A 42154-nucleotide genomic window follows, 5' to 3' on the forward strand; every position below is an offset into this window, starting at 1 on the left:
GACTACCTGTACCTCTAATTTTAGGAGATTTTTTCTATTGTGCACGACTTATATTTTACATATTTAGCACAATTTAGACGGGTAATACCCGACACATTTCGATGTGAGATTTAATGCAACGCTACTGTTGTAAAGTCTAATTATAATTGAACTATGCTGCCCGTTAGCTTAATGGAATATCGGGAATCGGTACATATTCTTGACATCCGATAACCTGATTCGCAGCACGTAAAGCGGCGACGCGAGATTCCCATTTCTTTTGTACATCTTCTCTGGCCATGAAAAATTCTCCCATGAATTGTTGATTCTGAGGAGGATTATCTAAAAACTGAGCCTCGCGTTAGGCGGCCGAAGTATTAGACATTGCTGCTAAAGCAAACGTATCCATAATCGGGATAACGATTTTTTTATATTCGTTTTCGTTATACTCTCCATCTGAATTCTTTGAGTAATGTTTCATGATAACGTATCCGTGCTTCAATTTGGACAAGCCCCCACTTGAATTATATATGTTTCCTCGTGAACCTCGCCTTCGTTGTTATTGAAGATTTCTTCACGTTTTAAGTTCTCCTAGATGATGTTCTTTTACATACGCTCGCTTACAAGCGGTACAATGTGTCTTGCCGGAGGTGGAGATCAAACCAGTACATATGCCCCCTAAAAGGAATCCAACAAAGTCAATAATCATACCAAATAAGTTATACCCTGTTGACGTGTCAATCTTACTGATCTCCCTGCCGCGATACCCAATACTAGAATTGCTGTTTTCGAGTTTATACACGACATAATGAGTAAATGAAAAGACATTATCATCTTGATCCACGTAGTTACTAATATGCTCACCATTAAGGTGATGATTGATTTCGTTATTATTATCTACATAAGTTATCTTGTATTCCCCATAATGTATGAAGACGAATGTTATAATTGTCATCGCAAGTGCAGCGAGAAATTGGCGACCAGTTGGCTTAAATCCCTTTTTAACTATCCGCCAAAAATATAAAGATACTGATAACATACCAAATATAAAACCACCTGCAGGGAGTACAAACCATCGTTTCCGTGAGGATTCAACAATATTCGTTGACCGGATCTGTTTTTCCTTTATTTACCTCGCACAAATCACGGGAATATTGCACTTTTTAATACTTCAATATACTTCCGCTCCGTCGCCGCCAAAACTATCTTTTTCTCAAAGAGATCCCTTGCTGAGTTGCGTTGTCGTTGAAGTCGGCAATCGGATAATGTTCTTGTCACCACTCGGCAATCGGACAATGTTCTTGACATCGCCAAATGACAAGAACTTGATCCGATAAATAAAAAAGCCCGCGATTTACGCGGACTTCATTCGGACTATGTTCTTGTCACCCGACATCAATCAACTACTATCGTCTTGCGTAAATTCATGAGCTTCTCTTTTCTTGGGTCTTTTTACTTTTTAACGAGCTTGCAATCACGTTGTTTCTGATTTTCCCAGGACTGAATCACTTCCTGTGTAAACATCTTCATCCCCGTTAAATGCAGCAGGTTGTTGAACTGTTCATCCGCCTCCAGTGCTTGGTAAGCTTGACCACTATTAATGGCACTTGCAAATTCAAGATTAATCGCTCATACCAAGTTATTTTTCAAAATTTACGCTTCCGAATCCATGAGTCCGATGAATTCCCGGATCAGATGTCGTCTATATAAACGAAGGCATAAATGAAGACAAACTAATTTGACGAAGAGGTGTTTGGAAAATGGCATTAACGTCCGCATTCACGAGCTTCAACCTGCCTGTAAAAAACGTAGAACAATCGAAAGCGTTCTTCACCGGACTCGGATTCGAGCTCAACCCGCAATTCCCCGAGAACGAGAATTCGGTAGCCATCGTGATCGGTGACAACCTGCAGGTTATGCTTATCAATCAAGCATTCTTTAATACGCTCACGGAGAAGGAAACCGTCGATACGAGCAAGTATGCGCAGATGACTATCGCAATGGCCTTCGAGAGCCGGGAAAAGGTCGATGAAATCGTGAATACCGCGGTATCTTTGGGCGGGAAATTGCACGCTGAACCTGAAGATCATGGGTTCATGTATCATTGGGGCTTCGTGGACTTGGACGGCCATCTGTGGGCCATTAACTACATGAACATGGATGCGGCACAAGCTTAAGGCTAATGGACAGCCGCTCGTACTAGGATTCAAAAAGAACGTCGTACTAGGGAGCAAAAAGAAAGACGCCGGCATCTTCCCCGGCGTCTTCTTCGCGATATTCGTCATTTGGTTATTCTCAATAATATAGACGTAAGCCAATGACGAAATTCATTGGTCAATGGACCAGGCGCAGCTTCGCTCGGATGAGCTCAGCAGCATGGACGTTCAACCGGAGCTGCAGTTGCTGTCCCGGTATGTGGAGGCCTTCGAGAAACCTTCATGCTGAGCCTTCAGCCCGCGTATGGCCGTGCGAGGTCGCCCCCGATTAGAGAGGCGTTCGGACCGACGGACTTTAACGTCCTCGACACCACCCACTTCGGTTTGCTTTGCCACGCCGCTGCGTATTCCTGCTCCGGCGCATCCCATTCAGAATGGTCTCGTCCCAATACCGCATGATCTCGTACATGCGGCGCCCGTACAGACTTCCCGCAAGGCCGCGCACGTCGTCGATGAAATGACGGAATAGCACGGGGTCGGGCTGGAATGCCGTGTGGTCGATGAACCCGTCCAATGACTGGTTCAATGAGAAAACGATCTTTGCCATGAGACTGATTCTCCTCCCTGGTTTTAATACATCATTATTTCTCATGAAACAATAAATCAAGTATTTTTTCATCGGCTTTTCGGTTTATACCCCGATATGGATAACAATGAATATGGATAGCTGGATTAAAGTTGATTTCAATAATGCAGTAATTCTTAGCGGATGCTTCTTCAGAAATATGATCAATCATCATATCGACGCCACAGAAAGTCGCTCCAGCTGCTTTAGCTGACTGAATGGCAATTTGTTTATAGCTTTCCGAAATTTCATCTGTAAAGTCTATGCTATCTCCGCCCGTGCTGATATTAGAGTTCTCGCGCAAATAAACAATCTCGCCAGCTTTTGGAACATCATGGATTGTTTTAGACTGATTCTTCAAAAACATCCTTTCCACATCACCTAGCTCAATACGTTCAAGCGGCGTTTTATAACCCTTACGTCTCAGCGGATCTTTGTTTTTATCAAAAACAAGCTGCTCGATCGTCCGATTCCCATCTCCCACGACATTCGCCGGAACACGATGCAGAATACCGACAACCTCGTCCCCCATGACGAGAAACCGATATTCTTTTCCTGTGACGAATTCTTCAAGCAGGACAGATTGGTCATGCTCGAAGGCCATTTCAAATGCCTTTTGATAATCCTCTAGGGAAAAGTCTCCGGCAAATATCGTTATGCCTAGTCCAAAATTCGTTGACTTTGGTTTGATAACGATCGGCTTACCCCGATGAATCGGATAATCAGCAAGCGCGATTTTCACATCGTGATAGACCCTTCCCGCTGGAGTACGAATACCGTTTTGATGTAGAACTTTTTTCGTAACAATCTTATTCTCCATAATTAAAACCGTACTATATGAATCTAGAGATGTCTTAGTTGCTTGCTTGACGTACTCCTTATGTTCACCCTTTTGAAGTAAAATGAAATTATCTTGTCGGTCTAAAATTTCGAATGTAACCCCCCTCTTGACCGCCGCCTTTAGCAATAGCTGTGTAGATAGCTCCAAATCTTCATATCCTTTAAACTGATAACCGTTTGCTTTACTTTCCTCTCTATATTGCCTGGCCTTCTCTAGATGGTAAGACAAATAGGTTGACTGTTGAACTTCAGATTTAACAATAGCCGCATAATTGAGTTGCGCATTTTGAACGACATTCCTTTTCTTCTCCAGCAACAGGATAAATGAATCCTCATTTGGCATTAGGAAATTCAACATAACTTTCATTTCATCAATAAAATCTAGTGCCCTTTTTTGCAAACTCTCAGAATGTGAATATTCTCCGTATAGCCTCCCTCCTATACCATTCATGATCAGACTGTCGTGATTAAGCGCAGCTATTTTATGCTCTTCTTCCCCAAACGGCTGATCTTCGATAAGCAGCATAAAGATGAGAAACAAATGAACGAAATGCAAGGTTTCTTTACTGATCCCAATTTTATAAAGAGGATTTAAATCAATCATTCGCAGTTCCAGATAGGCGATACCGCGATGTAACAATTCTTCTACTAAGTTGTTCCCGCTTGCGGGTTTTATTCTGACCGGACTGTAATACTCCCTCACACTAAGTAACTCATTAGATGAAACAAGTTTTTGTAAGTCTCTAATGTAATCTTCAACAGATTTCAAAGAAACATGTAAAAGCTTCTCGTTACGATAACCGCATACACTATTGCGAAGAGAAATCATGTTCGGAAAGAAGTGGCTCTCTTCATCTTCATCGAAGTGAACGCTAAGTCGAACGCAACTTTCGATATAAGATTTATCAAAAACCGGACTTGCACCGGTCAGGTAAATCAACAGCCAACGGTACTTCATCACATTACGGGCCACTTTTAGATAGACGCCGTCCTTAAATTCCCTGTAGTTCTTATCCACTCGAAGTTTGTTATACAACTTATGAAGAAAATCCTCATTAAAAGAGAAATTATAGTGGATTCCGCTGATGAGTTGTCTCTTTCGACCATATTTTTCGGCTAACTTCCTTCGATATTGGTTTTCAGATGAATCTTCTATGGATGCGATCGGGATCTCATCTTCATCCGGCAAGACAGGCGGATTGCTACTTGGCCACAAATATTCATCATTCAGCTCAAGTGACACGATATCGTGGAGCGCCTCCATAAAATGGTAAGCCTCCTCGATCGTTTCAAAAACGGGTGTAATGAGTTCAACTTGGCTCTCCGAGAAATCTGTCTTGATATACGGGTTTTCCATTTTACTTCCGAATGCTTTGGGATGAGGAGTCAGAGCAAGCTTACCATTAAGGTCAACTCGGTTATTTTCTTTTTCTAGACCGAAATTTCCGCCAAAGATATCGTGATGCAAATGATTATCGATCACATCTTGTAATAGCTTCCGATTTAATAGCCTCATCAACATGTCCCCGCTTTCCTTTGAGTCATTTTGTTGAGTGTCCGAATAAACCAAATGACAAGTATGATTCCTTTAAGTACACTGCTTAATGCAATAGATATCCAAACACCGTTTAACCCATAATAATGTGAAAGCACAATCGCCATAGGTATTCGTAGCGTAGTCAGGATAATACTAAAAATGGGCGGAATATAAGTCTTCCCAATCCCATTGAACGCCCCAACAGTCATCAATTCTACACACATAAACAATTGTGAAGCACCGATGATTCTCAAATAGTCGACACCTAGATATAAGCTTGATTCATCTGCCAGGAACAAAGCAAATATGGGCCGGGGAAACAACATGAAAAGGATAGTAACTAAAATGCCAAATAACGAAGTGATAAACAAGCCTTTCATATACCCTTTTTTTATCCTGTCTGGATTGTGGGCACCGAAATTTTGTCCGATAAAAGCTGCAACTGCACCTTGAAGCCCGCCAATGGTCATGAAAGCTATGGACTCAATTTGTATACCGACTCGTTGAACTGCAATCGCGCTAGGTCCCCATTGGATTAATATTTTTGCAATGAAGATGGAAATGAGGGTAAAGGACACACGTTGTATCGTTATTGGCAGTGCCGACTGCTGCAACTGGGTCACTTCCCAATTTCCCGATCCAAATCATATCTACGAGACCGTAAGTTGTCGAGATAAAATTCGTGGCGATTACTGGCAAAGTCAATCTCATGAGGGTTGATGTAATAGGGCCTTTCCTCAAGTCATGCGTTCCCTTCAATGTGTCACGTCCCTAAGTCAGTTGTCAAAACGCTTTTGTAACGCCTCCATTAATCAATTATTTTTGATAAAGCAAGCAAACGTATAGCATTATTAAGGAACATCTCATTTTCGGAAGATGCAACAGATCTCTGGGGATAAGATTCGGTTCACTTCAGAATGATTGAGCTCATAGTAACTCCAAGTCCCTCTTGTCTCGCGAAGGATTAGGCCAGCATCCAATAATATCTTAAGATGGTATGATAATTTCGACTGAGGCGTATCCAAGATTTCGACAAGGTCACATACGCATGTGTTTCCCCTTTGCGTAAGTTCGTACATGATTTGCAAACGTTTCTGGTCAGCTAACGCTTTGAACTTACTCTCAAATGGAGTGAAGTCAATCGAGACGTTTTTCTTTTCAACAACAGTAAGTTGCTTAATCATTGCTCTTGGCTCCTTAGCAACGTAAACCAAAATTATTTGATGAATGGAGCTTAGCATATTTGGTTTTTATGCGCAATAATAAATCAAATAATTTTGATTTATTATTAAGGAGACTACCGCAAAATTAGTCAAGATTCTAAAGATGGACTGGCTGTAAAGCATCGTACTGAGGATATTAAAGTTTCAAATAAGAAAATAGCCGCTTGACAATAAACTTGGCGTCTGGCCCTACTCCCCTTAAGGTTGCCGAGGCAAATGAGCGTTGCCCTTCCAACCCGACATAATAAAGGCCTGGAACGTTGCTAATACCAGCCCGATGCAAAGGTCTGCCTTCTGCATCAAGTGCATTAATGCCTTGTAGGTAGGGAAGATTTGGACGATAGCCTGTAGCAAAGATGATTGTATCTACCGCCTCCTTTGTTCCATCGGGCCAAATGACACCATCTTCATAAAGTGAAGTAAACATCGGCTGCTGATTCGGTTTTCCTTCCGCTATTCGCGTTTTGTATGGACCCGGATCGTTCACTGCGCTTGAACTTGGTGCATTTTTCCCAAGTCGCCAGAATGGAAAGGTATCAAAGCCAATTAATTTAATCCAAAAGTGCAAATCCTGACCCCAAAGCTTTTGATTCACGAATTGAATGGGTTGGAGCACTGCTAAGGTTGTTTTGCTAACCTCCGACAACTCAACCCCGATTTGTACGGCTGAATTGCCGCGGCCCACTATTATCACGCGCTGATTGCGAAAAGGCTCTGGATTCCGATATTGAGAAGAATGCACGAGACGTCCTCGAAAAGTATCTTGACCCGGAATAACTGGCTTATAGGGATTGTGAAATGAACCAGTTGCATTGATGATTGTTTTTGCTCGAAACGTATCTCCTGCCAACGTGTATATGATAAATCCTTCAGATCCTTTTTCGACCGTTGCCACCCGCTGATTGGTCCTAAGCGGTAGTTGAAACCGAGTCCGATACTCGTTTAAATATCGAATAACCTCATCTCTCTTCGGATAATCATTTGCCTCGCCAGGGAACTTCATTCCAGGCATCGAAGAAAATCGCGCTGGAGAGAACAGTTTGAGACTATCGTAATAATGCGGCCATGAACCACCTACTTTATCGCTCGTCTCTAAAATCAGAAATCGAAGTCCCTTCTTCTTTAAGTGATATCCGGATGCAAGCCCGGCCTGCCCTCCTCCAATGACGATCGTATCAAGTATCTCATTCATATCGACGCCTCCAAATTATTTGCAACTTACAAGTATAATGAAAAAGAGATCACCCAAAAGGGTGGGAAGCATAATAAATGCGCGCTTAACAACAAGACGAGTTTACCTTTGACATGCTTTCATTTAGTAATTTCAGCGATCGGATGACGGTTTCTTTTTCAAAATCATTCATCTGGGAAAAAACCTGATCCAAATAAACGTTCATCTGCTCATTTATCGCCGTCGCAACAAATTTGCCTTCAGCCGTCAGCGAAAGAATTTGAATTCTTCGATCATCTGCATAAGGCGTGCGAATCAGCAGGTTCCTGTCTACCAGTGTTTGGACTTGCCGGCTAAACGTCGTAATCTCCGTGCCCAATATTTCGGCGATCTGTTGCATTGAAGGTTGATGTTGCCGATCAACTTCATAAAGAATGTGACTTTGGATTAACGTAACCTCAACCGTACCAACAGAACAGCAGGTTTTATTGAGGAAGCCAAATCGTTTCGTCATTTGCTGGAGAATAGCTCTTAAGTCTTCCATATGTTTCACCTCTAAGTACTTTATATCAATAATATTTGCATGTTGCAAGTAAAAAAAATAAACTATAATGTGAACATCATTTAACACTAATATAACAAATCGATTATATAATCAAAGAGTAAAATAACTTTAAGGGGGTTATATGGTGACCAAAGATCGAACATTGCGCCTTTACTTTTTATGTGGTCAAAACCGCTGCCGCAGTCAAATGGCTGAAGCTTTGGCGAAACATTATGGATATCCGGGTATCATCGTAGACAGCGCCGGACTAGATCCTAGCCCTCTTCATCCGTTGACCGTAGAAGTGATGAAAGAAATCGGAGTCGATATTTCTGAGCAGACATCCAAACGAATTGATATGAAAGTATTTTTAGCAGCTACTGTAATCATAAAACTTTGCGAAGATATTCAAGAAAAATGTCCGATTGTACCTTTTGGGATTCGCAATGAACAATGGAACATACGCGACCCACTAGCCCAGGTGTCTCCGTCCATTCAGGATGTACGTAGAGCAAGAGATGAAATCAAAGAAAAAGTAATTCACTTACTTCAGCAGTATCAAGCCTATGTTTCAAATCCCTATTCATAAGTCGAAGCTAATATTAATATTTACTTATACTGTTGGATGTGTATAATACGGAATAGTTGAACTTGCATGGAAGGAAGTGAAAATCTAATGACTAATGTTGAGGATATGCTGGAGTATCTAAAGCTTCTTTCGGATAAAACCAGACTCACGATACTTGCCCGTCTCAAAGAAGGAGAAATGTGCGTTTGCGACATCGTCGATCTTCTAGAAACCACACAACCGAACGTGAGTCAACATTTGAAGAAGTTAAAAACCGGTGGTCTCATTAACGAAACCAAGCGTCGTCAGTGGGTATACTATTCCCTAAATGTAGAGGATAAGCCCTATATCAAAAAAATCCTGGATCAATTGCCAACGATGAATGATCGAACGGATTCAATAAAAGCACAAAGCTGCAACTAACCGTGGAGGAATTATGTTAACGATCGCTTCTATTATCTTTCTTGTCACGCTTGTTTTCGTGATCTGGCAACCTAAAGGGCTTAACATTGGCTGGTCAGCTTGCGGCGGCGCTATTATTGCATTGATCTTCGGTGTCGTTAATTTTAATGATGTATGGGATGTTACGCAAATCGTTTGGAATGCAACGCTTGCTTTTGTTGCGGTTATTCTCATTTCATTGATCTTGGACGAAATCGGGTTCTTTGAATGGGCCGCGCTGCATATGGCCCGGTTTGCTCAAGGAAACGGAAATCTGATGTTCGTTTACGTCATTATGCTCGGAGCTGCGGTAGCAGCGTTCTTCGCCAATGATGGGGCAGCGCTAATCCTTACTCCGATCGTCTTGGCTATGGTCCGGGCTTTGAAATTCGATGAACGAATGATTTTACCTTTTATCATGGCAAGCGGATTTATTTCGGATACAGCCTCTCTTCCGCTTGTCGTAAGTAATCTGGTGAATATCGTATCTTCGGACTTCTTTGGTATTGGGTTTGTCGAATATGCCAGTCGCATGATCGTTCCAACGATATTCGCGATAGCATCTAGTTTATTGGTTCTATACCTGATGTTTAGAAAAAGCATCCCTAAGCAATATGATCTCGCACAGCTGAAACAACCAAGAGAAGCCATAAAAGACATGCGGTTATTCCGGATTTCTTGGGTTATTTTAGCCGTCTTATTGATTGCATACCTGACAAGCGAATTGATGAACGTTCCGGTTTCAATTATTGCCGGCGTAGCTGCGATCATCTTCCTCTTGCTTGCCCGTCAAAGTAAAGGGATTCATACATGGAATCTTGTGAAAGGCGCGCCATGGGCGGTTGTTGTCTTTTCCATCGGGATGTATGTTGTGGTTTATGGGTTGCGGAATGTCGGTCTTACAGACGAGCTCGGCAAGCTTTTCGATTGGGTTGGAGATCAAGGGCTATTCGTAGCCACGGTTGGTTCCGGATTTATTGCGGCCATCCTTTCCTCTATCATGAACAACATGCCGACAGTAATGATTGATGCCCTAGCCATACAGGGTACCGATTCAACGGGGCTAGTTCGAGAGGCATTCATTTATGCGAATGTTATCGGCTCCGATTTGGGCCCTAAGATTACGCCTATCGGTTCCTTGGCTACCTTGTTATGGCTTCATGTACTTTCGTCTAAAGGCGTCAAAATCGGTTGGGGGTATTATTTCAAGGTCGGGATCGTGCTTACTGTACCTGTGTTATTCATTACTTTAACCAGTCTTTACGTTTGGTTAAAAATCATCGGCTAATTAAAAGGAGATCAGACAAAATGGACAAAAAACTCGTATATTTTCTCTGCACAGGAAATTCCTGTCGGAGTCAAATGGCAGATGGATTCTTGAATGCTATCGGTGGACATCTCTACGAGGTGAAAAGCGCAGGACTTGAAGCGCATGGATTGAACCCACGCGCAGTAAAAGTCATGGCGGAAGCCGGTGTCGACATTTCATCGAACACCTCAAACGTAATTGATCCGGAGATTTTGAATCGGGCTACTTATGTAATAACGCTGTGCGGGCATGCCGATGAGCATTGTCCCGTTATCTCCAATCCGAACGTCATCAAATGGCACTGGGGATTTGACGATCCTGCGAAAGCGACAGGAACCGAAGAAGAAATTATGGATCAGTTCCGCGCCGTTCGCGATTCTATTAAGGCTCGCATGGAGCAGTTCGTTCAAGAGGGTAAATAAATATGGCTAAAATTACGAGAATGCATGTTGCCGTTAATTGCACGGATCTCAATAAGTCACTCTCCTTCTATCGCAGTTTCTTCGGGTCGGAACCGACAAAGGTGAAAGAGAATTACGCAAAGTTTGAATTAGATAATCCAGCTCTGCATTTCTCCTTAAATGTTCGCCCCTTTGAGAAAAAGGCGTGCTCAATCATTTAGGATTTCAAGTGGATAACACGGAAGATGTCTTGGCAATGGGCGAGCGTTTGCGTCAAGCGAATCTGCTACTCATCGATGAAATGAACACAACTTGCTGTTACGCGGTCCAGGATAAGGTATGGGTCTATGATCCGGATGATAATGCATGGGAGATATTCTTTACCAAAGAGGATTCTGAATTTGAATCTGCTGGCGATGCCAAGGATTTGTCACTTTGCTGTGCACCGCCTTCTGCACCGGTTTCCGTATCGTTCACAAGCTTTCAAAAAAACAAATCCTAGAACTGGAGATTAAACCATATGTCTAAAAGCTATCACTCGCTTCATGAGAATCGCATTTTCATGGGCGGGGCCGCAGATATTGAAGCTATTGAAAACAACGAAGGCATTGACGTCGTTGTCGACTTGCGTGCAGAAGCAACGGAATGTGCATATCCGGAATCCACAGCCACGTGGGTGCAAGTTCCATTAAGAGACAATGCTTCTGAAAGCGAATATGATTTGTACAAACAAGCTATCGACGAAGTTATGAATGCTTATCGTGCCGGCAAGAAAGTGGCCTTTCATTGCGGTGGGGGCAAAGGAAGAACTGGGACGGTTGCTGTAGGAACTCTGATTTCCCTCGGACTCGCGAATAACGTAGATGAGGCTATAGAATCCGCTAAACGCATTCGTCCAAAAATTGATCTCAAGCCCATTCAACGTGAAGCTTTGCTCAAACTATTTCCGTAAATGAAGAAGGGAATGCCTCGGGGCATTCCCTTTTATATATCAATCGATTCCGACCCCTTCACTTCTTCTTTCCAACAATAATACGTCTCTCCACTCTTCTTTTAGTTTACCTATCGCCGAACTGTTCGCCGTACACGGTCTCCACCGTGAAATCTAGATCGAGAATCAGGTCGGATCGCCGTCGCGCGAGATATCTTGAAGTCCCGTTGAATCAAGTTCGGAGAACTACAATATGACGGCTTTCGGTGTTACATTCGATGACTAAGCTGGAACGTAGGTCAACCTAATCATCGATGAAATGACGGAATAGCACGGGGGCGGGCTGAAATGCCATGTGGTCGACGAACCCGTCCAGAGACTGGTTCAATGCGAATACGATCTTTGCCATGCAACGGACTCTCCTCCCTGGATTTCTTCGGCGACGGTCCCCAGATAGTACACTTGGCCTTGTCCCAACTTATGGACCGTTGCGGCCGGTTCGCCGGCGAAGAAATCATCATCATACCATGCGATCGGCTCCGCTCCCGCCGGTGTCAGAATATCGCACCATTGGCCGCACGAGTAAGATTTCCCGGTCCATGTCCGAATGATGTGCTTATCTTTCCCAATTGGATCATATTCCGACACGGTCACGCTTGCCGCTTCAGCCAATGGTCCGGGTAGCGGCTGAATCCAGCAAACGTTGTTATCGTTCTTGACCCCTGTACGATTCGTGAGAATCAACGTTGCCCCATTGCTTTCCAGTATTTTAGTCGAGCGTTCCAAGCATATATCCGGCTTGATGCAAATTGTGATATCGATCCCCTTCGGGTTTCATTCCTTGTGGCGACATCACGAGCACGTCATGCCTATCTAGTGAGAATAGAGCGGGACATTCCCACATATATCCTCCATTGTCGTGTGAGGTATGGTGAGAAAGCCAAAGCGGTTTTGGAGCAAATAGAAGAAGGATTTGTTACCGCGGTGGCTTCTTCCGTCTCTTTGACTGAAATCTTGGTTAAACCAATACGTGAAGGAAACCTGACTCTGGAAAAGCAATACAAATTACTTTTCTCTCACTTCCCCAACCTTACCATCTTACCGGTCGATGACATGGTCGCCGAACGAGTTGCCTACCTCCGAGGAAAGTACAATATTAAAACACCAGATGCATTGATCGTGGCCACGGCGCTTGTAGCCAATGCGGATTTGTTTATCACGAACGATCAACGACTCGAAATTGTCAAAGAAATAAGATGCGTATCATTGGACCAACAACATTAGCTTAAGTCTTTCATCGCCGAACAGCTTCCAGTTGCTCATCTCCGGAACTCCTAGTATCCCCGGGTTAAAGCTCGCCTTATTTTCACTTTACCTGTTACTTCAGAAATCGATTGCAGTTTAGTAGATATGGCGAACGAATTTAGTCGTGATTTTGATCAGTTGCTTTTCCAAGCACGGGATATAGAATCCATGCGACCCCAGTCGCAAACCGTTCCGATTCTCGATCAATTTTTGGATCAGAACAGGGTTTCTGTGAAGTCTCTGCGCGATTTTAAACGCACTGCACGGGATCTGATTGCCGCATGCAGAATCAAAAGTATCATTCATCCCCTCCTTGCAGATCATGTCTTTCGAGAAGCGGAAAGATTCCTATTCATTATCGACATGTTTGAGCAGCACTTAACCGGCACCCCAGTGGCTATGCGTGATTTAGAGGAGCATTGAATGAAGCCGAAATAGCCGAACGGGACGAAGTGGAGAAATTTCCTGCTACGTCCCGTTGGACAGTCCCTTCGTTTTACAGCTTCACTCGCTTGACAATCGCTCTGCGGTTTCGGCCCTTCCAGATAACGTTGTCGCCGTAACCTTTCCCCCAGTCGTACATCATTAGCAGAATCGGAAACAGGCTTTCGCCTTATTCGGCCAAGGAGTACTCCACTTTTGGGGGGCACGACGGCGTATACCTTTCTTACGATCAACAGGTCTTCTGCGTAATGTTGGGAATCAGCTTCTTCAACTCGCTGAATCTCTTGGTTCCTTCAAGCCCAAGGTGCCACAAAATGATCAGCTTCCATTCGCCGCCGATCACGGCAAGGTGAGCTCCTTCTCGCAGTTGATCTCCTTCAGGTTAATACGATCTTTGATATCAACCGACATTGGCATGATTGAGAAATGTGAAAATGGCAAGTAAATGGATAACGTATATCCGTCCGTTGTTTTTTCAATTTCATAAGTCCGGATATGATGCTTAATCTCTGTTCAGTCTTCGACTTTGTAGTCGTAAGCTATTGAAAGTGACAAGGAGTGTTGCTCCCATGTCCGCTAAAATCGCAAGCCAGAGAGTCAGCCATCCTGGCACGATTAGGATTAGAGCAAGAAGCTTGATCCCTAATGAAAAAGCAACGTTTTGCTTAATGACCGCTAGAGTCTTCTTGCTTAGTTTGATCGTGTAAGGCAGCTTACGCAAATCATCTGCCATTAAAGCGATATCGGCTGTTTCTAACGCCGTGTCGATACCTGCTCCTCCCATAGCGATTCCCACGCTGGAAGCCGCCAGTGCGGGTGCGTCATTGACTCCGTCCCCAACCATGGCGACACTTGAATAGCTCTGTCTAAGTTGTTTAATGTACTCGAGCTTATGTTGCGGGAGTAAGTCGGCTTTTACTTCGACTACACCTAATTGCTTTCCGATGGTATTTGCTGCGGCTTGATTATCGCCTGTAAGCATTATCGTCTTTTGAACTCCGATGGAATGAAGCTCTTCGATGACGGCCTTAGACGAATGGCGCACAGCATCAGCCACCGCGATTAAGGCAAGGACTTCGTATTCTGTTCCGAATACGATAACCGTTTTTCCTTGAGTTTGAAGTCTTAAGATCTGTTCGCTTATCGTTTCAGTGATGTCTGCTTGCAGTTCCTTGAACAGATTCGGACTCCCAATGAAATAGGGTTGACCTTTAACCGAAGCCTTCACTCCTTTGCCGATTAAAGATTGGAAATCATCTACTGCCAGGGAGAGATCTGCGCCTATTTGTTCCGCTTTTCGCATCACGGCAGATGCTAAGGGATGCTGCGACCCTTTTTCGATCGCGGCCGCAATCGAAAGCAGCTCGCTTTCTCCCCGGCTGCCAAATACGGCGAAATCCGTCACTTCGGGGAATCCATTGGTTAACGTACCCGTTTTATCGAAGGCTACTGCAGTGATCCGACCGGCCTCTTCCAGATGAATTCCGCCTTTGATAAGCACGCCGTTCTTGGCGGCATTTCCAATTGCGGTAACGATGGAAATGGGGGTCGATATGACCAAGGCGCAAGGACAACCGACGACAAGCAGCGACAGTCCGCGATAGATCCACTCTCCCCAGTCTGCGCCAAACAACGGCGGGATGATGGCCGTGCTTATCGCGATCGCCATAATCGCTGGAGTATAATACTTGGCGAATCGATCGACAAATGCCTGTGAGGGCGCCCGTTCAGCCTGTGCTTCTTCGACAAGATGAATGATCTTGGATAACGTCGTATCGTCAACCCGTTTTGTCACTCTGACTTCCAGTAAGCCTTCCTCGTTGAGTGTTCCGGCAAACACTTCGTCATCAACGGTTTTCGTAACGGGTATGGACTCGCCTGTAATCGCAGCTTGATTAAGCGTTGACGTCCCTTTAATGACTACGCCGTCCATCGCTAGCTTCTGTCCCGGCTTGACGACCATCACGTCGCCTACTTGGATTTGGTCCACATCGACCGTCCATTCGACAGATCCGCGCTTGATCAGGGCTACTTTAGGAGCGATATCCATAAGGGATCGGATTGATTGGCGAGCCTTTTGCATGGAGTAGCGTTCGAGCGCTTCGCTGATTGCAAAAAGAACGACCACGACGGCCCCCTCGCCCCACTCGCCAATTGCGGCGGCGCCTATGATGGCCACGGTCATTAAAGTGCTCATGTCAAACTGGAATCGAAGCAGATTGTTAATCCCCTTAACAAATAGTCTGTAACCGCCGACTAAAATGGAAGCGGCAAAAGCTAAGGCAGAGAACAAGCTCTCATCCCCGTTAGTCGAAGCAAGTAAATAACCTCCTGCCATCCCTAACACGGAAACGAATACGTTCCAATTCTTTTTCCAAAAGGGTTCTTTATTTTCCGCAATCCTCTGTTTGTCCGGTGTTAATTTTAAGTTTTCAAACGCCCCTGCCTTTTCTAACTCTCCGGCAGTCGTGTTCCCAAATACGGTGATTTTGGAAGCTCCGAAGTTGACTTGCGCATCCGTTACGCCCGGCAGGTTCTTGACGTTTTTTTCGAATATCGCTGCGCAGTTCGTACAAGTAAATCCTTGCACGCGGTACACGTGTTTCTGAGCCTCAAGTTGCTGCATTTGTCACCAATCCCTTGCTGTGGACGGAGGCCAGTTGAATGAACGGTCGAACTTGATCGTCTTCTAATGAATAAAATGCCAGCTTTCCTTCCTTGCGGTGTTTAGCCAGCCCGAGCTGCTTTAATGTGCGCAAATGATGTGAAGCAGTGGCCATCGAGGAGCCAATAATATTGGCCACGTCGCAAACGCACAATTCATCCTCCTCGCATAATGCAAAGGCAATCTTCATGCGGGTCTCATCGCCCAGTACTTTAAACAGCCTTACCATACCCGAAATATTCTGCTGCTGCAGAGCCGTCTTCACTTTTTGTACTTTTCGTTCGTCATAGCAATAAATTTCGCAGCTATCCTTCATTTCATGCCTCCTACAATCAAATGTACGTTTGAATATAATCAACTTACCATGCTGCCGCTATTCAGTCAAATGCTCATTTGATTATAATTGCATAAAAAATGGCTGCCATTCAGAAGGAGTTCTAAATGACAGCGCCGACTTTCTCATTGCTATTTCTCACGCACGATTCATCCTTCGATTCGCCTGGTGCGCCGTTTTTAAGCTGCTTTCCGTTTGTACGCGCGCATCGCAAAGATATAAGCTGCGAGCATGATTCCGACGCACCACGCAAGCGCGACCCAGATATCATGGCCTACAGGCTGATCGGACAGCAGCGCACGGATGGTTTCTACGATCGAGGTCACCGGCTGGTTTTCGGCAAAGACCCGAACGACCAGCGGCATCGACTCGGTCGGCACGAACGCCGAGCTGATAAACGGCAGGAAGATCAGCGGATAGGAAAACGCGCTTGCACCTTCCACGGATGCTGCAGACAGTCCGGCAATCGCCGCGACCCAGGTTAATGCCAGCGTAAACAGCACGAGTATACCGGCGACGGCAAGCCATGGCAGGATCCCCGCCGACGATCGAAAGCCCATCACGAGCGCTACGAGAATGATAACGACAACCGATAGGGCGTTGGATACGACCGAGGTCAGCACGTGCCCCCACAGCACGGCGGAACGCGCAATCGGCATGGAATGGAACCGCTCAATGATGCCCCGCTGCTTATCCAAAAACAGGCGGTAAGCCGTATAGGATATCCCGCTGGCAATGGCCATAAGGAGGATGCCGGGCAGCAAGTAGTTCACATAGTTATCCGTACCGGTCTGGATGGCGCCGCCGAACACATAGACGAACAGCAGCATCATCGCAATCGGAGTGATGCAGACGGTGATAATCGTGTCCATGCTGCGGAAAATATGACGCATGGAACGACCCAGCATAACGCCCATATCGCTGAAAAAGTGGTTTTTTGCCGTCTCCATTTACATGGCCTCCTTTTTGCCGACGATGGCGAGGAAGATCTCCTCCAATGTCGGCTGTTTTTCCACATACTGTACCTCTGCGGGCGGGAACCGCTTTTTCAGTTCCTCAAGAGTGCCGTTCGCGATAACTTTTCCTCCGTGCAGAATGGCGATTCGATCCGCAAGCTGCTCGGCTTCCTCCAAATACTGCGTGGTCAGGAGAATCGTCGTGCCTCCGCCCGCTAGCTCCTTGACAATCTTCCAGACCTCGATTCGCGCCTCGGGGTCAAGCCCGGTCGTCGGCTCGTCGAGGAAAATGATCTGCGGATTTCCCACGAGGCTTAAGGCGATGTCGAGCCTGCGGCGCATGCCGCCCGAATACGTTGACGGCTTGCGGTCGGCGGCGTCTGTCAGGCCGAAGCGTGTCAGCATGTGATCCGCCGCCTGACGCGGATTTTTAAGGTGCCGCAGCTTGGCGATCATGACAAGATTTTCCCGTCCGGTCAGTATCTCGTCCACAGCGGCAAATTGCCCGGTCAGACTGATCGCTTGCCGCACGTTCTCGGGTTTTGACGCGACGTCAAATCCGTTTACGGTGGCGGTGCCTCCGTCCTGTTTGAGCAGCGTGGTGAGGATTCTGACAATCGTCGTCTTGCCCGCGCCGTTGGAGCCGAGCAGGGCGAAGATCTCCCCTCGCTTCACTTCAAAATTGACGCCCTTTAGGACTTCTGTGTCCTTGAAAGACTTTCGCAGACCTTTCACTTCAATTGCTTTTACCATCCGGATCTCCCCCTTTCTTTGTTTTGTCCGTAATCTTTTTCATGGCCTTGTTCACTTCTTGGTCGACGGATTCTTGATAGAGGTCAGCGTAAGTTTTTGAATCTTTGATGAGATCGTCGCAGAAAGCCGCTACGTCTCTGCCCGTCACTTCGAGCACGCCTTTCCCCAACGCCGCGCCCTCTTCGAAAAGATCGACAATCCCCGAGAGCAAATCCGTTCCGTCGGTCAGCTCAACGGGGCCGACCTTAAAGAGATATTTTTGAATCTCTTTATAAACGATCTGATAATCTTTCGGGAGCGCTTTGACACGCGCCACGTGCGCTCGCCACGCTTTTTTGCCTTCGATGAGGTCTCGTAAGCTCATTTTTTTATCCTCCTATTTGCCTAATTTTTTCGCGATATTATGGTTGAGCTGCTCGCGCCACTTGTCGCGATAAGACTTTGCCCCTTCTTCGCCGGCCAGCGCCGAACAGAAGCCTTTGATATCGTCGCCCAAAACCTCTTGGACACTCTGACCGTCCGCCGCCGTTTCTTCAAGCAAGCCAAGCACGCCGTCAAGAATGGGCATGAGGTTGCGACCGGTGAAATCCGAGTGGGGCCAAAGATTGGCATTAATTTGTTCCCATGCCGCTTGATAATCAGTCGGCAGCTTTTGGACTCGCGATTCAAAAGCTTTCATTTCCTTAGTCATGTCGCTGCCGGTGATTTTCTCCCAAAAATTCATGGTTTTCTCTCCTTTAACTCGTTCATTTTTGAGGATACAAACTCCCATTTTTCCCAGAACCTCCGCAGCTCCTCGCGCCCCGCGTCGTTGAGCGTGAAAAACTTGCGCGGCGGTCCCATGTCGGAAGGCTTTTTAGTGACCTCTACCAGCTTGCTTTTTTCAAGCCGGATCAGGATGGTGTACACCGTTCCCTCTACAACGTCCGTGAAGCCGAGGGCGTTCAGCCGCCGTGTAATTTCGTAGCCGTAGGTTTCTTCGCGGCTTATCATTTCAAGGACACAGCCCTCAAGCACGCCTTTGAGCATTTCCGTTAGGTTTTCCAGGATCATCACCCCGCTATTCTGTATGACTGGTAACAAGTAATACATACTACTGCTATAAAGTATCACGCAGTAGCTGAATTGTCAATAGCGCTTTGTTTTTCCATTTAAAAACCCGCGAATGACGCGGGTTGGAATAAGTAACTTATTCTTGTTATCGCTGAACGCGACGCCGTCCATCTTTATCCCCTCCCGAGCAGGAAACCGCTAGCCCCATCCGCAAGCCGCATAGCCGTTGCTTGCGTTTCCGATTCCGGAATGACATTGTCCTTGAACTCGTTGTCCGCCGAACCGTCGTTCGCATAAACTCCATAATTCTCGTTATTCACGATCACGTTGCGGATCCAAGTATTCCGGTTGGCTCCGTTCGTCGCCTTCTCGGGTCTGAAATAGACGCCGCTCACGGCATTGTCCCGGATCACATTGTCCGCGAAGAGATTATCCGAATCCTTATGTCCAATCGAGATGCCCGAATTGCCGTTGCGGGCAAACGTATTCCGTTCGAATTCTCCATGCTGAACGCGCCAGCAAATAAATAATCCCGCCGACCCGTTATCGCTGCATACGTTGTCCTTCACGCTCGTATAGAGAGTACCCGCTCCCGGATGCAAGCCCGACCCTTCGCAGCCGCGAATCACGCAATGTTGCACGGAGATGTTTTCGGTGATTTGCCAGCTGATGCCGTCCCCGCGAAAATGCTCTACCATAACGCGATCGATGCGGCAATTTTTCGCCTTGTGCAAATAGATCCCCCCCGCCCGGCAGCCGCCGATCGGTTCGTTGTCCGCCTTGTTCCCGTCGATTCTCAGATCACTGATGCGCACCTGCTCGACCTCGACCCCTTCGATCACGGAGCAGGCATTGGTTACCGTCCCGCCATCGTCCGAGCGATAATCTCGCGCCAAGTACCGGTCGAAATGCACCACGTTTCCCTCGATCGCCGTAATGACCGCCGTGCTTTCCGCCCAGCCCCATTTCTGCGATTCGTCGAAAACTTGAATACCCATACCGACTCGGAACCCGCTGCCCTCTTCTACTTCTATCCGAAGCTCGCCATAATCGGCGTCCACGATAAACCGGCTTTTTACGCCAGCGACTTTGCGCAATACCGTTTCCGGTCCCGCTCCGACGAGCGACACCCCGTCCGACAACCGAATCGGACCCGAGATCGCGAACGTCCCTTTGTCCAGCCGCACGATGCCGCCGCCTTGCCCGGCCGCTTCGTCTACCGCGAGTTGAACGATCCGGGAAGTAAATCCCGGGTAGTCGCGACCGGGTCCGCCGACCGTGATTTCTTTGCCTTTATTCCGCAGCATGCCGTAACGTCCCATTCCGAACTCCTCCTTCTATGTGCGGCTCACCCCTTCCCATTCATTATAAAATTCGCGGAGGACCGAACCCATTGTAATATTTCTGCTTTCATTGTCTTTTCATAACTTCTTTCATCGTCGTCCGCCTATTCATCTGTCGCTTCCCAGAATCGCGGATTTTCCATTGAAACTTGTTTTTGCACAAGCTACAATGCAACTAATCGAACGGAGAAAAAAAGTCGGTCGAAGAGATGAACCGGCTAACCGCGACGACGCTTGACCCGCTCGCTCAAAGTACTCCGCGTTCATAAGGCATGGGGCGACAGCCCGTTGCGGAGATGAGAAAGGAACCGGCTGCGATATGCACAAACCCGATCTGGCTGCGCTTAATCCGCAAGAAACGCTCGAAGCGCTCAGCGACTTCCCGTTCCCTCCTTATATCTCGCTGGCGCACATCTTCAACGCTCCTAGAGATTGGGGGTTCTCGGGACGCATCTTGAAGCAATACGCCCTGAACTACGTGATCGGCGGACGGGGCGAATTCACCGTCGGCGGCGCGACTCATCTCGTGGAAAAAGGAGACGTGTTCTTCTATCGGCCGCTTGAAGAACATGGTCTTCGCTCCTTGCCCGGCGCCGAGTTCATTACGATTACGATCGTGTTCCACTTCGCGGACAGTCCTTTTCCGATGGAGGAACGGTTGGAGGGCTCGCATATGCTTGGAGGTTACGCCGGGCACGCGGTCGAGCGTCATTTTGCGGAGCTTGTCGCCAAATATCGTCAGCCGGGCTTGGAAAACCGCCTGATCTGCCAAGCGCTGCTGCTGACCCTCCTCGCTGAAACGTCCCGCCGCGCATCCGGCGTTACCCAACAAGAAGACACAGGACGCCGCAAAAACCTGGCTCGCCTCATCCTCGTCAAAAACCATATCGAGAATCATCTGGAACGTCCTATAGACGTACCTGAAATCGAGAGATTGTCGGGTCTGACATGGAACTATATCATCGTCGAATTCAAGAAAACGTTCGGCACGACGCCCATGCAATTTCTCCTATGGGCGCGTATTTCCAAAGCCAAGGAGCTTGCCCTGCAATCTCCGCTATCGTTCAGCGAAATCGCCGCCCTGGTCGGCTACAACGATATTCATGCCTTCGGCAAAATGTTCAAGAAGAAAACGGGAATGAGCCTGACCAATTTCTGCTCCTCCCTGTACGAAACCGATCATCGCGTCTATTGGCCTAACCGGAGCCGCAAAAAATAATCATGATATTGGATACCCCTTTCCCTATCCGGACCAAATACCGTCGCTTGAATTCAACTTATAATGAGATCAGACGAATTCAAAACAGGGAGAGTGGCAACGGATGAACTTGCAAATTCCCCCCATCGTCGCTGCGGCTGCAGGAAAACGACTGGTCTGGGACGTCGATAAGGATCTTGCCGTGCTTACGGCGGACGGTCCGCAAGCGAGCGACGGAAATCTGAGGAAGGTAATCTGGTCCGGCAGTCTGCTGCCCGCGTTCGAACTCGAGACGGACGGCGGCGCAAATTACGTCAAAGCTGCCGTCTCCGCGATGAAAACAACCCCCGAGACTGGCGAATTCCGCTTCGCTCTCGACTTCGGCGCATATGGCAGCGGCTCGCTGCTCGGCGAAACGACGGATTGGGGGCTGCGGTTTACTCGACTAGAAACAAACTGGACGAAAGAGACGAGAATCGTCTCCTTTCATTTCGGAACCCGATTAATGACTCAGGTAGAGCTATCCCGCGCTCCAAGGCTCGACCGGCCGTTCTGGTCCGATTGGTCGTCGGAAGGCTATTGCGTTCCCGTCGCCGGCTCTTCCCCGACCCATTCGTTCTTCCGGTCCTGGGACATGGGCGACGCGACGCTGCCTCTGGGCAGTTTCGGCGATGCGATGGGAACCCCCTATGCGGCGGCTTTTCCAAGGCCGTTATATGCGGCGGCGATGGGCGGGCGACACGGTTGGTTAGCCTTCGGGCCCGGCGAAATCCCCGACGCTTCGATGACTTTGCATTTGCAATCGGTTACCGCGAGCCTTCGATACGCTTATCGGGAAGATCTCTGGTCGGCTCCCGATCTTCGAAACCGCCAGTGGATAGAACCTCTTCGCTTGGCATGGGGGGACACCGGCTATGAGGCGTTCGGCCGTCTTTACGAGACCTTCGGACCGTTCGAGCAGAAATCCCCGCACCATGCGCGTTCCTTTATTTGCACATGGGGCGATTTCAAAGAGGGCCGCTTCGACTTGAAGCAATTCGAACGAAGAGTATCCCGCACCACGCCCGCGGACATGGTCATTATCGACGACTGCTGGGAATCGTTTGTCGGAAGCGGGGAACCGCACCTGGAGCGGTTTCCTAATTTCGAAGCGGATCTGGACAGACTCCGCGAACGGGGATACGAGATCGCCATCTGGCAAAGCCTCGGATGGACGGACGATCCCGCGGCTTCCGGACTGACGGAAGAGGATTTGCTTTGCGGACCGGACGGGACCCCTCGTCAGTGGCGATGGTCCGGAAATCCGCTCGCCGAAGGCGGCTATCATTATCTGTTGGACCCGAGCTCGGAGCGGACAAGGAAGCTGATCGTCGAGCGCGTCAGACGCATTATGCATAGATGGAGGCCTGCCGCGCTAAAGCTTGACTTCGGCTACGGCTTTCCCAGTCAGGACGTATGCGTGCCGCGAGATCCGGCCTATCGAGGCGAACGGCTCGCCTACGCTCTGCTCAAGCTGACTTGCGAAGCCGCCAAGTCGGTCGATCCGGCTGTTACCCTGATCTACTATGGAATTAATCCCCTGCTTCGCGACGTTACCGATCTTATTAATCTCGATGATCTAGGCGACGCTGGCGACAGCGCGGCCCATGAGATCGCCGGTCATAATCAGCGCTGCCTGTGGGCATCGCTAGCGGCCGCACATGGCATGCCCGTCAACACGTCGACCGGCTACTACTGGGATACGCTTGGCCCGATCTTACTCGACACCGCAGTCGTCGGCGTTAACGGCTTAACGATTGGGGAGTTCGACGTTGACGGCAAACGGATAACCGCGGCGGACCAAGCGCGCTGGATCGCGCTTCAGACTTGGCATCGCCGCACTTGCGGCTGGAAGCCCCTGTGGCTCGATGCGGATACGGGAAGTTTGCAGGGCGAGCCGAAGCTCATCTCGTGGGGAAGACTCGAAGCAACGAGCGAAGGAGATACGACAGCGTCTGCAGCAACAACCGCAGCCGAAGCAGCGCTGACCGCCCTCGCGTTGCGTAATAACGACGGGGCGGAAGCCAAACGCTACGAACAAGCGCCCTACCTTCGCTTCACCGGCCAATGGGCGATCCTATCCCAAGATGGCTTGGATTTGAAAATAAGCAAGCGCTTCGTCTGCATTCCGTTTTCGGCCGGCACCCTCGCGATCGATGGCGAATTCTCCGGCGTGCAAGCGTATGGTGCGGTTGACGGTCGCCTGACTCCTCTGGACGCCGAGTCGGCTTTCTCCTCCGGCCCGCCGGAGCTTCGACTCGAAGTGTCGGACGGGGAGTTGTCCAAGCTTGCGGGATTCGAGATTCAACGGCAATCCTTGACTCTTTTATCCACCTCCGTCAGTTCCGGCAATGTCGAATACGGACTGTCCAAGTAGAAGTAAGCGCAGCTCGACCAATCGTCCTGCCGCTCGAAGTTGCCGTAGTCGGGTATGTCCGCGTCGCTTGCGAAAGCGACGGTTTGGCTCCCTTCCCCTGCTTTCATCACCGTTACGTCCATTTGCCGGAACGCTTCTTTCGTCAGCGGATCCCAGTAGCCGATCTGCTGCATCGTCACGCGAATGTCCCGCCGAAAATAGACCGGATCGGGCACGTGATAGCGATAGAAGCAATAGGCCATCGCCTCCTTGTCCGCGACGTGGCAGCCCTGGTGCAGATGGCTGAACGTTCCTTGCTCCCAGCCGGTGCCGATATAATCTTCGGTCCCGGTGCTGCATAAGCTGGGAAACTTTTCGTCCCCGTCCAAATAAAGTTTGCATTCTCCCTCGCCCCACCAAGAGCGGCCGTATTTCTCCGCGTCGGGCATTACGCCGATATTCGCTCCCAGGAACCGGCCTCTTCCGGCAAGTCGGGGAACGATCTCGTAATCCTGCCGCAAGGAAGTCGGTCGTTCCCGGCGAAAGTGGGCATGAAAATAAAGCGCGTCGTCGGAATGGCGGTCCCCTACCGTATAATCGATCTCGTAGAAAAACATCGCCAAGTCCGTATCTCCTTCATTGGTCAGCACCATCTTCATTCCCGTCCGAAAGGGCATCGGAACGGCGCAGTTCAAGCTCCGTCCTTCCGGGCTGCTGAACAGCGAGGACTGGAAAGGAGCGATTCTGCCGAGTCCCGTTCCGAAAAAATCGCCGAGCGGCGCGCTGACCGCCGCTCTCTCCGCCCCGTCCCAGTAAAAGTCGAGCCTAAGCGAACGCAGCATTCGAGGGCTCCGGTCGTCGAGCGTTACCCAAATTCGGCGTATCGTTCCGCTTGTACCGTCCTCCTGGGCAAGAACGACCTGTTCCTTCGCGCGAACGGGCAGAAACGGAGAGCCTTTCCTTCCTCCATTCGAACGGGCCGCGATCCCCTTGCCGGCCGTTCTGTTCTCGGGGCAAGCCCACCGCGTTTCCACTCCACCGGGAATGACGTACATCGGATTCGGATCCCACATGCCGATCGCCTCTTCTCTTTTTTTTCAATTTAGTCGGGTCAATGCGCGCAGTCAGGCTGGGCGATCGTGATCGCGAGAGTACGGCTCCCTTCAGCCACGGGCGTTTTCTCCTCCAACACGATGCGGTGCATTCGCTCTCCCCAGTTTCTTCTCAACCGACTGTCCATGAAGCCGATCGGCTCGATTCGAACGCGCAATTGTCGGCAATCGTAACGGACATAGGCCGTTCGGTTCGGCGCGTATTCCAGCAGGATCGTGCCTTCCTCGATCACCCGCGGCTCGCAAGGCGTCATGAGACTGTGGAAAATATCGGCCGGAATCCCGCCGCTCATCGCGAATTCGTCCTCGACACGCACCGCGGCTTCGCAGCCCCGAACGAGCCTGACCGTTCGCCGCCAACGTTCGATTCCGGCCTCCACCGGATACGCGTCGGAAATATCCATAGCCAGCTCGGCGCCGTTGTCGTTCTGCCGGTATTCCGCGGATTTGGCCCGGAACTCGCCGCCGCTCTTCTGCAGAACCCCTCGCACCGTGGGCAAATTGTGATACTGCGACTGCAAATACCATAGCTCGTAACGGTCGGGACCGAACGTCTGAGCCTTGTATTCCTCTGTGCCGAGATCGACGAGCAGCGGGCAGCCGTCCGCGAACACGATGAAACTTCCGACGTCGTTGTGGTTGTGGGACTCCAGATTGCTCCCGCCCTTGGCGGCAACGTACAAGCCGCGCTCGCAGCCTTCCCTCTCTCGGGCGACCATCACCTGCGTGTTCTCAAACCATGCATCGCGAACGTACGGAGCTTTGGCGCCGCTCTCCGATCGCGGTTCCTCCCGGAACAATGTTCGCAAATGGCCGTACATGCCGAACCAGATCGCGGTGCTCGGCTTGCCGCTCTTCGGCAAGCTTGCGCCCAACCGAGCAAGCGCTTCGTCCCCGACGCTCCGTCCGTATCGGTAAACGACATCTCCATCGGGACTCGCCTTCGCGTCGCAATCGGCGAAAGCGACGAAATAGCTGTCGTGGATATGCGCTTTGTAAAGATAAGCGCCGATCTCCCGCACGATGCGTTCGCCGAACGCGTCGATTCGCCCCGCCGACGCCAGGTGCAGCAGCTCCAGACATTCGTACAGCCCTCCTCCGGCTGCGCTCCAATAGGACGGCCCCTCGTCGCAGCATCCGTCCGGCGGATACGTGGCGATAAAGGCGTCCAAGCTGCGCATCGTCTTTACGATTCCCGCGCTGCGTAAATCATGGTCATCTTCAAGCAGCAGGAAGCCGGTCAACACCGCTCCGTTACACCAAGGGTTCCAATTGTTAACGCGTACGCCCTCGGTAAATCCCAGCCACCAATAATCGTCGTGCTCCATGTAGGGCGCTAGCAACCTGTTCCGTACCTCGCGTACGATCCGTTCCCCGATCCGTTTGCTGATCGCATCGAATCGGCTTCGCAGCAAGTAGAGGGTCCAAGCGAGCAGCTTGGCGGTTTCCGCCGTAAACAACTCGACGCCGTGCTCGGCAACGCTTGGCAAGGGTTCCTCTTGGTCGACCTTCCAATGGCTTCTGTGACCCGGCGTAACCCAGGTCGTTTCCTCGCAGACGGCGAAAATGCCGTTTATCGCCTGATCGAGAAACCGGCCTTTTCCCTCGATGCATTCCGCGATGACCAACATGCCGAGCACGCTTCGCCTCTCAAAAATCGCGAGATTCAACCGGGACAGATCCCCCGATCTCCAATAAGCCATATAATCTTCCATCCGGATCGCCGGCCAAGCATAATCGGAGTACCGCTCGGCCAGAGCGATCCACATCTCCCGGTATTCCGGCTCGATCGCTTCCCAGTCTTCGCGGTCGTCCGCCCTTGGAATCGGTGCGAACCGCTCCGCCGGAAGCAGCAGGTCTTTCAAGCTTTGTCGTCCGTATCGTTCGTATAACATCGCGTCCCCCTCCTCGCTCCCTATCATTCGCGAAACTATTCCTTGACGCTTCCCAGCACGATGCCGCTCATGAAGTAGCGTTGCAGGAACGGGTAAACGCACAGCACGGGCACCATGCCCAGAAAAATTTGCGCGGCGCGAAGAGAACGATCGTTCAACTGGGACAGGAATCGCAAAGCCGTCGGGTCGTTGAGCTGCGTCATATCCAGCCTGACAACGATCGTCTGCAGATAACTGGCCAGCGGGTAATGAACCGGATCGTTCATATAGATAAGCCCATGAAACCATTCGTTCCAATGGCCGACGATCGTGAACAGCGTCACCGTAGCGATCGAAGGCATTGAGAGCGGCACGATAATTCTCCATAACGTCTGCCAGTGCCCGGCTCCGTCGATGAAAGCCGATTCCGCCAGCTCCTTCGGAAGATTGCGGAAGAAGTTCAGCATCAGGATCACGTTGAAAACCGGAACCGCGCCCGGCAGCACGAGCGACCACAGGGAATCGATCAGTCCCAGTTCCCTGACGATCATGTAAGACGGGATCAAGCCTCCCGAGAAAAGCATCGTAAAGACGAAAACCCATGCGTATCCCGTACGGAACCGCAGATGGGCCGCTTCCTTCGATAGCGGATAAGCCGTCAGAATCGTCAACGTCATGTTAACCGCCACGCCGAGCAGCACCCGCTGAACGGAAATGCCCATCGACGTAAGAAATTCGCTTTTGGAAGCGACGAACGAATATGCGCGCGTCGTGAAATCGACCGGCCACAGCGTCACTTCTCCGGCCTCGATAGCGGCCGCGGAGCTGAACGATACGGCTAGCACGTTTAACAAAGGCAGCAAGCAAACCAAGGACATGATGGCGAGTATCGAGTAGTTGAAAGCGACGAACAACTTCCGGCTCCACGAGTATTGTTGAACCAATGCGACTTCCTCCCTGTATGGCTAGTCAGAAGATCCGGTAGTTGGCCAGTCGGTAAGCCAGGAAATAAGATACCGAGATGAGAACGAGAGAAATGACCGATTTGAACAGTCCGACCGCCGTAGCGACTCCGTATTGGCCGTTGCCGAGACCGATGCGGTACACATACGTGTCGAGGATATCCCCCGTCGAATACACCGAAGGGCTGTACAAATTATACACTTGGTCGAAACCGGCGTTCAGAACGTTGCCCAGGCTTAGCGTCAGAAGCAGCACGATGATCGGAACGATGCCGGGCAGCGTCACGTGAAGCGTCTGTTTCCAGCGATTCGCTCCGTCGAGCACGGCCGCTTCGTACAGCGCCGGGTTGATGCCGGTAATCGCGGCCAGATAGACGATCGTTCCGAACCCGAATTCCTTGAGCGTGTCGGTGCCTACGAGTACGTAAGGAAACCAGTCGGCGTTGCCGAGGAAAAACACTTTCGACAAGCCCAGCCATTCCATGAACCTGTTTACGATGCCGGTCGTCGGGGAAAGCACGTCGAGCAAGATTCCGGCCATGATGACCCAGGACAGGAAGTGCGGCATGTAGATCACCGTTTGCACCGTGCGCTTGAATATCCTTTTGCCGATTTCGTTAAGAAGAAGAGCCGTGACGAGCGGCGCGAGCAATCCGGAGACGATTTTCATCGAGGAGATGGTTATCGTGTTGCGAAGCACCGTCATCGTTTCCGGCAAGCCGTATACATAGCGAAAATGCTCCAGCCCTACCCATTCCGATCCGAAGATCCCTTTCACGGGGATATAGTTCTGGAAGGCGATCACGACGCCGGCCATCGGGCCGTAGCTGAACAACAGCACGACGACGAGCCCCGGAACGAGCATCAGGTGAAGCGGCAACTCGATTTTCCAGTTTCTGCGAATCATGTTCCGAACCTCCTGCCTCAAGATGCAAAGGGGACAGAGGCTGCCCTCTATCCCCCGGCATTTTATTGTACCTGTCCGCTGGCGTTCACTTCGTCCAGAATGTCCTTGCCGCCGGATTCCATCCATTTCGCGACCCACTCGTCGAAGTAATCGACAGGCTGAGAGCCCATAATAATCGCCGTGAACGTTCTCACTTGCTCGTCCCTTAAGGAAGGGCCTTTCGCGATCATCGTCGGAGTCGGGTTGCCGGTATAGGCCGATTGGAAAATGAGGTTGTTTTTCTTGTACTGTCCCAGCACGTCGAACACGCCGCCGGGAGCCCATAATTTATAGGAAGCCCACATTCCGAGATCCCCGGCGTTATACTGCTGGACCTGGTCGTAATATTGCTTCTGTTCCTCGTTTAATTGAGACGTATTATTGGTTTGAAGCGCTTCTTGCACCGCAGAAGCGGCCTCCTGGTTTTTCTCGGCGAACGATCCGTTGATCGGCGGATACATATGCAATCCGTACGTGACGTCGCCCTTGACAACGGTATGGAATTGGATATCGAAGTTCCCGTACAGCTTATCAACGACCCGGTTCAGTAAAATAAACGGCGCTTCCGGATGCTTGGATTTCTTGCTGACGACGTAAAACTTCGATGGCAATCCGCCGGTGCTCTGCGCCATGGCCGGCTTATCGTCCGCCGAAACGATCGGGTAGATGCCCCAATCGAAGCCCGGCACGTCTTTCTTCATATTGTTGATCGGCCAAGTCGGCACCCAGAACGCGCCGTAAGCCATCCCTACTTTGCCCGATGTGACCAGTTCGCCGGATTTGACCCCGTCGATGACGCTGAATTCCGGATAGATCGCGCCGGCCTTGAACAGCTCCTGCAGCTTCCCGAGCGCCGTCTTCACTTCCGGCTGCGTATCGGCCCATACCGCTTTGCCGTCCGCGCCCTTGATGAAATTCAAGTTCGTTCCGGTGCCTTTCGTCGGATTGAACGGATAGGCGTGATAGCCGTTGAAAAAGCCTTCCAGGCCCGACCAACCGTTAAACAGGCTCATGTCCAGACTTAAGCCGTACGTATCGTTCTTGCCGTTCTTGTCCGGATCGTCCTTCGTGAACGCAAGCGCGATCTTGATCACGTCGTCCATCGTTTTCGGAGGCTCCAGGCCGAGATTTTGCAGCCAGTCCGTACGGATGTAGATGCTGTGAGCGTCGTCCCGTCCGCCGCCGTCGGCGGGAATGCCCATGATTTTGCCGTTGACCGTTGCGGCTTTCATTCGCAGCCCGCCGCCTTCTTCGATGCTTTTCTTCGTCAGATCGGAAGCGTATTTCGCGTAAACGTCCGTCAGATCGGCGATCGTGTCCGCCTGCACGAGAACTTGGAACTGCTGGGCATCGACCAGCATGAAGTCCGGCAAGTCTCCCGAAGCCATCGTAACGGCCATTTTGTTCTGGTATTGCTGGTCGCTCACTTTCCATTTGTTCGTCACTTTGATGCCAAGCGCGCTTTCGAAATCTTTCGTCCAAATGTTGGAGTCGAGCGAATCGCCCTCCTGGAACTTGACTCCGGCGTTAATCGAGCGGACGGTCGTCACTTCGATCGGCGGATCGTATTTGCCCGTCGGTCCGTCCGGCGCCGTTTCCGCCGGGCTCGAGCCAGCGCTCGGGCTTGAGCTTGCGCTCGGAGAATCGCTCGCGTTTGACGCCTTTCCGCCGTTGTCCTTGCTGCAGGCGGTAACGGCTGCCACGATCAACACCAGCGCGACGAGCGCCCAAACCTTTAATTTCTTTGCCGCCATCTGCTTGCCTCCCCGGAATATTGCTTGGTTTGACTTACAGCTTTCATTATGCGTGCCGCGGAAATGGACGAAAATAAGAAAGATATAGCTTTCCTTATCCTTTCATATCCTCTTGTCAAAGCTTCTTGTACGAATCCCGGAACTCTTGCGGCGTCAGATGGGTCGTCTTCTTGAAGAAACGGGTAAAATAAGACGCCGACTCGTAACCGACGCGCATGCCGACTTCATGGATTTTGAGCGGCGTCTCGCCTAACAGCCGCTTCGCCTTCTCCACCCGCGTCTTCGTAATATAGTCGCTGATGCTGTGACCGGTTTTCTGTTTGTATAACCGGGATAAATAAAACGGAGTCAAATAGACGTGGTCGGACAACCGGTTGAGCGACAGATCTCCTTCCAGGTTCTCTTCCACGTACGCCTGAATCCGGTCTACCACTTCGCTCGTTTCCTGTTCGTTTCCTTCCGCCATATGCTCGAACAGCTGCTCCGCAACGCCGCGGAAAAACGTGACCGCTTCCCGCCACGAGGCGTGCTCGTGAATGGCGAACAGCTTGCCGATGTCCATCGTGCCGGACAGCTCCGCGAATACTTCCAATCGGTTCATATGAGAGATGAAAATCGCGGCCATTTCGTAGAAAGCTTCGAGGGGCGCTCCCGCATGAAAGGAAGGCGGATCCCCGATCGCGTCCATGATCTCGTCGAACAACGCGACGAACCTCTCTCTTTCCTTCTGCATCAAATAGCGGTCAAGCAGCCGGATCCGTTTGATTTTCCCGCGCATCCGCTCTTCGTCCCCCGCAACCGACCGTTCGTCGGAGAGCAGCGTTTGGTTGCCCAAGCCGAGGCCTCGTCCGAAAAGCCGGGTCAGCCGATCGTATTTCGCAGGGAGAGATTCCCAATCGTACGGTTCGCTCGAGACGACGAACGAGCATACGAGCTTCAAGTATTGCTGGCAAGCCATTTGCACCGATTCGAGCATTCCGAGCATGTAGGCGTGCAGATCGGCGTCCTCTTCCCGCATCGGATCGGAATCCGCCGGACCGAATTTGCCCTCCTTCGGCTGCATCAGCCACACGAGCCGATTCCATTCCGCGCTGAAATGCACGAGCTTGAAATCGCGGGAAAAAAACTCCTCGAAAATGTTGTTGATCGAATAGGTGAACAACGGTTTGTCGCCGCCCGCCGAGTCCTCCCTCCAGCGGTCGATTCGCCCAACGCAGACGACGACGGAGCGATCCGCTTCCAACTGGATATCCAGTTCGGCGAATTGCGATTCCCGCGACTTGACGGAGGAAACATCGCCGAGCAGCAGTCCGGTCAAATAGTCCTTGCGCAGCGTCGGCAGCGCCAATCTCAGCTGCGTGCGGGCGCTCGCGATCAGATTCTCGTAAGTCACTTCTTCCGAGATGTCGCCAACCGCTTTCGAGACCGCCGCGACGATCGGATCGTCCCCTTCCGTCTTCAGCACGTAGTCGATCGCTCCGGCGCGGATGGACGACTGGATATAATCGAATTCGTTATAGCCGGTCAGGAAAATCGACTTGCACCTCGGCCACAGCCTGGACACCTCGCGCTGCAGCTCGATTCCGTTCATCTCCGGCATCTCGATGTCCGTGAGCAGAATGTCCATTCTGAGCTTGCGGGCAATCGTCAGCGCCTCCTTGGCGTCGAACGCTTGATACACCTCCAGCGGATACTCGGGTTGCTGGAACAGCTCGCTAAGCCCCTCAACGATAATCGGTTCGTCATCGACGATGAGAAGACGGTACATGGCGCTTCCTCCTTGTTGATTCAGAAAGTATAAAATTCGCTATCCTTTTCTAGTGTGCGTAAGTTATCCGTTCGTTGCGCAGGGCAGTTTGAGCGTAACTTTCAGTCCGCCCATTTCGCCCCTGGCGACGGAAACGCCGCAATCGGCCCCGAAGCGAATTTGCAGGCGGCGGTGCACGTTCAGCATCCCGGTATACTCCATATCTTTGCCGCTATTGGCTATATCCGCTTCCAACCGTTGAAGATCGCCGTCCGTCAGCTTCTCGCCGTTGTCTTCGACGGACATGAGCAAATTCTCAGCCTGTCTTTCCATCTCGATGACGATCCGTCCGTCTTTCCTCTTGGCCTCGAGGCCGTACTGGTACGCATTTTCAAGGAAAGGTTGGAGAATAAGCCTTGGCACGAGCATTTGTTTGCAGCCTTCGGGCAGCTCGCCGAATTCGACATCAATGCGGCTCTTAGCGAAACGAATGTTTTGAATTTCCACGTACGTCCGCGAATGCTTGATTTCCGCTTCGAGCGGAACGTCCTCCGCCGCGTTGCGGGTAATGTACTGGAAATACTCCCCGAGATGTTGGCTGAACCGGACGACGCTGTCATTATCGTTCATCTTGGCCAAGCGATATAAAATAAAATAGGTGTTGTACAGAAAATGCGGATTGATCTGCGACTGCAGCTGCTTAAGCTCCGAGCTCTGGGCGCGGATTTTCTGTTCGTACACCTCGTGAATAAGCACCTTTAATTTATCCATCATCATATTGAATCTCTGAAACAAGTACATGAATTCGTCGTTCGACTTCGGCAGCGCCATCGGCTCCATCAGCCCCGCTTCGACTTTGCGGAAGCCGGAGATCATCTTGTATAGCGGCTTGCGGATAAGCCGGTACAACCAGTAGGAATAAGCGACGATAATCGCCAAAGAGATAAAAGAGAGCGCCCACAGAAGTCCGCGATATCTCTCGAGCGGACCGAGCATTTGCTCCGGCGGCACGTATGCGAGCAAATAATAACCGAACGTTGAAGAAATTTTGTAGGCGGCCAATTGACTGCTCCCTCCCGCCGAGATTTGTTCGATACCTTCCCACGTTTGCCGCCCGGCTCGTTCTTTCAGAAACTGTTCCAACTCCAGAGCGAGCTCGCCGTTTCCCTCGCCGTTTAATGTCCAATTCGCATCCGTATGAATCAGCATCGCGCCGGAGTTCTCATAGTCGGTAATCGTAAGCAGCGATTGCTTGAGCGCTTCCAATTTCAATTCAATCGACAGCACGAACGTCTCCTGCATGCCGGGAAGATCCGAGCCCGGGTACGCAACCGCAAGAAACAAGCGTTCTTTCCAGTAAAAGAGTCCGGCTCCCTTGCGCTTATAGACCGAAGCTACCGCCTCGTACTCTTCGTCGAGCGTATCGCTGATCGACTTCTCGCTGGACAGCGTCCGCTTCAACGTTAAAATATGAGCGCTCACGCTCTTGACGTACAGGCTGGAGCCTTTGATCACTTCCAGCTTGTCCTGGATGCGCAGCACCGTTTCCGACCATTCCCCCAGAGACATCGTGTTGCTGACGAAAGCGAGATGCTGCACGTCCTTGTCGACGACGTACCTCTGGAGAAGGCTCATCATCCGTTCGTTCTCTACTTCCAACGCGTTCAAATAAAAATCGACCCTGGATTTGAGAGAATTCGAAAGCTCTTCGCGGATGCTCGATTCCCCCAGCATGTTCATCTCCAATCCGATGCCGTACATCGGCGCGATAACTAACAGGAACGCAAGGATCAGCTTCGGAAAAATCGTCAGTTTCCACGTTCTCGGCCTCTGCAATCTCAAGTTATCGCCCCTTTTGAGGTAGTTCTTTGCAACCTATGTATATCTTAGAATACAAGCGCTTTCACAACAATAGACCGTTTGATAGAGCCGCTCTTCGCGCCGCCTGTCCGTCAGGCGTTAACGTGCCACAAGCCGCCCCCGCCCACGGCACACAAGGGCGAGGACGGCTTATGCTTTTTTAAGACGTTACTGAATATCGTCGACCAGGACGAAAATCGGCCTTTCGCTTACGTTAACGGTCACTTTGCCGCCGGAGACGGTCAGAGCGGACGGAACGCCGTCCGTATCTCCATTCTGCATCGTAACCAATGTCGCCGAAGAAGGAGTCCCCGTCAGAGACAATTGATAATCGTTGACGGTCGTATTGTTGCTCGTCGGGCTCCAGATGACGTAACCGCCGTTGGTACTCGTAGCGTTCTTGAATTTGTAAATTTTGACGTTGGCGTTGCCCGAAGCTTGCTCGCCCGAATACCGCATGCCCGTCAGCCGGTTTTTCAGCGTATAGACGTAATACCACGAGATTTTCGGCACGCCTCCCGTATTCTGACTGCTGATCAGGCCGCTGTTGTCGTACTTCGTCGAGCTGTTCGGATTGACGTCGCGCAGCATGTACATGGCCGCTTTATCGACCCCCGCGGCCGCCGCGGCCAGATAGGAGCGGACAAGCCATTGCGCCTGCACTTCGAATTGCGAGGTCGATCCGATCGCGGGCGCCCGTTGAACGGAAGTCGGATGCGTGTCGAAACCAAACTCGGTTATCCACATTTCTTTGTCCGGCATATACCGGTTCCGGTAATCGACGAACGTCTCCAGTCGTTCCTTGAACTGGCTTGCTTCCGGGCTGATCCCTACCGTCTCCGGCGATCCGTTCACGCTGTCGTTGCTGTAGATGTGGATGTTAAGAACGTCGAACGGCAAGCTGCCGCCGCGGTTCCAATCCGCCCAGAACTTGAGCGCGCGGATATACTCCAGATCGGGTTTGGCAAGTCCGCCCATGACGAGCTTGGCGTTCGGATCGGCGTTTTTCACCCCGAACGTGTTCCCCATCGTGCCCATATGGCCATCGTAATCCGCGCTCGCCATCGCGGCGTATTCGTAAGGGTTGAAGTAGGAGGCTCTGCCGCTCCACCAGGCGTCCTGCTCGTTCCAGTTCTCGAAATATTCCAGCGTATTAAGCCCCGTGCTCCTCGGCTGCCCCGCCGCCAGCTTCAGCTTGTTGTCCGCGACGGCCGTGCTGCCGTAGCGCGCCGCGAATTGGAACATATGATCGGCATGCTCGGCATAGGAGGATGGCGACAGCGCGCTTTCCCCGCTTGAAATCGGTTTGTGCCCGAAGCCGTTCGACAGCCAATCGACGCTGCCTTGAATAGCGGGCGAAACCGTGAGTCCAGCCGCTTTCAGATTTTGATAGTAGGCGTCGAAATTCCAACTGCCGCCTCCGGCGTAGCTCGGATTGAATTTGTTGGCATTGTTCGGGTACCCCGGATAAACGGTCGAATGGTTCGCGAAATCCCACGCGTCTCCTTCGTCCCAGAACCAGTTATGGTATTCCCGGACGAACCCGGCCGCCTGCATTTTATCCTGCGGATCGTCGATAAAGGCGTTGATCCCAATCAATTGATCCATCGTCGGAAGCTGCGGAGAAATCGGCGACGGCGGCGTAACCGGCGTGCCTTGAAGCGTGCCGTATAGCACGATCTCGTGCATCTGGCGGCAGCAGCCGGGGAAAGTCACCTGCACGTACCGCGTCGTAATGTTAACCGAATGTCCGCTCCACTTGTTATGCTGGGACAGGTTATCCGTAAACAGCGGCGTCCAGTTGAACGGAGTTCCTGCCGCAACGTGGAAATCTCCGCCGCCCGCCCCGTCGTACAAGTAAACGTCCGTTAACTGATAGTCGGCCCCAAGGTCGATGACGGCGCTGGCCGGAAAATAGATCGAATTGGAGCCCGGATCCCAGCCGTTGACGGGGGAGCCTCCCGAGCCCGCTTTCGGGTCGCCGGACAGCGCCTGTTCGTCGACGAGGCGCGTCGCGTCGCCGCTGGTCGACTCGTTGAGGATCATGGAAGCCGTCAGCGTAATTTTCGTGCTCGACGGCGCGGCCGTCGTCGCCTTGCTGACGACGTTGGAGAGATCGGATACGTTCGCCGCTGCGTCGGATGTTTTCATCGCGAAGTGATACGTCGTGCTTGGCGACAATCCGGTCACCGTCATCGATTGGCTCGTTCCGGCGGCGGTCGGGGCCGGTTCGCCGCTTACCTGCGTGGCGCTTGCCCAGTTGGCCGGCGTAATGGCGCTTGTGCTGTAGCGAACATCATAGGAAGCGGCAGTTCCGATATTGCCATCGTCGCCCGGAGCCGTCCACGTCAGCGTAACCGAATTGGATGTGGAAGTCGGCGCCGCCAAGTTGGTGATCGCTGCAGGCGCAGTCGTATCTCCTCCGCCGGGGCCTGCGGGCGTTCCGTAGAGAACGATCTCCGTCATGTTGACGTTTGGCGCGGACAGAGTGACGCGCACGTACCGGGTCGTCACGCTTACCGGATGCGCGTTCCACGTCATCCACCCGGTGAGCGGGTCGGTGAACAGCGTCGTCCAGCTGCCGGGACTGCCCGCGGAGATCGTAATGTTGGCGACATCGTAAGTGTCCCGCAAATAGATGCTGGAGAGGTTGTAGTTCTGACCGAGATCGATGTAAGCGTGAACCGGATACAGCGACGTGTTCCAACCGGCCTGCCAGCTCGTCGCGGGAGCGCCTCCGCTGCCGTTCGCCGGGTCCCCGGCAAGCGTCTGCTCGTCCACGAGCAGCGTAGCGTCGCCCAAGCCCGATTCGTTCGTGATCATCGACGGCGTCAGGACGATTTTCGTTTCCGCCGCGTAAGCTTTGCCGCCGTTCGTCAGCAACAGCATGCCGAAACTGGTGACGAAGCTAAGGCACATAACCATTACGAACGAGACTGCCCTTCTCATATCAAGTCCCTCCTTCGGTTATTGGAATACAGTTCAAATGTATAACGCTTTCCTAAAACGGGATATTGTAATTTAATAGCTTTTATTGACTTTTCATATCTTCGTTCGATTACAACGATTTAGACAAAAAAAGCCGCGACTTAAGTCGCGACTTGCATTATCCCCCGGAAACTATGAAATTCGATAGGTCTTTCGTTTCGTTTTCTTCGGTTTCGATGCCTTATGGGTGCTTCTAAGGGAGACCTCTCCGCGAACCTCCTTGTTTTCGTCAGAGCCGCCGTTTGCTGTATCTTCAGAGGATAATTGAGTGACATTACCAATTATGATTGTTCCGTCGTTGTGTACGACTATTATCCGCCCGATATAACAAGACATGAACGATCAGCTTCCTTTACTTGATTTTCTGGTACATGCACTATTGTATGAGCAATTGCCGGCCGCTGCATTGGCTTTTCCAAGAGGAACAATAGCCCCTTTACCGCTTAAAATGCAGTATCGTGCAATTCTGTATGATTTTCCTTGTTAGAGGAGATAATGGACACTACGCGGAGGAGGACTAAAAGCATGCGGATTTTCTCTAAATACTCAAGAATTAACAAAAATCGCCATGATGCTATCCCCGATAATCCGGAACAATCGATCTCCCATTCTCCCGTACAACCCTCGTTAACAAAAAACATTGCCATTTTAGAATCGCTTTTTAGCGATACCTCCGATTTGACCGTGCGATTTCTGGAAATAAAAAATCTCAGCAGGCAAGCAGCGTTAGTGTATCTGGAGGGATTATCGGATAAAGATATGATAAACAACCATATCTTGCGTCCCCTTATCCAGATTTCCGATGAAGCATCAGCAGAAATTCCCGTCAGCATCGGTCAAGTCCGAAAAGAAAACAACTGGGGACGACTTGAGGAAGCCATTCTGGAAGGCAGAAGCGTATTGTTGATCGATCAACGAGAGGAAGCGTATATTTTGGGTACGCAAGGATGGCCGCAACGAGCGGTCAGCACTCCTCATGTAGAACATTCTATAAAGGGAGCCCAACAGGCGTTAGTTGAAACCAGTATCCAAAATATTGCTTTAATCCGAAGATACATTCAAAACCGAGAACTAAAAAATAAGATCGTCCAGGTAGGTACAAGATCAAAAACGAAAATTTCCATTCTCTATTTAGAGGATTTGGCTAACCCTGATCTACTGGAAACCTTACTTGGACGTATTCAAAAAATCAATGTCGATGGGATTCTAAACTCTGGTGAATTAGCAGAATGGATTGAAGATAACCCTCATTCCCCTTTTCCGCAATTTTTGATTACCGAACGTCCGGACATTGCGGCCGCCCATATTCTGCAGAGCCGCTTCGTTATTGTGGTTGACGGTTCACCTAACGTTATAATCGCTCCTGCATCGTTTACGATGTTCTTCAGCAGTATGGATGACTATGGCTCGAATTGGGTCGTAGAGTCCTTCATTCGATTGCAAAGATATTTTGGATTTTTTATTGCCTTGCTTCTACCCGCTTTCTATATTGCAGTTATATCCTTTAATTATGAAATAATACCACTCAAACTTCTTTTGTCGGTTGGCGAATCCAGAGGAAGGGTTCCGTTCCCCTCCCTAATCGAGGCATTAATTATGGAGTTTGCCATTGAAATGATGAGAGAAGCCGGAATACGCCTTCCATCGCCAATTGGTCAAACCATTGGGGTTGTTGGAGGAATTATTATCGGACAAGCAGCGGTTCAGGCGGGCATCGTAAGTAATATCATGGTCATCATCGTTGCATTGACAGCCATTGCCTCCTTTATTCTCCCGAGTTATGAGATGGCATCCGGAATCCGCTTGGTTCGTTTTCCGATGATGTTGTTAGCTTCGCAGTTTGGTGTTTTTGGAATTATGATTGGCCTTCTGATTCTGATCGCCCATTTTATTTCCCTTGAATCCCTCGGTACGCCTTTCGGCAGTCCCGTCGCTCCCATACATTTTGCTGATTTAAAGGACTCGTTTATTCGCTTTCCCATGTGGAAGATCATGAAAATCCCTACAAATACCCGCGCGCTTCAAAGCGATAGAAGAAAACATAAGGATGACACCAAATGAATGTAACGACCAAGCATTCGATTACTACGCTACAGTTCACACTTTTAATCCACGGAACGCAACTTGGTGTGGGCATGTTGCAAATTCCGAGAATTTTAGCCGAGCAGGCAGGGACAGATGCTTGGCTCTCCATAATAATGAATTGGATCGTTTCGACTGCCATCGGATTGTTAATTATCCAGATTATGAAAATCAATCCGGATCGTACGATGCCCGACTTATTCAAACACTATTTCGGGAAAATTTTCGGAGCCCTTTTAACGCTTGTTTTTATTGTATTTTTCACCCTAACGGCTGTTGTCGAAATATTAAGAGGGATGCTTTTTGTAAAGGTATGGCTTCTGCCTGAGACGCCGGACTACATCATTCTAATAACCTTTGTAATCCCGGGCTATATGATCATTCGCAAGGGTATACAGGTTTTAGGGAGGTATGCTGAGATGATGTTCTTTTGTAGCCTGTGGATTCCAATACTCTACCTTCTTCCTTTAAGAGATGGTTCATGGCTTAACTTATTGCCGATCCCTAAAGACGGATTCCTCCCCATTATCCATGCGGCTATTAAAAATTCCTATTCGTTCTTTGGTTCTGAAATCGCCTTTCTGCTTTACCCCATGCTGATAAGAAAGGAAAATGCTTCAACGGCCATGATTGTGGGAAATTCATTGACTATGCTGGCTTACTTATTGGCGACCCTTGTTTGTTTCATTTATTTTGGGCCCGATGCGATCATGAAATACAATGAGCCGTCTGTTAGCGTGTTAAAAACCATTGAATTCCGCTTTATCGAACGGTTGGAGATTCTTTTGTTTACGGCTTATCTATTTACGGTGTTTAAGACGTGGATGAGCTTTATTTGGGCAGCTTCCTACAGTGTAGGTAAGGTAATTGGAAAAGCTTTTATGTACCGATTCCTACAAATTTCTCTGTTCTTCGTCGTTCTATATTCCGTCGTTTATTCCCACTCGTTTTATGAAAACGATTTGATGCAGCTATGGCTTGGGAGAGCAAGCATATTCCTTTCCTATGCATTCCCGTTGTTCTTGTATCTTTATACTCGGATTATTATTCGAATAAGGAAGTATCGCTAAAATGAAAGTTCTTGAGAAAATTCTCCTAACGTTAGTATTCATCGTTCTTCTCCCAGGGTGCGATCGTGCGGTGAACCTCGAAGATCTATCCATTACATTAGTTATAGGCATGGATTTGGACGATGAGAGCAATATTACAACCTACGTTGTTTATAATGCTACATAGAATCTAGACAGTAAAAAAGGAGTTTCTTAGTTGTATGGCGAGCATCAGAAGGAAGTTTACGCCGGAAGAAAAAGCGCGCATCGTACTGGAAATTCTGAAGGAAGAAAAGTCGGTATCGCAGCTGGCATCGGAGCATGGAATCCACACCAATGTGCTCAATCGCTGGAAAACGGAAGCCGTTCAGAACCTCGCACAGCTGTTTGTGGATGATCGCAAAGGGATCTCGAAAATGAAAAATGACTACGAACAGCAGATCACAGACCTCTACGCCGAGATTGGCAAGCTGACCAGTCAATTGTCGTGGCTCAAAAAAAAATCTGGTCAATGACCTTTCTCGCGACGAACGCCTCGCGCTGCTGGAATGGAATTGTCCCGACCACGCGATCAGTGTCCAGGCCGATCTGCTGGGCTTGAATCGCTCCAGCCTGTACTACAAGCCGGTCCCTCCCTCCCCGGAGGAAATTCACCTCAAGCACCGGATTGACGAACTCTACACCCAGCATACCTTTCTGGGCTACCGGAAAATCGCTGCCATCATGAACCGGGAAGGAGATGGGATTCACCAGAATACCGTACGTGCCTACATGCGAGAGATGGGGCTCATGGCCATCTATCCCGGACCGAACCTGAGCAAGCGCGATTTGCAGCACCGGATCTATCCCTATCTGCTCCGGAAGCTGGCGATCACGCGTCCCGATCAGGTGTGGTCTGTGGACATCACGTATATCCGGATGAAGCACGGCTGGATGTACCTGTACGCCATCATGGACTGGTATTCCCGCTTTATCGTCGACTGGCAGCTGGATCAGAGCCTGGAGATCGCCTTCGTCCTGGAGACGACGACACGGGCGCTGGCGCGGCGTAAGCCCAACATTCTCAATAGCGATCAGGGCAGCCATTTCACCAGTCCGCAGTTTATTGATCTACTGAAGGCAAACGACGTGCGGATCAGCATGGACGGCAAAGGCCGCGCCACGGACAACATCGTCATTGAGCGCTTCTGGCGCAGTCTGAAGTACAACGAGGTCTACATCAACGACTACAGAAGTCCGCGCGAGACCCGGCAAGGTGTAGAACGTTACATCCATCTGCACAACCATTATCTGCCGCATCAATCGCTGGACAATCATACGCCGGCCGCTGTGTACAACCGGGAAGTTATGCTGTTATCCACAAGCGAATAACAAAGGAGAAAACCATTTCTCCCGCGCCTTCGCTTGGGCTACGCCCTCCCGCTGAGAACATCTTCAGGACTGGAAGTCCGTTTCATAATTTCCAGTTCGGGAAGAGCAATTTCCGCCCCTCCGGGGCAAAAACATCAAATCTTGTGAATCCTTCCACACCTTAAAAATCTAAAAAAACTGTCTTGACATCTTGTAGCACCATAGTTGCTCCTGTATTCAGCAGTAACGTCAAAGGAAG

General features: G+C 50.2%; 37 protein-coding genes and 4 pseudogenes. 14 read left to right on the forward strand and 27 right to left on the reverse strand.

The features are described from left to right. Positions 1-553 precede the first annotated feature (553 nt). Positions 554-1018, reverse strand: coding sequence for a hypothetical protein (locus tag ACESLM_RS18950; RefSeq protein ID WP_372633124.1), 465 nt, complete (start codon positions 1016-1018; stop codon positions 554-556). Positions 1019-1739: 721 nt separating this feature from the next. Between ACESLM_RS18950 and ACESLM_RS18955 the strand changes: the two genes are divergently transcribed. Next, positions 1740-2156 (forward strand): VOC family protein, encoded by a 417-nt coding sequence (locus tag ACESLM_RS18955; protein WP_372633125.1) that lies wholly within the window; start codon positions 1740-1742, stop codon positions 2154-2156. 334 nt (positions 2157-2490) lie between these two features. Here the strand turns inward: ACESLM_RS18955 and ACESLM_RS18960 are convergent, their stop codons facing one another. The 7 genes and pseudogenes from ACESLM_RS18960 to ACESLM_RS18990 all read right to left on the reverse strand — a co-directional run bounded on the left by ACESLM_RS18960 (position 2491) and on the right by ACESLM_RS18990 (position 8075). After that, positions 2491-2742 (reverse strand): dihydrofolate reductase family protein, encoded by a 252-nt coding sequence (locus ACESLM_RS18960; RefSeq protein ID WP_372633126.1) that lies wholly within the window; start codon positions 2740-2742, stop codon positions 2491-2493. A 34-nt stretch (positions 2743-2776) separates the two neighbouring features. Then, positions 2777-5122, reverse strand: coding sequence for a bifunctional glutamate--cysteine ligase GshA/glutathione synthetase GshB (gshAB, locus tag ACESLM_RS18965; protein WP_372633127.1), 2346 nt, complete (start codon positions 5120-5122; stop codon positions 2777-2779). After that, positions 5116-5760 carry an MATE family efflux transporter gene (locus ACESLM_RS18970; protein ID WP_372633128.1) on the reverse strand — a complete coding sequence of 215 codons (645 nt, stop codon included), beginning with the start codon at positions 5758-5760 and terminating at the stop codon, positions 5116-5118. Before ACESLM_RS18970 ends, gshAB begins: the two co-directional genes overlap by 7 nt. A gap of 4 nt (positions 5761-5764) precedes the next feature. After that, positions 5765-5848 (reverse strand): annotated as a pseudogene (locus tag ACESLM_RS18975) (MATE family efflux transporter); the annotation flags it as partial. A 152-nt stretch (positions 5849-6000) separates the two neighbouring features. Beyond that, positions 6001-6321, reverse strand: coding sequence for an ArsR/SmtB family transcription factor (locus ACESLM_RS18980; protein ID WP_372633129.1), 321 nt, complete (start codon positions 6319-6321; stop codon positions 6001-6003). A 175-nt stretch (positions 6322-6496) separates the two neighbouring features. Continuing rightward, positions 6497-7552 carry an NAD(P)-binding domain-containing protein gene (locus ACESLM_RS18985; RefSeq protein WP_372633130.1) on the reverse strand — a complete coding sequence of 352 codons (1056 nt, stop codon included), beginning with the start codon at positions 7550-7552 and terminating at the stop codon, positions 6497-6499. An 85-nt stretch (positions 7553-7637) separates the two neighbouring features. After that, the gene (locus ACESLM_RS18990) at positions 7638-8075 is read right to left on the reverse strand and encodes a MarR family winged helix-turn-helix transcriptional regulator (protein WP_372633131.1); all 438 of its coding nucleotides are present in this window, start codon (positions 8073-8075) and stop codon (positions 7638-7640) included. Between the two features lie 145 nt (positions 8076-8220). On the opposite strand from ACESLM_RS18990, the gene ACESLM_RS18995 reads away from it, so the two are divergent. The 6 genes and pseudogenes from ACESLM_RS18995 to ACESLM_RS19020 all read left to right on the forward strand — a co-directional run bounded on the left by ACESLM_RS18995 (position 8221) and on the right by ACESLM_RS19020 (position 11746). Beyond that, positions 8221-8664, forward strand: coding sequence for an arsenate reductase ArsC (locus ACESLM_RS18995; RefSeq protein WP_372633132.1), 444 nt, complete (start codon positions 8221-8223; stop codon positions 8662-8664). 87 nt (positions 8665-8751) lie between these two features. After that, positions 8752-9066: an ArsR/SmtB family transcription factor gene (locus tag ACESLM_RS19000; RefSeq protein WP_372633133.1), complete on the forward strand. Its 315-nt coding sequence runs from the start codon at positions 8752-8754 to the stop codon at positions 9064-9066. A gap of 13 nt (positions 9067-9079) precedes the next feature. After that, positions 9080-10372, forward strand: coding sequence for an arsenic transporter (locus tag ACESLM_RS19005; RefSeq protein ID WP_372633134.1), 1293 nt, complete (start codon positions 9080-9082; stop codon positions 10370-10372). Between the two features lie 20 nt (positions 10373-10392). Next, on the forward strand, positions 10393-10815 hold the full coding sequence (gene arsC / locus ACESLM_RS19010; RefSeq protein WP_372633135.1) for an arsenate reductase (thioredoxin): 423 nt from the start codon (positions 10393-10395) through the stop codon (positions 10813-10815). Between the two features lie 2 nt (positions 10816-10817). Then, positions 10818-11296 (forward strand): annotated as a pseudogene (locus tag ACESLM_RS19015) (ArsI/CadI family heavy metal resistance metalloenzyme). A gap of 18 nt (positions 11297-11314) precedes the next feature. After that, on the forward strand, positions 11315-11746 hold the full coding sequence (locus tag ACESLM_RS19020; protein WP_372633136.1) for a protein-tyrosine phosphatase family protein: 432 nt from the start codon (positions 11315-11317) through the stop codon (positions 11744-11746). Positions 11747-12109: 363 nt separating this feature from the next. On the opposite strand, the gene ACESLM_RS19025 is transcribed toward ACESLM_RS19020, so the two are convergent. After that, the gene (locus ACESLM_RS19025; protein ID WP_372633137.1) at positions 12110-12511 is read right to left on the reverse strand and encodes a beta-galactosidase trimerization domain-containing protein; all 402 of its coding nucleotides are present in this window, start codon (positions 12509-12511) and stop codon (positions 12110-12112) included. Beyond that, positions 12498-12641 (reverse strand): annotated as a pseudogene (locus ACESLM_RS19030) (glycoside hydrolase family 32 protein); the annotation flags it as partial. The pseudogene ACESLM_RS19030 and the gene ACESLM_RS19025, both read right to left, overlap by 14 nt. 5 nt (positions 12642-12646) lie before the next feature. Here ACESLM_RS19030 and ACESLM_RS19035 point away from each other — a divergent pair. Both ACESLM_RS19035 and ACESLM_RS19040 read left to right on the forward strand, forming a co-directional pair. After that, positions 12647-13009 carry a type II toxin-antitoxin system VapC family toxin gene (locus ACESLM_RS19035; protein ID WP_372633158.1) on the forward strand — a complete coding sequence of 121 codons (363 nt, stop codon included), beginning with the start codon at positions 12647-12649 and terminating at the stop codon, positions 13007-13009. Positions 13010-13087: 78 nt separating this feature from the next. Then, the gene (locus ACESLM_RS19040; RefSeq protein ID WP_372633159.1) at positions 13088-13453 is read left to right on the forward strand and encodes a DUF2935 domain-containing protein; all 366 of its coding nucleotides are present in this window, start codon (positions 13088-13090) and stop codon (positions 13451-13453) included. Between the two features lie 73 nt (positions 13454-13526). Here the strand turns inward: ACESLM_RS19040 and ACESLM_RS19045 are convergent. The 9 genes and pseudogenes from ACESLM_RS19045 to ACESLM_RS19085 all read right to left on the reverse strand — a co-directional run bounded on the left by ACESLM_RS19045 (position 13527) and on the right by ACESLM_RS19085 (position 20557). Continuing rightward, a pseudogene (locus ACESLM_RS19045) lies at positions 13527-13885 on the reverse strand (winged helix-turn-helix transcriptional regulator). Between the two features lie 91 nt (positions 13886-13976). Then, on the reverse strand, positions 13977-16100 hold the full coding sequence (locus ACESLM_RS19050; protein ID WP_372633138.1) for a heavy metal translocating P-type ATPase: 2124 nt from the start codon (positions 16098-16100) through the stop codon (positions 13977-13979). Further along, positions 16087-16455, reverse strand: coding sequence for an ArsR/SmtB family transcription factor (locus tag ACESLM_RS19055; RefSeq protein ID WP_372633139.1), 369 nt, complete (start codon positions 16453-16455; stop codon positions 16087-16089). Before ACESLM_RS19055 ends, ACESLM_RS19050 begins: the two co-directional genes overlap by 14 nt. Positions 16456-16652: 197 nt before the next feature. Next, positions 16653-17423 (reverse strand): ABC transporter permease, encoded by a 771-nt coding sequence (locus ACESLM_RS19060; protein ID WP_372633140.1) that lies wholly within the window; start codon positions 17421-17423, stop codon positions 16653-16655. Next, entirely contained in the window at positions 17424-18182 is a 759-nt protein-coding gene (locus ACESLM_RS19065) for an ABC transporter ATP-binding protein (RefSeq protein WP_372633141.1), read from the reverse strand. Continuing rightward, complete coding sequence (locus ACESLM_RS19070) at positions 18166-18546, reverse strand: DUF1048 domain-containing protein (protein ID WP_372633142.1); 381 nt, start codon at positions 18544-18546, stop codon at positions 18166-18168. Before ACESLM_RS19070 ends, ACESLM_RS19065 begins: the two co-directional genes overlap by 17 nt. 12 nt (positions 18547-18558) lie before the next feature. Further along, positions 18559-18906, reverse strand: a complete 348-nt coding sequence (locus ACESLM_RS19075; protein ID WP_372633143.1) for a DUF1048 domain-containing protein — start codon at positions 18904-18906, stop codon at positions 18559-18561. Beyond that, positions 18903-19211: a PadR family transcriptional regulator gene (locus tag ACESLM_RS19080; RefSeq protein ID WP_372633160.1), complete on the reverse strand. Its 309-nt coding sequence runs from the start codon at positions 19209-19211 to the stop codon at positions 18903-18905. Before ACESLM_RS19080 ends, ACESLM_RS19075 begins: the two co-directional genes overlap by 4 nt. Positions 19212-19408: 197 nt before the next feature. Beyond that, positions 19409-20557, reverse strand: coding sequence for a right-handed parallel beta-helix repeat-containing protein (locus ACESLM_RS19085; protein ID WP_372633144.1), 1149 nt, complete (start codon positions 20555-20557; stop codon positions 19409-19411). Positions 20558-20897: 340 nt separating this feature from the next. Between ACESLM_RS19085 and ACESLM_RS19090 the strand changes: the two genes are divergently transcribed. Both ACESLM_RS19090 and ACESLM_RS19095 read left to right on the forward strand, forming a co-directional pair. After that, entirely contained in the window at positions 20898-21797 is a 900-nt protein-coding gene (locus ACESLM_RS19090) for an AraC family transcriptional regulator (RefSeq protein ID WP_372633145.1), read from the forward strand. 103 nt (positions 21798-21900) lie between these two features. Beyond that, the gene (locus ACESLM_RS19095; RefSeq protein WP_372633146.1) at positions 21901-24192 is read left to right on the forward strand and encodes an alpha-amylase family protein; all 2292 of its coding nucleotides are present in this window, start codon (positions 21901-21903) and stop codon (positions 24190-24192) included. Here the strand turns inward: ACESLM_RS19095 and ACESLM_RS19100 are convergent. The 8 genes from ACESLM_RS19100 to ACESLM_RS19135 all read right to left on the reverse strand — a co-directional run bounded on the left by ACESLM_RS19100 (position 24120) and on the right by ACESLM_RS19135 (position 37375). Beyond that, the gene (locus ACESLM_RS19100; RefSeq protein ID WP_372633147.1) at positions 24120-25244 is read right to left on the reverse strand and encodes a glycoside hydrolase family 172 protein; all 1125 of its coding nucleotides are present in this window, start codon (positions 25242-25244) and stop codon (positions 24120-24122) included. The two genes, ACESLM_RS19095 and ACESLM_RS19100, sit on opposite strands and share 73 nt — an antisense overlap. 38 nt (positions 25245-25282) lie before the next feature. Next, positions 25283-27178, reverse strand: a complete 1896-nt coding sequence (locus ACESLM_RS19105) for a heparinase II/III domain-containing protein (RefSeq protein WP_372633148.1) — start codon at positions 27176-27178, stop codon at positions 25283-25285. 35 nt (positions 27179-27213) lie between these two features. Beyond that, complete coding sequence (locus ACESLM_RS19110) at positions 27214-28101, reverse strand: carbohydrate ABC transporter permease (RefSeq protein ID WP_372633149.1); 888 nt, start codon at positions 28099-28101, stop codon at positions 27214-27216. A 25-nt stretch (positions 28102-28126) separates the two neighbouring features. After that, positions 28127-29026 carry an ABC transporter permease gene (locus tag ACESLM_RS19115; RefSeq protein ID WP_372633150.1) on the reverse strand — a complete coding sequence of 300 codons (900 nt, stop codon included), beginning with the start codon at positions 29024-29026 and terminating at the stop codon, positions 28127-28129. A 62-nt stretch (positions 29027-29088) separates the two neighbouring features. Beyond that, on the reverse strand, positions 29089-30819 hold the full coding sequence (locus ACESLM_RS19120) for an extracellular solute-binding protein (RefSeq protein ID WP_372633151.1): 1731 nt from the start codon (positions 30817-30819) through the stop codon (positions 29089-29091). Between the two features lie 115 nt (positions 30820-30934). Next, positions 30935-32587 carry a response regulator transcription factor gene (locus ACESLM_RS19125; RefSeq protein WP_372633152.1) on the reverse strand — a complete coding sequence of 551 codons (1653 nt, stop codon included), beginning with the start codon at positions 32585-32587 and terminating at the stop codon, positions 30935-30937. A 63-nt stretch (positions 32588-32650) separates the two neighbouring features. Further along, complete coding sequence (locus ACESLM_RS19130) at positions 32651-34408, reverse strand: sensor histidine kinase (RefSeq protein WP_372633153.1); 1758 nt, start codon at positions 34406-34408, stop codon at positions 32651-32653. A 186-nt stretch (positions 34409-34594) separates the two neighbouring features. Continuing rightward, the gene (locus ACESLM_RS19135) at positions 34595-37375 is read right to left on the reverse strand and encodes a fibronectin type III domain-containing protein (protein WP_372633154.1); all 2781 of its coding nucleotides are present in this window, start codon (positions 37373-37375) and stop codon (positions 34595-34597) included. A 564-nt stretch (positions 37376-37939) separates the two neighbouring features. Between ACESLM_RS19135 and ACESLM_RS19140 the strand changes: the two genes are divergently transcribed. From ACESLM_RS19140 to ACESLM_RS19150, 3 genes are all read left to right on the forward strand, one after another. Continuing rightward, complete coding sequence (locus tag ACESLM_RS19140; protein WP_372633155.1) at positions 37940-39475, forward strand: spore germination protein; 1536 nt, start codon at positions 37940-37942, stop codon at positions 39473-39475. Further along, positions 39472-40566: a GerAB/ArcD/ProY family transporter gene (locus tag ACESLM_RS19145; protein ID WP_372633156.1), complete on the forward strand. Its 1095-nt coding sequence runs from the start codon at positions 39472-39474 to the stop codon at positions 40564-40566. Before ACESLM_RS19140 ends, ACESLM_RS19145 begins: the two co-directional genes overlap by 4 nt. A gap of 200 nt (positions 40567-40766) precedes the next feature. Next, positions 40767-41916 (forward strand): IS3 family transposase gene (locus ACESLM_RS19150; RefSeq protein WP_372633157.1). Its coding sequence is split into 2 segments (ribosomal slippage): positions 40767-41039 and positions 41041-41916, totalling 1149 coding nucleotides; the frame shifts between segments, so codons are not numbered across the junction. The last annotated feature ends 238 nt before the right edge of the window (positions 41917-42154 follow it).

It is taken from the genome of Cohnella sp., assembly GCF_041641335.1.
Lineage (GTDB): Bacteria > Bacillota > Bacilli > Paenibacillales > Paenibacillaceae > Cohnella.

Excerpts from the sequence above, each read along its gene's own strand:
- ACESLM_RS18960 (WP_372633126.1), bottom strand. The coding sequence starts at position 2,742 with ATGGCAAAGATCGTTTTCTCATTGAACCAGTCATTGGACGGGTTCATC.
- ACESLM_RS19065 (WP_372633141.1), bottom strand. The coding sequence starts at position 18,182 with ATGGTAAAAGCAATTGAAGTGAAAGGTCTGCGAAAGTCTTTCAAGGAC.
- arsC (WP_372633135.1), top strand. The coding sequence starts at position 10,393 with ATGGACAAAAAACTCGTATATTTTCTCTGCACAGGAAATTCCTGTCGG.
- ACESLM_RS18955 (WP_372633125.1), top strand. The coding sequence starts at position 1,740 with ATGGCATTAACGTCCGCATTCACGAGCTTCAACCTGCCTGTAAAAAAC.
- ACESLM_RS19000 (WP_372633133.1), top strand. The coding sequence starts at position 8,752 with ATGACTAATGTTGAGGATATGCTGGAGTATCTAAAGCTTCTTTCGGAT.
- ACESLM_RS19005 (WP_372633134.1), top strand. The coding sequence starts at position 9,080 with ATGTTAACGATCGCTTCTATTATCTTTCTTGTCACGCTTGTTTTCGTG.
- ACESLM_RS18950 (WP_372633124.1), bottom strand. The coding sequence starts at position 1,018 with ATGTTATCAGTATCTTTATATTTTTGGCGGATAGTTAAAAAGGGATTT.
- ACESLM_RS19125 (WP_372633152.1), bottom strand. The coding sequence starts at position 32,587 with ATGTACCGTCTTCTCATCGTCGATGACGAACCGATTATCGTTGAGGGG.
- ACESLM_RS19115 (WP_372633150.1), bottom strand. The coding sequence starts at position 29,026 with ATGATTCGCAGAAACTGGAAAATCGAGTTGCCGCTTCACCTGATGCTC.
- ACESLM_RS19120 (WP_372633151.1), bottom strand. The coding sequence starts at position 30,819 with ATGGCGGCAAAGAAATTAAAGGTTTGGGCGCTCGTCGCGCTGGTGTTG.
- ACESLM_RS19020 (WP_372633136.1), top strand. The coding sequence starts at position 11,315 with ATGTCTAAAAGCTATCACTCGCTTCATGAGAATCGCATTTTCATGGGC.
- ACESLM_RS18980 (WP_372633129.1), bottom strand. The coding sequence starts at position 6,321 with ATGATTAAGCAACTTACTGTTGTTGAAAAGAAAAACGTCTCGATTGAC.
- ACESLM_RS19145 (WP_372633156.1), top strand. The coding sequence starts at position 39,472 with ATGAATGTAACGACCAAGCATTCGATTACTACGCTACAGTTCACACTT.
- ACESLM_RS19050 (WP_372633138.1), bottom strand. The coding sequence starts at position 16,100 with ATGCAGCAACTTGAGGCTCAGAAACACGTGTACCGCGTGCAAGGATTT.
- ACESLM_RS19095 (WP_372633146.1), top strand. The coding sequence starts at position 21,901 with ATGAACTTGCAAATTCCCCCCATCGTCGCTGCGGCTGCAGGAAAACGA.
- ACESLM_RS19135 (WP_372633154.1), bottom strand. The coding sequence starts at position 37,375 with ATGAGAAGGGCAGTCTCGTTCGTAATGGTTATGTGCCTTAGCTTCGTC.
- gshAB (WP_372633127.1), bottom strand. The coding sequence starts at position 5,122 with ATGTTGATGAGGCTATTAAATCGGAAGCTATTACAAGATGTGATCGAT.
- ACESLM_RS19060 (WP_372633140.1), bottom strand. The coding sequence starts at position 17,423 with ATGGAGACGGCAAAAAACCACTTTTTCAGCGATATGGGCGTTATGCTG.
- ACESLM_RS19100 (WP_372633147.1), bottom strand. The coding sequence starts at position 25,244 with ATGTGGGATCCGAATCCGATGTACGTCATTCCCGGTGGAGTGGAAACG.
- ACESLM_RS19140 (WP_372633155.1), top strand. The coding sequence starts at position 37,940 with ATGCGGATTTTCTCTAAATACTCAAGAATTAACAAAAATCGCCATGAT.
- ACESLM_RS19070 (WP_372633142.1), bottom strand. The coding sequence starts at position 18,546 with ATGAGCTTACGAGACCTCATCGAAGGCAAAAAAGCGTGGCGAGCGCAC.
- ACESLM_RS19055 (WP_372633139.1), bottom strand. The coding sequence starts at position 16,455 with ATGAAGGATAGCTGCGAAATTTATTGCTATGACGAACGAAAAGTACAA.
- ACESLM_RS19090 (WP_372633145.1), top strand. The coding sequence starts at position 20,898 with ATGCACAAACCCGATCTGGCTGCGCTTAATCCGCAAGAAACGCTCGAA.
- ACESLM_RS19080 (WP_372633160.1), bottom strand. The coding sequence starts at position 19,211 with ATGCTCAAAGGCGTGCTTGAGGGCTGTGTCCTTGAAATGATAAGCCGC.
- ACESLM_RS19085 (WP_372633144.1), bottom strand. The coding sequence starts at position 20,557 with ATGGGACGTTACGGCATGCTGCGGAATAAAGGCAAAGAAATCACGGTC.
- ACESLM_RS18990 (WP_372633131.1), bottom strand. The coding sequence starts at position 8,075 with ATGGAAGACTTAAGAGCTATTCTCCAGCAAATGACGAAACGATTTGGC.
- ACESLM_RS19105 (WP_372633148.1), bottom strand. The coding sequence starts at position 27,178 with ATGTTATACGAACGATACGGACGACAAAGCTTGAAAGACCTGCTGCTT.
- ACESLM_RS18985 (WP_372633130.1), bottom strand. The coding sequence starts at position 7,552 with ATGAATGAGATACTTGATACGATCGTCATTGGAGGAGGGCAGGCCGGG.
- ACESLM_RS19075 (WP_372633143.1), bottom strand. The coding sequence starts at position 18,906 with ATGAATTTTTGGGAGAAAATCACCGGCAGCGACATGACTAAGGAAATG.